The following is a 57,671-nucleotide window of genomic DNA, read 5'->3' as shown; positions in this document are numbered from 1 at the left end:
CGGCCCCCGGTGAACGCTCGCCCGTCATCCGGCCCGAGAAGATCCACGCCGCCCGTACCCGCACCATCCACCACGCCGGCCCACCCGCTGCCGCGCCACCTGCCCACCGTCCGAACCGGCAGGCGACCGGCCGTAGTCGCTGACCGATCCATCTGCCGAGAGCCTAGGGCATGCTGCCCTCTGACCGGTGGCCGGTCGTCGTGCTGGCGCCCTCCGGACGATCGACGATGCCCTCGAAGCGCACCCGACCAACCCGAGGCCCACGCCGACCTCGCCCGTGAACGTAGGCGCGCACAAGGGGAGAGTCCGTCGGCCGAGTTGCTCCCCGAGCTGCTCCGCGGTCGCGCGGGTGAAAACGGCGGCGGGCTGCGCACCACGATCGGTGCGCAGCCTGCCGCCGTTCGCATGAGATCAGGCAGCCGCCTCGAAGCTGGCCGCCAGCAACGGCGCTGACCGCTCCAGGTCCGCGGCCGAGGAGATCCGAACCTCCAGATCACCCGTGCCCAGGTGCCCCACTTGCGCTGGCAGGGGGAGGAAGTCGTCGTCGGTGCCGATCCACCAGCGGGTGGCCTCGGGGTAGGTCAGCATGAGCTACTCGTTCGTCGTGGCAGCCTCCCGACCCGAACGAGTCTTCGCATTCCGATAGTTGCAGCGATCGGGCGTCGGCCAGCTGCTACGCGAGGCGCTCGATGGCGTTGGACCATGGTCGGCTACGGGGCCCGTCAAGGGCGGCTGACTGCGCGCCTGGCCCGAACTCCGCCGCGGTGGCCGCAGCCGGCAGTTGGTCACCGTAGGCCTCGTGTCGGTGCGCGTAGTGCGCCGTCCCCAGGCGGCATGCTGGGCGGATGAAGCAGCAGCGCGAGCGCCGTGGTCGGCGCCGTTCCCGTGCTAGGCCGCTCGGCGTGACCCTGGCAGAGCTCGATAGCCGTCCCCGCCTCGGGACGGGTTCGGCCACCGTTCCCGATCAAAGGAATCGTGGACCCGCACCGGAGCCGGCGCGCCCAGCAGCGGGGTGCTGTGTCGTGGTCACTGAGCGCCGGATTGCCACCGGTGGGGTCGTGATGTTCCTGCATCGTCATGACAGCGCGTGTGGAGTGTGGAGGCTGACTGGTCGGACAGGTTGACCGCGGGGGCGGTGTTACGGGTCCCAAGGTCGAGTCCGTCCTTAGGGGTGATCCCAGCTGGTCGCCGCGCGCCCAGCCAGTGCCGAGGTCTTCGGGCGGTCACGCCCTGCGGCGGTTTCATCGTGGCTCCAATGTGCTGCGAGGCGAACGAGCGGTCGCGGCGGGGGAGGAGCATGGGCCCGGTAGTGTTGTCGGCGACGGTTGAACCGTGGTTCTGGATCACTTTCCGTGCTGATATGACTGATCGTCACCGACCGTGCCAGGACCGGGTGCCGGTCACGCGGCGAGAAGCACGCGCTTGCGCAGGAGGTCCAGGCCCGCGCGGCCGAACATCTGCCGCTTCAGCATCTTGATCCGGTTCACCTGCCCCTCCACCGCCCCCGAGCTGAACGGCAGACTCAACCCCGCCACCACCGCAACCAGATCAGAACCGATCCCGTTCACGAACGACACCAACTCGGGCAGGCCGGTGGCCTTCACCTGGTCGATCCAGCCAGCCAACTGGTCGCGGCCGGTGCGGGCGGTCATCATCTCGGCGAAGGTCCGGACATGGCCGGCGGTGGTGTCGAGCTGCGGGCAGCGGGCGAGGACGCCATTCAGCTTCAGGGTCTCGTCCTTGGTGAGGCTGTCGGGGTGGCGGGTGATCCAGGAGGTCACGTCGCGCACCGAGGGCGGCCGGGTGGAGCGGTCCTGCGGCTGGGCGCCGGATCGCAGGGGCCGCAGGTAGTCGCGCAGGACGGTGAGGCCGCCGGTGTAGCCGGCGGCCTTGATCTCGTTGAAGAGCGTCTTCGCGGTGGTGCAGCCTTCCTGCCATCGCCGGTGGAGGTAGGGCTTGTAGGTCGTCCAGGACGCTGGTGCGGCCCTGCCACTTGCCGACCACGAGTTCCTCGGGGGCGGCGGCGCGGGCGAACCGGCGTACCGTGCCGCGGGCCAGGCCCAGTCGGCGGCTGATCTCCCGCCGGGACAGGCCCTGACCGAGCAGGTCGTGCACGGCCTGGTGCCGCTCGCCGGTGCGGTCCGCGTACCGATGGGCGCCTCGGTTCGCCTTGGCCGTAGTGGTGATCTTCTCCAGTTCGGCGAGGGCTGCCGTGTATTCCTCGGGGGTGGGGACGCGGACGGGTTCGCGCAGTTGGGTGGAGTGCCGGGTGACGCAGCGTTCCACGGCTTCGGTGAGGTTGTGGAACAGGTGCCAGCGGTCCGCGACTTGGACCGCGTTCGGTGCCCCGAGGCGGGCGCCCTCCGCGTAGGCGATGGCGCGGTCGCGGCAGATGACCTCGACGCCGGGGTGCTCGCTCAGCCAGCGGGCGAGGGTGGCGGCCTCGCGGTCGGGCAGCAGATCGACGGGACGACGGGTCTCGATATCGATCAGCACGGTGCCGTAGACATGCCCCTTACGCAGAGCGAAATCGTCAACTCCGATGACCCGTGGTGTCGTTGTCGGCGGATCGGGCATCGCGCGGATCAGCCTCAGCAGCGTCGAGCGACTGACCTTCGAGCTGAGGACACCGGACAGTCGGGTACCGGCTCGTCCGGCCAGCATCAACGCCACCGCCTGCAGGATCGTGTGCAGCCGCAAGCTGCGCCGCCCGTGGCGGAAAGTGAGCCCGGCGACCTGCTCGACGAACGTCGACCGGGGGCACGACATCACCTGGCAGCGGAAACCCCGGACCTGCAGCTTCACGACCACTCGCCGGCCACCGACCGCCGAGTCCGCCAGCCGGCGCTCGTAGCGGCTGTGGACCCGACGTGATCCGGCGCCGCAGGCAGGGCAGAGCGCCTCGGGCGCACACGCGCAGGCCGTGACGGTCATGCTGTCGCCGCCGATCTCGATGTTCGTTATCTCCAGGTCGCCCAGGTCCGGGAACAGGACTTCCTCAACATCCATGTCGCTCACGACTGTTGATCATCACGCATGTGGCGCCACCCCAACCCGAGAGCATCGAAAGTGACCACAAGTCGTTGGTGTCGTTCGTGAACGGGATCGGTTCTGATCTGGTTGCGGGGTTGAGTCTGCCGTTCAGCTCGGGGGCGGTGGAGGGGCAGGTGAACCGGATCAAGATGCTGAAGCGGCAGATGTTCGGCCGCGCGGGCCTGGACCTCCTGCGCAAGCGCGTGCTCCTCGCCGCGTGACCGGCACCCGGTCCCGGCACGGTCGGTGACGATCAGTCATATCAGCACGGAAAGTGATCCAGAACCACGGTTCAACCGCCGCCGACAGTCAGTCGTCTGCGATCCGTGGCTTGCTCACAGCTCGCGAACGGACGAAGCGTCACATCGGTAGCTTCCCACTGGTAACGATCATCATGACCACCTCACGAGCTCTCTTGACGTTCCGCAAGTAGCTTCAGAGACAATTCGCTGGCCGAGAGTGTGCAGCGCATGTCGACCAATAGTAACGACCTGGTAACGCTGCTTGCTCCACCTGAGCACTTTTGTCGGTCGATGAGTAGATGAACGCGAATATTTCGGGCGCCCTCTGACTCGTGGAGACCTTGACGACACGCTCCGTGATTGTGAAGAGTGGGGGGCGAACTGAAGCAACCCTGAACGTGATTCAACCCTGTGGGTGAGTCGGGTCTGCAGTGTTCGGAAAGCCGTGCATGGGTAGCGATTTATTCAACTGCGAGGTCCGGCGGTTCCCCTAAATCGGAGTCAGATTTTCCCATCAAGGTCGAGCTGGTGGAACGCAGGCTGCCATAGGCGATCGTGCTGTCGAAGCTTCATCGGTCTCACTCCGATGGGCAACTGTCGGTTCGTTTATCACTGTTTCTCTCCACTGCCTGTCCGGATTCCGCAACTGCCGGCTGGGCGCATTCGGCTGCCTTTGTGCTGCGTTCAGACTGCCTTCGCAGGCTATATCTGACAAGCGAGAAGGAAAGGTAATGAAAGAAAACGTACGCCGATCGGTCACAGCTCTCCTTTTACTCGTCCTCATCTCCGCAACCGGCATACCTACGTCGTGGGCAGCCCCAGCGATCGCACGGGTCCACACCAAGTCGTACACGGGCGTCCCGCCAAAGGCCACTCCTGAGGCCAAGCCTCTGACGATGCAACAAAAGCAGCAACAGGAAGCCTCCTTGGGTAACGCGGGTGCACCCGCGGACGCGCAGGGCCCGGCTGTGAAGACTGCCGGGCCCAATACGCCCGGCTTCCACCACATCAGCGGTACTCAGGTACCGCCACCAGCACATCCGACAGTACCGGTGGCACCGAAGGTGGGGGCAGCCAAACGGGCGCTCGCAATACCTGACTCGTCTTCAGGGCATCCCTACATCGCGAACCTGCGCTACTACGCCGACACCGTGCAGGCCGGGAACACTGGCCTGTCCTGGTGTGCGACATGGGACTTCAACACCAGCATGCCGGCGAACCTCGGGACCCAGGCCCAGGGCGGTGTCTCAGTCGCGCTCTACCGCTCTTCCGATAACACCCTGATGGATGCGCAACAGTGGAATGTATACCGGGCAACGGGTTACTGCGCGATGCAGCCCCAGCTCCAGGAATACGTTGATTACTACCTAGTCGTCAGTTACAACTACATTGACGGAACCAATGACACACTGACCTCATTCCCTTCGATGCCGGACTCGATCAAGGGAGTGCCGTCAAACGTCTCACTAGCCTGCCCGAACTCACCGGCCAGCACAGGCATCGTCCTGGACCTGGTCAAGTACTGCGGGGACCCGGTCAACACCTCGACGGGAGCCTTCGGCGAAGCGGTCACCGATGCCGAACTGAGCGGCCCGGGTGCTCCCTTCATGCTCACCCGCAGCTACTCCTCATCGTCAACAACCTCCAGCGTCCTCGGTGCGGGCTGGGCCTTCCCGTACGGGGCTTCGCTGATCATCGGCCAGTCGGTGGTCACGTTCGTCGCGGAAGACGGCTCACAGACGGACTACGCCGTCCACGCGGACGGTACTCTCGCGCCAACCCGCTCCTACATTCACTCCACACTGCAGGCGCTGAATGGCGGCTACCAGCTGACAACGCCGGACCAGCACAGTCTGCTCTTCGACAGCTCCGGACGCCTGACAGCGATGCACGACCCAGCCGGTAACGGGCTGGCAATGAGCTATGCCGGAAGCCAGCTGACATCGATCACAGACGCCGCCGGACGCACTGTCACTTTCGGCTACATCGGGGCCCTGCTGGCCACCGTCACTCTCCCTGGCTCCCGCACCGTCACATACGGCTACACCAGCGGCCGCCTCACCAGCGTGAAGGATCTACGCGGTCAGACCACGAGCTACGGCTACGATCCCACCAGCGGACTGCTGACCACCGTCACTGATCCCCTTGGCCACCTGCGCACCAGCAACACTTACGACAGTGCGGGCCGTGTGACGAGCCAAGTTGACGCCCTGGGTGGCAAGACCACCTACAGCTACGACGCGAACAACCCGGGCACGACCTACGTCACCGACCCCGACGGTGGCATCTGGACCGAGGCCTACGCCAGCGGCGTCATCAGCTGGCAGTCCGACCCTTATGGCAAGACCACCAAGTACGGTTACGACAGTAACCTCAACCGCACTTCCGTGACGGATCCGAACGGCAACACCTCCACCTTCACCTACGACGCCAACGGCAACCTTTCCGCCAGCACCGCCCCGGTGCCGCTGTCCACCACCGACAGCTGGACCTACGACGCCGCGAACCGCGTGACCTCGTACACAGACGGTCTCGGCCACACCGCGACCTACACGTACAACAACGCGGGCCAGCTCACAGCAAGCACCGACCCCGCCGGCAGCAAGGTCACCTACACCTACACTCAGCTCGGCTCCCTGGCCACAGTCACCAGCCCGTTGGGAGCAGTCACCACCTACGGCTACGACGCGGCAAGCAACCGCACGTCCGTAACCACGGCCCTGGGTGAGAAGACGACCTTCACCTACGACCCACTTGGACGCGTCGCCACTGAGACTGACCCGCGAGGCAACCTCACCGGCGCAGCCTCAGCCGCCTACACCACCTCCTACAGCTACGACGCTGGAGGCCTCCTCACCTCAACCACCGACCCGCTGGGCGACACCACCAGCTACACCTACGACGCTGACGGCCAGCTCACCGCAGTCAACGACGCCCAGGGTGCCACCACCAGCTACGGCTACGACCCGGCTGGCAACCGCACCACTGTCAAGGACGCTGCTGGCAGCACCACGACCAGCACCTACGACAGTGCCAGCAACCTGACTTCCGTCACCGACACCCTCAGCGACCGGACCACCTACACCTACGACAAGAACAACCACCGCCTGACTACCGTCACCGCCCGCGGGAACTACAGCGGAGCAAGCGCCACCGCCTTCACCTGGACTGACGGTTACGACGCCGATGGCAACCAGACCTCGGCCACTGATCCGACCGGTGCGGTCACCGCCACGACCTACGACGCACTCGACCGGCCCGTCACCACGACCGACCCGCTCGGAAACACCACCACCAACACCTATGACGCTGTGAGCAACGTCATCGGGGTAAAGGACCCGCTCGGCAACAGCACCACCTACAGCTACGACCAGGCCAATCGCGTAGCCAGCGTCACCGACCCCAACAACCACACCACCACCTACGGCTATGACGTAGTCGGCAACCGCACCACCGTCAAGGATCCACTCGGCGACACCACCACCACCGCGTACGACGCTGACCAGCGGCCGATCGCAGTCGTCGATCCGCGCGGCAATGCCACCGGAGCAACGCCTTCCACCTACACCACCACCTACGGCTATGACGTAGTCGGCAACCGCACCACCGTCAAGGATCCACTCGGCGACACCACTACCACCGCTTACGACGCTCTCAGCCGGCCGACCTCGGTTACCGACGCCAACGGCCACACCACCACCACCGCCTACGATGCGACGAGCGAGGTAACAGCCGTCACGGACCCCACCGGGGCGGTGACCAGCAACACCTGGAACGCCGTCGGGGACCAAACTGCCCGCACGGATGCCAACGGCCACACCACCACCTACGCTTACGACCCACTGCACCACCTCACGAGCACCACCGATCCGCTCGGACACACCGTCCGCTACAGCTACGACCCCGAAGGCCACGCCACCACCACGACCAATGCGCGCGGCGCGACTGCGACCACCACTTACGACGCGCGCGGCTTGAGCCTGGCAACCACATACACCGACAAGACCCCTAGCGTCTCGCGCACGTACGACCAGGCCGGGCAGCCAACCAGCATCACTGACGCCACCGGCACGCGAAACCTGACCTACGACCAGGCCGGCCAGCTGCTGGCCGTCTCCGCGCTCGGTGGCACCCCTGGGTTCACCTACGGCTACGACGCTGCCGGTAACATCACATCCCGCCAGTACCCCGATGGCGAGACGTACACCTACGGCTACGACGCCGACGGCCGCGAATCTCAGCAGACAGCAGACAGCGCCACCACCACCTACGCCTACGATCCTGCCGGGAACCTGGCCGCCACCACCCTGCCCGGCACCAACGGCTACACCGAGACCCGCAGTTACGACCCTGCCGATCGTCTCGCCTCCATCGCCAGCACGAAGGGTTCCACCACCCTCGACTCCTGGCAGCTGACCCGCGACGCCGTCGGCCAGCCCACCGCGGTCGACGCTCAGCGCCTGGGCGTGAACCCGGACCGGCAGACCTACGGATACGACGCTGACGGCCGTGTCACTTCCGCCGTCATCGGTGGAAAGAGCACTGCCTACACCTACGACCCTGTCGGCAACCGTAAGACCGCCAACAGCACCACCTACAGCTACGACCAAGCCGACGAGCTCACCACTGAGACCGTCAACCCGATCATCGTCATACGGTTCGCTTACGACGCCGACGGCAACCAGACCAACACCAGCAGTCCCGGCACCTCCTTCACCTACGACTTCAACAACCATCCCATCGCCTACAGCAATGGGGCCTACAACTACACCTTCACGAACGACGCAAGCGGCAACCGCGTCAGCACGTACTCCGGCGGCTCACTGCTGCAGACGGCCACATGGGACATCAACAACCCACTGCCGCAACTGGCCAGCCAGAGCGACAGCAGCGGCGCCGTCACAGGCGACTACGGATACGACCCGCTCGGGCTGCCGCAGTCACAACGGACCGGCGGAGCCACCTACTACGACCACCACGACTGGCTCGGCTCCATCACCGACCTAACCGACGCCTCCGGCACCCAGCAGAGCCGCATCTCATACGATGCCTTCGGCAACCAGACCACCACCAGTGTCGCCGCCAGCCCGCCCACAAGCCCGTTCGGCTTCACCGGCCAGTACAACGACCGGATCACCAACACCCAGGATCTGAGGGCCCGCGAATACGACCCCCAGACTGGGCGTTTGACCTCACGCGACCCACTCTCGGCGCCGTCCTCACCCCCAGGTAGCTCCGCATACGCCTACGCATCTAACACGCCGACCGTCTTCTCCGACCCGAGCGGCATGTCGCCTTCGGACCCGAACGCCCCTTCGGACATGCCGTGGTGGGAAGCTATCGGCAGCGGCCTGAAGCAAGGCGTCGAAATGCCGGCCAAGGTTATCGGCGACGTTTATGACTTCGCTACCGGGCAGGAAAGTCTCGGCCAGCTCGTAGACAAATACTTCCCAGTCCGCCCCGCGATCGCCTATTATACTGCGGCTGAAAAGCTGCGTGAATTCGGCTGCGATGACGTTGCTGACTTCGTTGAAAAGCACGCCGATCAGCTTGCGGAGCAAGTCGCGGTCACTGCACTGGGCGGCCTTGACAGCTGGATGGACAAGGAGATCAAGTCCGGCTCCCTCGGCGAGCTGCGAGAGCAAGGAACTGTCAGTCGACTGCTCCACGGAGCCCGCGAAAAGGAAGGACTCCCGGGATCTGCTGGCATTGAGATCCCGAGCAGGCCTACCGCGTCACAGCTGGAGCTTCTGACCGATAAGCATGGGGTCGAATTTGCAGTCGTCTACAAGTTGGGCCCCGGACCAAACGGAGCTGGCGGCACCTACTACCTCTACTCAGGAGGTGTCGGCTCCTGCAGGGTCCCCGTAGCCGCGGACAATATCCTCATCTATCACACACATCCTGGTGGCGCGAGGAGTCCGAGCGACGCAGACCGGGCAATGCTACAGTCCTTCATAGACGCTGGCTCGCCCATGCGCACATCGAAGATAGTTCCCGCTGGAGGAGAGGTTACTTCCTTCGATACAGAGGGAATCAAGACAACTGGCAGGAGCTGGTTCGGTTGGGGGGTGAGGTAGTTTGGATTCCAGAGAGTCATATGTGTACCTATGGGATGGATCAGAGCCCGGATGGATTCTCTATCCATCGCGCGTAGTAGAAATTCCGTCAATCTTCAACAGAATCACTCGAGAATTCCTCCTGATTGAAGATAGTGAAGAATGGCGGGATGTGGTGAGAATAATGCTAGAGCATGGAGTTCCCCTGCTCGATGCATTTCCTTCCGACTGATTCCTCTGATTCGGAAGGTCTCACATCAACCTCGGGATGAGCCGACAGTCGTGAACATGCCCGAGTTGGAAAAAGGTCCGCCTGACCGAAAGGACTTCGGTCAGGCGGACCACTGTCCGTGAGCTTTTCTTGCGAATTTTCCAAGCCGTACCCGCGCTCAGCACGATGACGGATGCCTCGGGGGTGAACCGGAGGACAGCGCACGCCTGGTCGCAGCACTGGGCCAGTTCCTGGAGGACGGCGCGGTCCGAGGTGACGACTGGCCGTTGGCCCAGCGTGCCAACGAGCGTGCCTGGAACGAGCTCGTCGCACAGCCCGACCCCGAACTACCGGAGGACGCCGTCCTGCTCGCCGAAGCCGGCGACCGGATGGTGGCTGTACCCCTCGCCGACCTCGCCGACCTCGTCGACGAGAGCGCGGTGCTGTACGTCACCGGTGACCGGGACAGCCTGGCCGCCCGCCTGATCCGGGAGATGGAACAGCCGTTGCTCGTGCTGCCCGGCATCGCCCGGCAGGTCTGCGACCTGCTCGAGGAGATCTGCCCCGGCGCGGTCCTGGCTGTGGACTCCCTGGAGTTCTCGGCCACCGTCGACGGCGAGTTGGTGGACCCGGCGGCCATGGGCGAGCCGCTGGTCGACGAGTTCCCCTGGCTGGCCCTGGCGGTGGCCGCACTGGCCGACCACGATCCGCACGCGCCCCGGCCGAGCGACACCGCTCTCACCGAGCTGACGGGCGCGCTCCGTGAGGTTCGACTGCACCGCTACACCGACCGGGAGGTCACCCTCGACGAGGAGCCGGTCACCGTCCCGGAGCGGCTGGACGGAGTGTTGCCGCTGCCCGATGCCAAGCACCCGCTGCTGCTGATGCGGGAGGGCGACCGGAGTTGGCGCGAGGTCGCCCGGTTCGCGGTCGCGATGGCCGACCTGCTCGGGCACCGCAGCTTCGGCGACCGGCTGCAGCTGGCCGCCCTGAAACTCGGGGACGCCCACGCCGATCTGCGGGCACTGGCGCAGGAGGAACTCGCCAGAGCCCTCGGCCTCTCCGTCTACCAGCTCGAACAGACCGGCCGCCGGATCGACGGAGCCGTAGGTGGTGTCCTGCAGCGGGGCTACCCGCTGCTCGTGCACCTGCTCGGCCGGCCGAAGGCCGACGAGCTGAGCGCGCCGACGCCCCGGGACACCCAGGACCTCACGGCCGCGCTGCGCTCCTATGAGAACGAACTCCCGCTGACGGCCGAGCAGTTCGTCGACGAGGTCCGCGCGGCCAGGTCGACCGACGAACTCAGAGCGGCGCTCGGGATCGATTTCGGCGCGCTGAACCACATCCTGGCCGCCCTGGCTCCGCGATACCGGCCGATCAGCCACGGCGAGGCACACGAGGAGGCGCTCCGGGCGTTCGTGGACCTGCCCCGAAAGGAGCTGCTGAACCGGCTTCGCTGGTCGGCCCTGGGAGAGTTCGACGCCAGGCGACCGCTGGCCGACTGGCCGGAGCTCCGTACCCTCGACTGGATCACAGCGCCTTCGGCCTGGGCCCTCGCCGTCGAGGTCGCGGACACCGGACTGCTGCGGGCGCAGGTCGAGGATGCACTCGTCGCACGGTTAGGAGGGCCGGTCCCGGACGAGGGGGACCCGCTGCCGCCGATCGACCACGCGCGCGGCCGGAACAAGAGCATGATCGCGGGCAAGGCGGAGGACCTCGTCGCCCTGGTGACGGCGTCCGGCCGCGCGCTGCCCGACGCGCTGTCGGCCCTCGACCCAGGAGAGGAGGTCACCACCCGGCTGGAGGCGGCAGGTGCGCTCGACTTCCGACTGCTGGGCCCGGACGACGTGGTCGCCTGGCTGGCCGCGCTCGGGCAGTGGCCGGGTGACCTGCCCCGCACAGCGGACCTCGACCGCCACGGGCTGACTCCGGAGGACCTGGACGAGGTACGGAACGAGGTAGACCGGGCCCGTGCGGCGAGGGAGCGTGCCCGACGGCTCATCTCGGTGGGGAGCCGGGAGCTCGATGTGCACTCCGGCGACTTCACCGAACTGACCGCCGTGCTCCGCGAAGCGCTGGACGCCCGGCCCGAACTGGTCGGCGGCCGGCACCACTTCGCCGAGCTCACTCCGCTCATGCCGCGGAGCGGAGGGAGCCGGGCCGGGCGCCGTCCGGGCGGCGGCCGTGGCCGGGCGGACAGCGGACTGTCGCAGGCCCAGCGGACGGCGATCGGTTACGCGGGCGGATGGTACGCCTACCACTGGCTGTGCCGCCAGTACCCCGGCACCGACGAGAGCAGCTGGGTTTCCGCCACCCGTCGCGGCGCGTTCCCCGGCTCGCCGGGGAACGATGGCCTGGGCTTCGACTTCCGGGTCGGCTCCGGTAGGCAGCCGCTGATGTTCGAGGTCAAGGCCACGCAGGGGCAGGGCGGGCAGATCGAACTGGGGGAGAGCGAGGTTCGGGCGGCCCAGCAGCATGCCGGCCACGACCGTTGGCAGTTGCTGGTGATCACGTCGGTCCTCGATGCCGCGCGGCTCCAGGTGCATATGCTCCCCAACCCCTTCGGCGCACGGGGTCGCGGGTACTACCGCGAGGAGGGAGGCGCGTTGCGCTTCACCTACCGCTTGTGATTCCAGGCTGCAGAGGCTCGCGATCGACGAATGCGGACTGGTGGGCCACGGCATCGTTAGCCTTCCGGGATGGCACCCTCATCGGCGGTTCACCTCGCGACGGAGATGGCCCTGTGCCATGGACTCCTCCTCGAACCAAGTGCTGATGGCCCGTCTAGGGTTGCCGGGACGGCGGGTATGGCGGCACATGGTGCGGGGCGCGGCGTAGAGCACGACAAGATCGACTGGCCGGAATGCGCGCTGGCGACACGCCGCGAGGGTGATCATGATGTGCGGCCGGCGGGCAGGTCAGCTTGATCGCGCAGCATCGGCCTTCGCGCGTTCACCGTCCGAAGGAGGCCGCGGACCGGGAGAAGGTGCTCTGTCTGCCGCCCGCAGGCTGTTGGGCTCGTACAACCCGGTGCACCTGCGGCGCGGCGGCGTCGAGTCTCGGGTCGGTCCTCGGACTGCGCCAGGGCGAGCGCCGTGGATTTCGGTGGGACCGCAGGGAATGGGCGAGGAAGGGATTTATGATGGCTATTTTCTGGCTGGCCTTCGGCTGGCTTGGATTGATTTCTCCGGACTGTGATGGATGTCCTGCTCGGCGATTTCTGAGCGATCCGATGGGATCGCGGGATCCACGGCCAGAGTGACGCTAGCCTGGAGACATGAACGCCACTCGGACCCTCCGTCAAGCCCCTGATCTGGGGAACAGCTGGGGACCACACGTCATGCCCGCTGCCGCGCAAGGTGCGCGAATCATGCTCGTCTGCACGCGCACGACGTGTACGTGGGCGCATTTTGAGGGGCTGGGGGTCAAGGGGTCGCAGGTTCAAATCCTGTCGTCCCGACTTGCATAACTGCAGGTCAGAGGCCGTTTCCGCCGGATGGCGGAGACGGCCTTCGTGGTTGGTGGTCGCAGTGTGGTCGTGAACGCTCGTTCACGTCGCGCTCGGAGGGCACTACCTGTACTCGGGAGCGTCTCAGGGCGGCTGGCTCCTCCTTCATTGGTAAGTCGAGCGCGGCTGACAGGCCGTTCGGACGCGGTTCGGCGTCGGGGTGACGTTGACTTTTCTGTGGGCGGGCATGCCTGTGAGACCCGCGGCATCCGTCTGTGAGCGGTTGCTTGAGTGGACGTAAGCTGTGGACCGGCTGCTCGGTGTTCTGTGCGCCCCTGGCGTAGGACGTGGCTGTAGCGCCGTCAGGCGGCGTGACTGAAGAGCGGGTTCGGTGCCTGGCTGCTAAAGGCGAGGACGTTTAACGCCGTGCGCGCGGGCTTCGACGAGGCAGAGCCTGGCTTCGATGGTGTGGACCGCGGCCATGGCGACGTCCCAGGTCAGGTGGCTGTAGATGTTCGCGGTGGTCGAGAGCGTTGAGTGGCGCAGCGTCTTGGAGATGACCGCCATGGAGACGTTGCCCTCCAAGGCGAGGGTCGCGGCAAGGTGCCGTAGGTCGTGGATGGTCACGTGTGGCAGGCCGGCCTGTTCGCGCAGCTCGTGGAAGCGCCGGCGGACCGCGGCCGGGTGGAGGGGCTTGCCGTCCGCGCCCTGGAAGACATGGTCGTTGTCGGTGGAGGTGCTCCTGGCCATGGCGCGCTGGAGGGCGGCGGCGACGCGCTCCGACAGGGGCACCCAGTTGCGGCTCTTCTTGGTCTTCGGTGCGGTCAGGACGAGTTCGTGGTTGTCGATGGCGGAGAGGGTGTGGCGGATGTACATGACGCGGTCGTCGATCCGGACGCACTGGCGTTGAAGCCCGAGTGCCTCGCCCTTGCGCAGGCCGGTTCCGATGATGACCTCGAAGAGGTCGGAGAAGGTGGGGTCGACGTCGCGGCAGTGGGCGAGGAAGGTGACGGCCTGCTCCGCGCTCCAGGGCACGCGCTCGTCGGCGCGGGGCCGGCGCATGGGCAGGGGCTGAGCCGCGTTGAAGGGGAGCCGGTGGGTGCGGACGGCGGTCCCCAGGGCGCTGGAGAGCGTGGCCAGGCAGTGGTAGACGGCCTGGCGGCCGCGGCCGGACTCGAGCTGCTCGTGCGCGTAGGAGGCGATGTGGTCGTGGGCGAGCTCCTCCAGGCGCAGCTTGCCGAACACGGGGATTAACTCGCAGAGCACATAGGCGCGGTAGCGCGTGTACGTGGTGGGCTTGAGAAGGAACTCCATCGACTTCAGCCACTTGGTCAGGTAGACGGCCACCGTCTCGTGCGCGTCTGCGTCGAACCCCGACAGACGTCCCTTGAGGAAGCCCCGCAGCGCCGTCTCGGCGTGCCACTCGTCCTCGAACCCGCCGCGCCGCACGGTACGTCGGCGGCCGTTGAGGGAGGGGATGTCGACAGCGAAGGTCCAGGTGCCGTGCCCCTCGTCGGTAAGACGTGGGCACCCGGCCCCGAGCTGGCGCCGATCCGCGTCACGACACCCGCACCGACGGTAGACCCGACCCCGCCGCCGCCCCGAACTGCGCACTTTCTTCTGCCTCCTGCCGTTCTGATCCTCAATCAGCCCGCGAGACTACAGATTTCACGTCCGGATGGCCGACTGCGACCACCATGCGATCACCAATGCGGAATTTGTGGGCCTGACCTGCGACTTCCGGTGAGCACTCGCTACTGGGCGGGGAGCAGATGGACTTCTCCCGGTGTGCATCGCAGGGCTGGGTCCACCGCCTTCGACAGCTGGTCGCGCAATGGCACGCTCGTGATGAGGGTGATGGCGTCTGCCAGGGCCGGCAGAGCGTTCCGCAGGAGGCGACCCTGGTGGGTCAGGTAGTCGCACAGAAAACCATGCGCCGGAGACGGGGCCATGTCGGCCACGCTGGCGCTGTAGATGGCGGCGAGGGAAAACGCCCAGCAGGCGTGAAGGAATCCGAATGCGGGACGTATTGTCTTCCGCCACGGCGAATAGAAGACCGCATTCTCCGGAAACGACACCGATGCCGCAGTCAGGACGGCGTTGAATCAATGGTGCCCGGCCTCGTGAATGAGGTCTCGCGCGAGAAACTCCGGGGAGTCCACCTGGTCAGTGAACACCGTGCCGGGAAGGCGCGTGATGCTCCAACTGAAAAGGGTGTCGCGCACTTCGCGTCGTTCGAGGAGGCAAATGATTGGCGCGTGCTGGTACAGCAGGTCCCCGAAGCCGTGTTTGTGGGAAGAGTCCAACGTCGCTGCGAGCAGTTCGTGCTTGTCGGGCCCTGGCCGGTGAGACTGCTGCCGAGGACCTCAGCGCGATGCGCTGGGTCCAGGCCACCCACTGCTTGTCGAGACCGGGCAGGTGGAAGAGCCGGTCGGCCACGGGCTCGGTCATGCTCGCCCCGCTGCGCGGCTGGCGAACCGACGAGGAGGTGATCGGCGGGTTGAAGGCGATCATCATTGATCACCTCGATGGGTCTGCCCGCGGACGCTCCCGACTTGCCCGAGGGCAGCGGAGCCGCGGTCGGCTTCGGCCACGACAAGCACTGCGAGCGCTGTCCGCTTGGCTTTGTCGACCCGAACCTGCCGAGCGGGCTGCGTGCCGACCTGGAGAGGCTTCAGCCTGTTCGGCGTAAAGGAGTTGCGATGAAGTCTTCAATGAGCTTCTCTGGCGCACATGCCAAGGCGTCTGCTGACCGTTGATCACACCAAGATCCGGGCGCTGCGTGAGCAGGCCGGGCTCACCTCAAAGGAGCTTGCCGATCGCATGGGGGTTACGTACCGCCTGGTTGTGTACTGGGAGGAGGGCAGGTACGCGCCTGAAGCCCGGAACGTGCGGCGTCTTGCTGATGCCCTGGGCTGTGCCACCGCTGACCTCACAGGTACGCCCAGTGGGTCCGAGACGCTGATTGACCTCCGCTACGGTGCCGGTCTCACTGCTGAGGAGGTCGCCAGCCAACTACGTGACACTCCTGCGGGCAGCGACCTATTCGTGGACGCGCACAAGATTCGGAGCCTAGAGCGGAATCGTCAGGTGTCCGGCTGGCACTGGAAGAAACCGGAGCTCACAGGCCGACTCATGCAACAACTGGCGGTCGTGTACGGGGTGCCGGTGCGTGTGGTCCTGGATGCCTGGATGCGTACGCGGCCGGCGGACGAGCCCCCATGTTTGCCGGAACGGGAGCATCAGGCTCTGTCGGCAACAACGGTCGAGCGCTGGGAGGCGCTGAATGACCGTCAGCGGGTCTATCTGAGCGAGATCCTGCGGGACGATCAGATGACCGAAGCCGAGATGTGGATGCGCCGTCAGAGCCGGGTAGGCGTTCCGTCGGCCGCGCAGTGGCGGAAGCTACCGTTCGCTCTCGACGGGCCTGCCGAGGTGGTCGGCCGTACACGTCTTCAGCAACGCCTGCGGAGCGCAGCCGTTCACGATCAGGGCGCGGGCGCAACCCTCCACTCCCTGGGCCGGTTGGGACTGATCAAGGTTTCCAAGGACCGTGTGGAGGTTCCCGGGATCGGTGAGGTGGAGCGCACGCTGGTGGAGATCACCCGCCGTGGCCGCGCCTGCGCCCGCGCCGGGTTGGGGGAGCCTGCCGAACCATCACCTCCCGTGCACCTGCTGTCCGAATGGCTGTGGGGCGTTCTGCTGCGTGTCGCTACAGCCGGCCCGGCGGGGCTCCACGAGAGCGAACTGTCGGGCAAGTCCCTGTTCTACCTTGCCGTCGGCTACCGGCCGAAGCGCCGGGCGCACCCCAGCAGAGGGTTCATCGAGCTGTGCCCGCGGCTGGCACCTGGCGGTACGCATGTTCTCGAATACCGTTGGCACGCCACCGTCCTGGGGCAGCAGCACATCGCCGAGTACCTGCACGTCTACAGGGAGATGTACCCAGCCGTGGCGCCTACACCGGAGTAGTCATTTCGGGCGGTCGGCGGCCGTTCCAGGGCGGTTTGTCAGACCTGTGCTCTACGGTCGTCTGCCGTGACGACCCATGTCGATGACGACGGTCTGACGTTCTCTCACTTCGAGGCGTTCCGGCTGATCAACTTCACCTTCATCAAAGCCTGTCAGACGATCACCGCCCCGGACCTGAGCCCGAGGCACCGGGCCGAGAAACTGATGCGGTACCACGGGGACTTGCTCGCCGCGTACGGCCCTGGGGTGCCGCTGTCGTTCGGCGACTTCCGCCAGAAGCTTCTCGGCCCCATCGAAGGACTCCTCCCGCCATGGCTGGACCGGTCCGGTTTCGACGATCTCGATTTTCCCGTGGTCGACGAGGAGGGCTGCGTCACCGCCATTGCGTTCGATCTGCAGTGGGAGACCGCCCAGTTGCACCGGATCTTGAATCGGCTTCGGCGGATCGGCCGGATGCGGTTCACCGAGGAGCAGCTCCAGGACGAGGTCGACCAGGATCAGATGTACGAGATCCTCAAGGGACGCGGCGACGCTCAGTACGTCAAGGACCGCACCACCCTGGTGGAGTGCCCTGCCGGCACGGCCGAGGAGCTGAACAAGCGCAACCTGCCTCTCAACGCGATCGGCTACTACGAGGCGATCCCGTACCACTCGATCTACCACACCTGGTGGTTCCCCTGCACGGTGTGCAAATGGCCCATGAAGGTCAGCAGGCGGGTGACCGCAGGCCGCGAGTACTACCGAGTCGCCTGCCTCTACGGTCGGCATGCCGATACCGGTGCCAGTTTCACGTTCTGGCCCACCACGGGAGACGCACCGCAGTTGCACCCTGACAGCTCCGACACCCCCGCTCTGCACGAGGCCGCGCTCGCGCTGGGTACGACGGGTGCTGTGCCGGAGGCGAGGCCGACCGAGGGGTATCTGGCGCTCAAACGCGGCGTGTGGCGCTACACCTGTGTGCCGGGGCTGTATGAGCTGCGTCTGCATACCGTCCTGCGGGAGCGGCTGGCCGCCGGACAGATGGATGTGGAGGAGGCCATCATGCTCTGGCCGATGAGCGATGTGTACGACCACCGCATCGAGGTCAAGGGCCCCGACGGGAGCGCCTACGTCTTCACCGTGGACGTGAAGGACTACTCCAATGTCCGCGTCCTGGCCGAGAGCCTGCACCGCAACGAGGGCGACAAGGGCGGAGCCGACTGGCTCGTCGTCCCCGACCACCGAGCCGACCAGATCCCGTTGCTGACCGTGACCTGCGAGAAGTACGGAATGAAAGCCGTGACCATGACCGAATTCGCTCAACTGGTCTGCCGGAGTGCCGGGGTGGTGTGGGAGTGAGCCAGACGACCGTCAAGGACTCCTTCATCCGCGCCGCGCTGGCCCTTGCCGCCCACTACTTCCCGCAGTGCGACGACGACGGCAGGCCCCTGGCCTCATTCCGCTATGCGGCGTTCTTCGCCAGCTGCAAACCACAGGCGTGGGACCGGTGGACCGAGCTGAGCAGCGAGGAACGCCTGCTCGTGGCCGGGGTGATGAAGATCGCCAACCCCGTCCTCGCCGATGAACGGCGGTTCGCCTCCGCAGCCCGGATCCTCCTTGGCGCCATGGACATCGGTGACGAGGAGGGCGAGGAGACGTCGGTCCAGTTGTTCACCCTGGCCGGCGACCCGCTCACCGCCACCGCAGCCCGCCCCCACCTGGGCGGGGACTACCTCGGCTACGTCGAGAGCCTTCTCGCGCCCTTCCGGCGGCCGAGCAGCCGACGCAAGCCCCACGACTTCGCCGCGCCAGGCCAGATGTATGAGACGAGTGAACGCACCGAGGGCAACGAGATCGTCCACGGGCGGGTCACCATCCCCCGCTTCCCGTCGTTCACGAAGCCGCTCGGCCACGACGCGCTTCCCAGCATCGCTACCCGGCCAGGCCTCGTCACGATCAGGGTCGCCATCCAGGAGCTCAAGGACATCGCGCGGATCCTGGACACTCAGTACGAGAGCACCGAGACTGGCCCCTGGCTGCTCAAGGTGCTGACGGGCCTGCTCGACCGCCTCAAGGCCCGCGACACCGACACCGTCGACGTGCTGGACCTCTTGGCTGGACTGACTCAGATCTTCCACGCGCCAACCGGAACCGGAAAGTCCGTGCTGGTCCGACTCCTGGGCTCGTGGGCCGCGCTCAACAACCACCGTGTCACTCTGCTCGTCCCCGACGTCAAGGCCACGCTCGCCTCGGTATGGGACATCAGCCGCGACCTCAAGATCCTGCACGAGGCAGGCAAGACCGAGCAGTTGGCGACCTGCGCCCCGCTGATGTCACCGTCTTCGCGGCACCACCGGGCCCTCAAACACGCGTCCCTGGTCAAGGAAGACCCCAACGCCCCCGGGGAATGGGGCAAGCGAGGGCTCCGCGACGTCGACCACCTCGCCTACGGGTGCGCGCAGCAGCACTGGCTCGACTCCGCCGGCACCTACCACCCCGGCAAGGAGAACTGTCTGAGCCTGCGCGGCGGCGGAGACATGCTGGCTTGCCCCTGGATCCCGACCTGCGGCAAGTTCACCCCTGCCTACCAGGCCGCCGACGCCACGGTGATCGTCACCAACCATCACAACTTCATCCAGGGCACTATGAGGGTGGGCATCCAGATCGACGGCCGCCCGATCCGCTCTGTCACCGTCCGCGAATTCGTGCTCCGCGCCAGCGACTTCGTCATCATCGACGAGATCGACGCCTTCCAGGCCGTCGCCGTCGACCGGTGCGCCACCACCGTCGACCTGCACTCCCGGCAGCCGTGGACAGCGGAACCACAGACCCTGGACATCGCGGCCAAGTACCTTCCGCTACGGTTCGAGAACCAACTCATCGAACCGATCAGCCACGTCCGGCTCATGGCCGAGTCCCTGCTGACCGGGCTGTGTACCAAGGCGTTCCGGCTCAACCACCACGACGATGCCAGGGTCGCTCGGCTTCGGCACGAATACGACTACGAGGGATGGCGCCTGCCGCGTTCCAAGGACCGCGAGCTCATCAGCATCCTGTTCCCCGAGTACGAGGTCGGCGACGGACAACCGCTTCCCCGTGAGGCCGTCGACCGGCTCGACGCTCTGGTGCCGGCCCTTGACGTCAGCGAGGACGACGTGCGAGCCCGCACGCCCTTCTTCCTTGAGCCCGAGTGGGAAGGGGTCAACAGAATCCTGGGCACCGTCGTGTCGCCGCGCGGTATCAACCAGCGCGATGCGCTCAAACTCAGGCTGCACCAGGAACTGGTCCCGATCGTCAGCGACAGCCGCGCACGCAATCGGGCCATCGACCACCTGCTCATCCGCACACTGATGAGCGAACTGGACAGCTCCCTGGCCGGACTGCGCGATGCTGCGCAGACCCTGCGCCACTCCGGTCTGATCTCCGCCAACAGCATCATCGACTCCATGCACTCCGGCGGCGTTGCCGATGTGCTTCCGCACGGAACGATCGGCAAACCCATCAACGGGTACCGGGTCACCGGTATGAAGAACCCGGAGAAGGATGCCAAACTCTCCGCCCAGCACATGGCCGGGGACCCGCACACCTACGTGTCGGAACTCGGCGGACTGGTCTCGCTGATCACCGCAGGCGTGGAACGGCCCGTCTTCGGGCTCTCCGCCACGGCCTACTTCCCCCAGGCGGTCAAGGAGCACATCCACGCCCCCGTGATGTGGTGGATGACCGACGCGCAGGAAGAGTCCATCCTGGTCGAGTCCTCGGCCGTCACCTACGGGAGCGGCCACCGAAAAGCCGGGGAGCGCATCCCGATCGCCGGCCAGTTCCCCTCCGACAAGCCCGAAGCACTGCGCGAAATCGGCGAGCGCCTGTACGAGACGAAGCTGTCGCGGAAACTCGCCCGCCTGGCCAAGACGGACAAGACCCGCGCCCGCGTGATCCTGACGGCCAACAGCTACGAGCAGTGCGGTCACATTGCGACTGGCCTCTCCAAGGCAAAGGGGCTCTCCCACCGGGTGTGCGTCCTCGTCCGGGAGGAAGACCGCCACAGCAACGTCCGGCACCTCCCCGATCCGACACTGGTCCGCCGCATCACCGTCGAAGAGGTCGAGGAGTTCCCCGAATTCGGCGACATCCTGGTCGCCCCGCTGGCTAACATCGCCAGGGGATTGAACATCGTCGTCAACCTCCGCTCGGCCATCCATTCCATCTACCTGTGCGTGAGGCCCCCGCTGATTATCGACGATCCGACCTGGATGTACGGCAGCGTCAACGCCACAGGCATCAACGCCCTCCCCTCATCAGGTACGTCTGACCCTGTCGAGGCACTGCAGAACGCCCACGCCGCAGCACGCGATCATCTGGCCACCATCCTGCGCTCCTCCCCACAACTGTCGACCATGGACCTCGTTCTCCAGGAGCAGATGGTCGCCGGGATGCTGGTCTCCCTCATCCAGCTCGCCGGCCGCGCCCGGCGCGGCGGCACCAACATGGAGCTGCACTTCGTGGACTACGCCTTCCAGGACGAGACCTGGAGCTCCGACCTGGCCAGCATCATCGACCGCATGGCCTCCCGCTGGCGGCCGGAAGAACGCCGACAGATGGCCGAACTGTACGGCGAGGCGGTCAACGCCTTCCTGACCTACGCGGGCGTCGACCTCACCCTTTCCGCATAGCCAAGCGCTCCCGAAAGAGACCACCGCAGTGACCGACAGCAGCACACCCCTCCCGAGTACCCTCACCCTGCGCTGCACCCCCGAACTCGTCCAGGGCCAGAAGGTGTACGTGCGCATCTTCCCGCGGAGCGTGCGGGACGAATGGGAGAAGGTGAAGGGCGACGGGGACGACGAGCAGAAGAACCTGCCGTACTCGACCGCCATCACCTACCTGAAGTTCAAGACCGGCGGATACGTCCACCTCGACCGGTACCTCAACTTCCTGGTCTCGCTGGAGAAGATCGACGACGACACCCTGCGCCACGTCTTCCGGTGCATCGTCGGCTACAGCAAGGGGATGAACACCGACCAGGCCGTCCTCCTCGAAGTGCCGCCAGTGGCCGAAGCCATCGCGAGCACGCCCGAGCAGGAATTCGAGATGACCCGGTTCCTCAAGCCGACCCCTGGCAAGCAACCGAAGTGCCCCGACTGGATGTACGTCGCCGTGCCATGGGTGATCTCCAAGAAGCTCGCCGAGCAGAAGTTCACCATCTACGACCTCGTCCCGATCACCGAGAAGGTACCCGCCAAGGAGAAAGACGGCTCCCTCACACTCGACGCCAACGGCGGCCAGGTCCACAAGAACCGCACGATCGGCTGGAAGGCCAACCCGAACAAGCGGGAGGTCACCTACCTGCCGGACAACAGGGGCGGGCTCATCGCCTGGGACGCACCCTTCGGCCGCAAGTACAACGTCCGCGACGACGGAACCGAGGTCAACGCCGCCACCAAGGCCCAGTACGCGATGTCCCGGCTCTCGGTGGTCATGAAGACCGAGCCCAACATCGTCGACCCCGTCATCTTCCTGGACGCTCACGTCACCCGCGTGGACAGCAACATGGTTCGTGCCAAGTCGACGCACATCCACCAGGGCAGCGACGGACTGCCGATCCTCCACACCGAACTGGTCCGCAACGGCACCGTCCGGGCGGTCAACCATCGCGCCCTGGAGCTGCTGGCACGCGACAAGATGGACGTCAGCCTCCTGCAGGAACTCCAAGCACGCGTCACGGAGGAGCGCGCGGTGCTGCAGAAGGCCGCCGACGACGGGACCTTCCCCACGTTCATCACCCCTGACGCCGGTGCCATTCGCCCGCTTATGGCGAAGAACGACAGCTTCGCCGTCGGCACGGGCCCCGGCACCCTGCACCTACGGCTTCTCGCCGAGCACGTCACCAAGGTGCTGGGGGAGAAGGCCACCTGGGTCGACTTCGCGGTGGAGCCGATGGTCTTCGAACCGCGCCCCACGGACAAGCAGAAGATGCCCCCGCAGGAACGGGACCACCGGACCAAGGCTGGCGAGGTCCTCCACAGCATCGGCTTCCCTCCGGCCGAGGAGATCACCGCATCGGTGAACGCCCAGGGCTTCGAACACCTGCGGATCGTGTGCCTGTGGTACCGCCACAGCACCCGCCTGCGCATGGTTCATGCCCTCTCCCTGGCCTTCCCGGACAGCCCGCCCATCGGCGACCCACAGCCGGGCGAGGAGATCACCCTCGCGCCTGGCATCAGCGCTGTCTTCCGCAAAGCCGAGCGCTTCCTGGCACACGGCGACGACATCGACCGGGCCGTGGAGTTCAAGTCCTTTGCGGACGACTTCGCCGACAGCTCGCACGTGATGGTCGGAGTCTGGTGCGAGACCGAGCTTCCGTCCCTGAAGAAGAAGGACGGAGAAAAGCGGAATGCCTTCCTGCTCCGCAAGGAGCGGCACGACGGGAAGTTCCGGGTCCGCCGTCTCCTGGCCAAGAAGGGCTTCGTCTGCCAGTTCACGAGCGGGATGAAGCCGGGGTCATTCGGAAAGTCCGCGACGGAGATCAGCCCCCCGAAGCCGGGAAAGGACCACGCCGCCTACATGGCACTGCTCGACCTGTACCGCTCGCTCGGCATTATCGACCAGCGCCTCGCGCGGGCCATCGCGAAGGACAGGAAGGGAGATGAGGCCGCTGGCCTCGTCTACTGCGGCATTCACGCCCGCCGGCAGGCCAAGACGGCTGACGGCAAGCACACCAAGCGCATCATCGTCGCCACCGCCCTCTTCCCGCCGGACGAGACGGACGGCGCTTGGACCATGCGGGCGTGGACTCCCCTGATCGGGGCATGGGTGCCCTACCGCGAGGCGATCGCCGCCTTCCACGCGAGCGACTACGCCCTGCACGTCGACGGCAAGGGTCAGACGGACAAGGAGCGCTGGGCGGAGGCCGCGGCCCAGGTCGAGGACGCTCTCGCCAGTCTCGTCCGCGATGAGCTGGAACCAGGTATGCGCTACGTCGTTATGGTCGACGGACACGCCTGCCGCCGGATGTGGACGGGCCTACACAACGAGAACCAGAGCTACGAGGAAGGAGACAGCACCGATCCGCGCACCTGGCTGCCCGGGTACGGCAAGGGCAAGAACGCCCCGCGCAGCAGGCCGAGTGCCGTCATCCGGATGAACGTCGCCCCGACGGAGGTTCCCCAGTACGTCCCCATCTCCCGTGAGAGCGACCCCACGACCGGCAAGGAAGACATCGACTTCACCTCGACCAAGCTTCACCGCGCCAAGGTGGATTTCGGACACGCGTTCTGGGTCCTCTTCAACGTCCCACGTAACTACCAAGCCAAGGGTGGTGACCTCGGAAGCAAGATCACCCGCTGGGACGCCGATCCAGGCAAGGGCGGTGACGAAAACGAGCGAGAGACGAACCAGCTCAAGACCCCGTGGTGGGCCATGACGGCGACCGAGATTTACCCCGTCGGCGTCGCGGACGGCATCGACCGGACGATGCTGGCCCGCGCCACCGCGCGGCTGTGCCACCAGACCATCGCCTGGGCGGACCGCTCGCGGTACGCGGTGCCGCTGCACGCGGCAAAGCAGATGGACCTCGACCACCCGCAGTACCGTCGGTCAGCACCGCCGGACGAACTGGGCGACGAGGACGCTGACGAGTAGCCACAGCGCGCCGCGTCATCGTGCCCAGCCAGTGTGGCTGGGCACGATGACGCGGCGAAAGAGCGAATATTGATCGGATGGCCGGTGCAGCCGAAGGATCCGCGGCACTCCGTTCTCTCTGTGGGGCTTGGCTGTCCGTGTAGCAGGCGATGATGGGTGCGACAGCCGAGGTCTTGAAGAGGGGAGCGGCTCGGGTGCATCTGAGCCAGGTGAGAGTCAATGGTCTGCGCGCCAGTGCCGAGGCGGAGATCGACTGCCGGCTGCCGGGCCGGTTCAGCATCCTGATCGGCGCAAACGGCGCCGGGAAAACGACGGTGACCGACGCTCTCTACCTGGCACATCCCCAGCGCTTTCCCTTTCCGTGTGCCGTTCTCCCACAGGGTCGTCCATCCCACCGGGTATCCGCGCGGGTCCCTGCGCCCGCTCAGAGGCGGACTATGGACCAGCCGTCCCGCGTCAGGGCGCCGAGGTAGGGGTGTGCGCGATCTTCGTGGACGGCGAGTGCGAGCAAGTGCTTGGCGCGGGTGGCTGCGACAAAGGTGGTCATCGCGGCGTGTTGGCTGGCGGCATTGAGCTTGCCGACGGGAGCCTCTCCCGTGATCACGGGCAGCAAGCTGCCAAGGTCATGGCTTTTTCCGTACTTGGTGGCGCATTCGAGGACGAGGGTCGCGCAGTGCGTCTCGCCCTTCGCGCTCGCGATGGTGGCTGTGAGCATCGGTGGCAGAGTTTCTTCCGGAGCCGGTGGCAGTGGCGTGTGGGAAAGCCAGGAGGCATGGGTGGTCCCGTCTATCGGGACGGGTGCTCCGACGGCTTCTTCCACGAGCTTGCCGAGGCGGCTGACGAAGTAATCCCACCGGGCAGGGGTGTCGCAGTCGTTGTGCAGCGCCTTGACCAGGAGCAATCGCAGGTGGTGGCCCGGTGTGCCTGGTCTGCGGTCGAGTTGGGGGAAGGGCGGCAGGCTTTCCGGGAGGGTCGGGGGCGTGGTCGGTGCCTGCAACTCCCAGAGGAGGGTGCGGACGGCTCCCCACAGAACGGTGGCTGCTGAGCCGACCTGGCCGGTGTGCAGGAGAACTGTCCTGGCGCGCCGGTAGGCCTGCAGCAGCCGGCTCGCATCCGCCGCCGTACCGGTTTCCGACTGGGGCAGGTAGCAGCCGACCGCGCGGGGGAAGAGCTGTGATTTCCCAGGGCTTTCACGAGCGCCGAGGACCTTTGGCGGGTGCGCGGCGGCGGCTTCGGGCGGCACCGTTTGCCGGACGAGTTCGTCGAAGGCGGGCAGGACCCGGGCGATGCTGTCCTTGGTGAAGGTGATGATGGTGAGAGCGCTCTCGGGTCCGTGGCCGCGGATCTCTTGCGCGCGGTGAACCGCGAGCCTGCTCGCCACTCTCGCTGGCCCCGCGCCGAAGCGCAGGCTTACCGGAAGCTCCATCGCCTCCTTGTTGGGGAAACTCCCTGCCGCAGGTCCGGCGCCGTCTGCGCTGAGGATGCGCTGGTTGACGTCTCCCACGCACTGCACGACGGTGCTGTCCTTGAACACCGCTTCCAACAGGCGGCGCTGTTCCTCACTCGTGTCCTGCATCTCGTCGATCAGGACGAACGGAAACCGGGAGCGCAGACCGTCGGCCAGGCGGGGGTGATGGTGCAGGTGCCGGGTGGCGATCGCGTACATGTCGGCGTAGCGGAAGACGCCACGCTGGAAAAGATGCTCCTTCAGTTGCATCAGCTGCTTGTAGCTGGCGGTGCCGCGGTTGAGGTTCTTGACCTGGATCTGCAGCTCCGGCTCGGCGGGGTCGAATATGTATGTGGCTTCGGTGACCATCTTCGACCCGTCGGCGCGTTGCCGTGTGAAGCCCTTCAAGGTCTTGAACGGACCCAGGTCCAGAAGTCTGCCAGCTTGGGCGGCGAAAGCGTGGTCGTCGACGGCTCTGGTGGTGATCTTCAGCGAGCGTATGGCTGGCAGCGCGAGGAAGGTGTGGACGAAGTTCTGGATCGTTCCGGCGAAGTGCGGGTAGTGCTCCAGCCGCCGTGCTCGTCCGGACAGTCGGCTCGCGATCTCCTGGGTGGCGGTGTTCGTGTGAGACAAGACGCAGATACCCTGCCGGTCGGAGGACCAGCCGTCCGCCACCAGGGCGAGTTTCAGGGCGACAAGGGTGGTCTTGCCGGAGCCGGGGGCCGCCTGAAGGTGCAGCGAACCGCGGGCTTCCAGGAATGCGAACTGCTCGGGAGACGTCAGGGCAAGGCCCATGCTCTGGGCCTTGGCTTCGATGGTTTCACGGTCCAGTGCGGTGAGGGACAGGGGGAGCGTCATGGCCGGGTACTCCCGCGCAGGTAGTCGACCGCGTCCAGCAAGTAGCTCGGCAGGTCGTCCCGGCGGATTCCGGATGTCTCCAGCAGGCGGGCGGCGTGCTGGGCTGCGATCGGCTTACGGGTGCCTCCTACGCGCAGCGGGCGGTAGATCTTCAGCGCGCACTCCTCCAATGAGAGGTGGTCGTCCTCCTGCCACTTCCTGACCTCCATGGCCGCGATCTCCTCGATCCCCACGAGGTCCTCTGCCTTCGGCCACTTGGTGCTCTTGGCCGCGCTGATCGCCTGGTGCATCAGCGTCGCCATCGGCCACGAGGCCCGGGCCAGGTCGTATTCGAGAGTCCACCAGTTCGACACGAAGGTCCGGACGGCCCCGCCGTCACGCTTTTGCTTCTTGACGACGTGTTCGCTTCGCTTGGCCTCAGTGAGGCTGCTCCACCGCGTGAGCTCCTTGGCCATCTCCTTATCGGCCCCGTCGGGAGCCAGGTCCATGTCCGTGATGCAGGCCACGCGTACCGGCGGCAGGGCGGAGTCCGTGCGCTGGAAGATCCGGGAGTAGCGGAACAGACCGGTGCTGCCGACGTTCACGATGCTGACGCCGTTCTCGGCGAACGAGTGGCCGGCGACACGGGCGAGTGCGGGCAGGAGCAGGACCTCCGCGTCGCCCTCGACCATGGCGACGGCCCGGGCAAAGAAGAGGTTCGCCTTGGTGGCGTCCAGGAAGCGGCTGAGGAACGCGTAGTCCGAGCGCTCGAGTTGGGTGCATTCCGGCCGGAGAGGGAACGTTTTTCCCCGGGCGACGAGGGTCAGGTGTTCCACTGGCACGCTGGAGGCGATGTGCGGGCTGTGGGTGGTGGCGATGATCTGGACAGGGGACTCACCCTGGCTGCGGTCCTGGAGCAGGTCGACTACGCGGCTTTGCAGCTGTGGGTGCATGTGGGCCTCGGGCTCCTCGATGAGGAGGACGGGGGAGGTACTCTCCCGGCCTAGCAGGAGGAGTTCGGCAGCCATGAACAGGGCGTTGTTGTAGCCGAGGCCATGACGAGTCGACTCGGTGAGGCCGGGATCGGGGGCGAAGGCCAACTCGAGGCGCTCCAGGACGCTCTGAAGTGATGCGGTCGTGGCGATGCTGATCGCGCCGGAGAGGGCATCCTGGCCGATGGCGAATCTGTTCAGGTACCCGCTGTTGAGCTCGTCCCGGGCTTTCTGCACCAGGGCGTTGGCGTTGATGTGGTGGTCGGCGCGCTGCAGGATTCCCACCAGAGTGCTGGCGCTGTCTTCGAGGTAGTCGAAGTCGTTCTCCCGCTGCTCACGCATGCCCGGGTACTGGGTGAGGATCTGCGACAGTCGGGAGTTGCGGCCAGCCCGCATCTCTCCTTCGGCGTCGCGCAGCGGCCGCAGGTACGTCGCGCGAAGACGCTCGCGGGCTTCGCCGTCGAGTACGGTCTCGCCCGCTCGCACCCTGACGGACATCCGGTGGGGCACATCCGGGTCGAACGGCTCTGCCCGTACGGTCACCGTCAGCCGAGGCACCTCGCCCGGAAGCGAGGTCAGGTACTCGCTGAAGGAACCGAGTTCGCGGTCGTCGAGGCCTTCGAATGTACAGCTGATCTGCAGGTAGTCGGCTCTCCCATTGGCACCGTAGTGGAGGTCGTCCGTTGTGATGCGGGTGAAGTCGGCGCTCGACGTCAGGCACAGCCGTATTGCATCGATCACGGCGCTCTTGCCGCTGTCGTTCTCCCCGACCAGAACGGTGAGGCCGGGTTGAAGATCGAGGTCCAGGGCCGACCCGGGATCCGAGTCGGTGGCAGGCCCGCCGAAGATACGGAAGTTCTCGGCCTGCACGCGTGCCAGATACATGAACCCCTCAAGTGCCGTCTGGCTGCCGAGACAGCCGCCACTTCCCGTACCGGCACGCTAGGGCGGCCGCACTCGGCGACGCAACGAAGTAACCATGTTGAAACGTGGGCAACCAGCCGCTGGCCGGCCTGGTGAGCGCGTGCCCGCCTCCGGCGGCCGGGCCTTGGCGGTGGCTCGGCGAGGCCCTTCGAAGCGCCTTGACGGCAACGTCACTGGACGGGTCTTGCACCTGGCGGATCGTTGGGGTTCGCGGGTACTCGAAGCGTGTCACCGAGGAGCTCGATGGCCTGGCGCTGGCCAGATGCAGGTGAGGACCGCCTCTCTCCAGGCCCCACGGGCCGGCGCCCGCAGGTGGGTACGGGCAGAGGCGGTCGTAATACGCTGCCGCTGCGATCGGGCGTGCGCCGCCGTTAACACGCCATCTGTAGCGCGAGGTCGCCCGGGCCGCCGCCAGGCCGTGCCGAGGCGCCTTACGGGTTCAGCTGTGCTGTAGCCGTCTTCCGAAGGCGCCGCGATGGACTGCACTAGGCGTCGCCGCAGGCCGGTGCCCTGCCGCCTACGCGCGCCCCCTGGTCGAGCACTGTGGCCGGTTAACACCCCTCTGAATGATCATTGTTGATGATCAGTCAGAATCTGTCCGAGGTTGCTGCTACACCATCTCCGATGGCGAACCGTATCGAGCGGATCGCCGGTTCGGGGAGGGAAGAGCCTATGGCTCCCGAGGGGTACCACCGCGTTCGCGCGCACATCCGCCGCAACCCGCGCCCCAGCGCGAAGAAGACGAGCGGCTGGATGATCGCCGGCGTCGTTGCTGTCCTGTGGCTCTGGGGTCACTTCATCGGCTTCAGCGACGGCAACGCGACCACGCCCGTCAACTCGAACCCGACGGTATCCGCCCCGGCAGGACGCTGATGGCTCGCAGGCGAATCTGGTTGCGCAAGCCGCGCAACCAGGCCGAGTACGCCGCCGCGGGGATCGTCGCTCTGGCACTGTGCAGTTGGCTCTTCGAGGCCGCCCGAGCGTTCCTGGTATTCGCCGGCCGCCACTGGACGCCGCTTGTCGGCGTTGCTGCGGCTGCCGCCGTCGCGGCAGCGGCAGTATGGGTGCGGCGCAGGGGAACAGCTCGGGTCCGCGCCGAGCGGCTGTCCGCTCTGCGGCTGACCCTGGGCCAGATCGACACGATGGGGGACCAGGACTTCGAGTTCGCGCTGCGCGACCTGCTGGTGCGCGATGGCTGGACGGCACGCAAGGTCGGCCAGCAGGGCGACCAGGCCGCCGACGTCATCGGCCAGCACCCCCAGCGCGGCCGGATCGTGCTGCAGGCCAAGCACACCACGGTCCGCGCCAAGGTCGGCTCGCAGGTGATGTACCAGGTCAAGGGCACCGCTGGTCCCGCCCACGGCGCCGATGTCGCCGTCGTGGTCACCAACGGCTCCTTCACCCGCGCCGCCGCGGCCTGGGGCGACAAGCACCGCGTCCACTGGGTCGACCGCGACCGGCTCCAGAGCTGGGCCGAGCACGGTGTAGCCCTGCACGACCTCCTTCGTCTACCCGCCGTCACCGCCAGGCGCCGACGGCGCCCCTTCGCGGTCTGACGCTCGTTCACGAATCCACGCGCGAGGAAGGACGGACCCCGGTGAGTGAAGACGGAAGCTGGGACTGGGTCTGGAAGCTCGCGCTCGGCTGCCTGGTCGGCTGGGCGATCCTCAAGATGCTCTGGCGCTGGCTCTCGACGACGGTCTGGCATTGGCTCACCGCGGACGTAGGCCACTGGTTCAGCACGGACGTGTGGGACTGGATCACTGGCCATGTGGTGTGGTCGGCCCTCCTGGGCCTGCCGGTCGTCGCGATCACCGTGGTCGTTGTCAGGAGCCGCTTTTCCATGGGCGGCTATGTGTACATCGACGGTGGCGAAGACTTCGACGACGAGGAGGAGTTCGAGGCCCTCACCTTCCAGATGTGGGAACTGGAAGCCGCGAGCCCGACCGGGTTCGAGCGGGCGTGTGCCGATCTGCTGCTGCGCGACGGCTTCGATCTGGAGCGGCACTCAGGCGGCGCTGGCGACCTGGGGGCGGACGTCATCGCCCGGGACCGCGACGGCCGCAAGGTCGTCGTCCAGTGCAAGCGATACGCGAAGCCGGTGGGGAACGAGGAGGTCCAGCGCTTCAACGGTACCGCCCGGCCCGAACACGGCGCAGACCTGCCGGTCATGGTCGGACTCAACGGATTCACCGGCCCAGCACGGAAGTTCGCGTACCGTCACCGCATCACACTGGTAGACCGCGAAGCGCTGCGCGAATGGGCGCAGGGGCGACACCTGTACGACGTCCTCGACGACGACCTCGCGGCAGCCTGAGGGCCGCCCGCCAGCTGGACGGTACAGGTAGTCGAACGCATCAATACGGCAACCGGACGGAGCAGAGGAACGACGTGGCAGCCATCAAATTGGCGACGAGGGCGGGTGCCGGGTATGGCTTCCGATGAGGAGAGCGCGCAGCGCGGCCGTGTGAGCCCGAGCGCCGCCGACGAGAGCGGTGGCCTGGCCATCCTGGGTGGATTCGTCGCGCTCGGGGTCGTCCTGCAGACCGCGGCCTGGCTGTGGGGCCACCCGCTGACCGCCCTCGCGGTACTGGCCGGTGCCGCCGCCGTGCTCTTCGGCGTTCGTGCCGCACTGCGGCACACCGCTCTCGGGCCGCCGGTTCGCCGGTTCCTGCAACCGGTGCGGGCACAGCTCCACGCCGGCGTCTCAGCACGCCTGGCCCACGTCCGCACCACCGTCACCACGCGCTTCACCGAGAGTATCGAGCAGTGGGCCCAGCGGCCGCTGCAGCAGGCGGTGCCGGCCGAGCCGGCCGCCTCGTACGTCCGCCGTCCCATGGACTACACCCTGGAAGCCTTCGAGGCGGCCACACCGCTGCGCTTCGAGGAGATGTGCCGTGAACTGCTGGAGCGCGACGGGTTCACGGATGTACAGCGGGTCGGTGGCGCTGGGGACCTGGGAGCCGACGTCGTCGCCGACGACTGGATGGGCCGACGGGTGGTACTGCAGTGCAAGCGCTACGCGGCCCCGGTGACCTCTGAGTCAGTACAGAAGTTCAACGGCACCGCCCGGCCGGTGCACGGCGCTGCGGTCCCGGTCATCGTGGCGCTCAACGGCTTCACCGCCCCCGCGGCAGCTCTCGCCACCCAGCAGCGCCTCCACCTTGTGGACCGCGAGCGCCTCGCCCGCTGGGGCAGCGGCCAGCACCTGTACGAGGTCCTCGACATCGACCGCGGTCCGGGACGGCTTGCTTGATCGTCGCAGCAGGTACGAGCCCGAGGTCGTCTCGGCTGCCCCCCCCGAGAGGTGGCTGACGAAGCCTGAGCACGCGGGCTCCCACTGGCCGGTCTGGGCATCGCACCTTGCCACGATCTTCCGATATCCGGCCGCATCCGACTCCTGCTGTCAGTCCTTCGGTTTAGGCTCACAAGCCGAGACTGATAGGGGAGTTACGTGCTCGACAGTTCGCTGACCGCTGATGTCCCGCTCGGCCCGTTCGAGGGCGTGTCGATCGCGGTCCGCTCAGCCAAGGGTCAGAACGCCAAGCTTCACGCCGCTACGGCTTGCACGCAGCTGCGTACCCCCGAGGTGGTGGCCGCCGAGGTGCCGCTCAATGCCGACACGATCCAGCGGATGTGCGTGCAGTGCGCACAGTACGCCGACTGGGCGCGCCCGGACCACGGCCTCGGGATCTTTCTGCGGGCATTGCAGGGCACCGGGCTGCTGCACCAGTTGCAGCTCTACACCGAGCCGGATCCGGACGCCGGCTGGGACCAGGCGGAGGTCCAGGCAGCCGCCGAACTGCTTCGCGCCGACCCTTACCCCGGCTCTGACGACGGGGACGACGACAGCGAGAAGCGCGACTGGCAGACACGCGAAGACACGGAGCACCTGCGCGGCAGGCTCCGCACCACCTGGCGCGAAGCGGCGCGCAGCCTCCACCTCGCCGGGACCACGGCGGCGAGGTTCCCCTGGCTGGAGGAGTGGGCACAGCCCAGACTCGCCGTGAAGGAGAACTACTTGGAGGCGCTGCGGGCGCAGGCAGCACTGTTCGTGGACGCCGGCACTCTTGTGGCGGCCTCTGTCGCAGCAGGCCTCAAGCAGCCCGAACTCCCCGTCACAGAACCGGCGTTCAGTGGGCTCGGTGGACGCCATGAGGTCACGGAGCGACTGGCGACCCTGTGGCGGAAGTGGCACGCCGCAGCCTTGGGCGGTCGGGAGAGGCCAAGCGAACGCGTCCGCCTCTCGTACCACGCCATGCACGGCATCCGCTCCAACCGCAAGGGCTACGCCGAGGCCAGCGCCGCCGTTGTCCGACTGATTGAGTCCTGGGAAGAGCAGCTGAGCCGGACGGTTGCTGCGGCCGATCCCGACGACCTGGTGTGGGCGACGGTACGGCTGCCGCAGATCAAGGGCGCGGCCCGGCACCAGGACGAGCGCGGTCTGCTGAACGGCCTCGACGACTGGACGATCAGCGTTCTGATCACCTACCTCATCGCCGGAGACTGGACCGAGCACACCCTCACGCTGCGCCTGCCCCAGCCGGCTGCCGATCGTCTCCTCACGGGCCGGGGCCTCGACTGCCAAGCGCACGACGCGCGTCCGACTCCCACCACGCCCACGCCGACGGAGGGCCCGCTGCGTCCTGGCGTCTTCGACGACACCCCGCTGCACAAGCGCCAGATGGTGACCGCCGACCACCTCCGCCTGCTGCGTTCGACGCGGCCAGCCGTGGACGAGCTGTACATCGTCTTCTCGACGGACGCCGGAATCGAGGTCCTTCCGCTGCTCGTCCTCGAGAAGCGGGTAGCCGGTGGCTGGCAGGGCTTCCTCGTCGCCGGCTCCGAGGACCTGCCCGCAGACGTGATCGAGCCATGGGTACGCGAGGTCGGGCCCAGGCCCGAGGACCAGCAGAGTCTGTGGCCCGGACACCAGCGCAGCCCGCACGACCCGTACTTCGGCGAGCACCTCGGAATGGCCCAAGGCGCCACCCGCACAGCCTGGCTGGCACACGAACCGGCGGGCGGGGAACGCAACCTGCGCCTGCTCGCGATGGCTCGCGGAGTCCGGGACCTGCGGACCCTCGATGCCGGATACGACGACGGCGGCCGCTCCCGCGGACTTCCGCGCCCGGTATGGCAGGGCCTGCTGGCCCACGGCCAGGACCTGGATCTGGAGCCGTTCGAGGCCCCGAACACCGACCACTGGCGCGGTGGTGGCAGCGGCATCCCGCTCGGCGTCCTGGCCGACGTGCAGGTATACGCGACCAACGCCGACCCTCGGTACCAGGGCAAGGGCCACTCACCGTTCTGCTCCCACTCCCACGAGCGCGGCGCGATCGTTGCAGAAGACGACCTGATGACCGTCTCCGATCTGCTCGACGACACCTATGACTGGTGCAGCAAGTGCGGGGGCTATGCCATCCGGAGGCTGACGGACACCCAGCTGTCCTACTACCGGGCCGCCCACCGCCTCCACGACATCGCCCAGCAGCTCGACCCTGAGCGGGGTGGTTCCGACCGGCTCGATGCGAACGCCGTCGTGCAGCAGCTGCACGAGCTGGCCGACTGGTCCCCAGCAAGCGAAGACCACTGGTACTCGGGCGGGGCGCGGCGCTGGCGGCGAGTCGTCCAGGACCTGCAGGTGAAGGCCGAGCAGTTCCGCCGCACCACCCCGTGACAGCAGACTCGTCGCCCCGGTACCGAACAGGAAGCCCATGGACAACCCGTCAGCCGACGCCCTGTCACCGCACGCCACCACCCGACGGCTGCTCGCGCGGCTCACTGCCGCCCTTCGGCGGGCCGGCTGGACCGAGAACGAGGCCTGGGACGAGGAAGACGAGGGGAAGGAGCTCCCCGTTGTCCTGGAGTTCTCCCGCTCCAACTTCCATATCCAGGTCGACTGGAACCCGGCCACCGCCTCGCTCACCGTCGATGACCCGACCGAGAGTTGGGAATGGGACAGCGCCCTGCCCCCGCTGTTCCCGCTCGACGAACCCCTCATCATCGACCTGAGTGCGCACCCCATCCAAGCAGCGAAGGCCGAGGCCGCACGCCGCTGCTTCGCGGAAGCCGGACTCCTCGACGCCACCCGCATCCGCCTGTCCGAGGATGCCAAAGCACTGCGCCACGACGTGGTGATGCTCCTGTGGGCGGACCACGTCCTTGGCGCGATCAGCCGCCATCGCAACGGTGACGACGGCAACGAGGCGATCAGGGCACTGGGGGAAGAGTTCTCCTGGCGGGCGGCCGCCGGCCTTCGCACCTACCCGGTGATCGTCCCGGACCCGATCCCGTCCGCAGCGGCCCGGGGCATCGCCGAGTGGTGCTGGCGGCGCGAGAGCGACGTCGAGGAGTGGCACTTCAAGATCGGCGATATCACCATGGCCCGCGCCAACATCGCCGCCACCCGCGCCGTCCTTCCCCACGTCCACCCAGAAGGCATCGACTGGCCCGGTATCCGACTCGCTCTCACTGCACCCGGCCGCCGACTTGCCGACGGCCAAACCCTCGCCGACATCTTCGAGGAAGGCTGGACGCCGATCCTCACCTCCGTCCACCGTCAGATCGGCCTGTGGCAACAGGCCGACGAGTCACTCGGCCCCGAAGCCGTCCTCCGCCTGCTCACCATCCACGGCTCCCGCAGCGAGTCCATCGGACAGTGGTGGGGATCCGGCTGGTACGAGACGGCAGTCCGACGCGCAGTCGCCCGCGCAGCGGCAAGCGGCGCCCTGCCCGCCGCGATACTCGCTGTCTTCACCGACGCCGAGCACTTCGCCGACACAGCCGCCGGCCACCCGGACGTCCTCGACGACGACACGCTGGTCTGGATCACCAGAGCCATCCACAAGGAGGAATGCCTCCTACGCGACGCCCAACTGCCAGTCCCCACTGCAGTGACGCTCCCCAGCTGGGCGGCACTGGACCTCCTCGACATCCTCCACTCGACCGGCGAGGAAGTGCCTGACGCCTGACCAGGATCAGGTTGGACCTCCCTCGGTTCCGCCTCGAGGTGTCCGGCGCTGAAGGGGCACCGCGGGGGCGGTCACCGGGAGAGCCCGCCGCCCGCTTGCTGGACGCTCAACGCCCTGCTGCGCTTCGGGTTACTGTCCCGGCAGACGGCTGCGCAGCAGGGCTGTGCGGCACGATCCGCACGCGTGAGCCGAGCGGTTGCCGTAGCGGTGGATCGGGGCACCGCACAAGCCGCACGGGCCGATCTCCCAGACCGGGCAACCGAACTGCGCCGCAGCGGCTCGGCGTTGGGCGGCGCTGGCCTTCAGCGTGGGAGGGTCGGCGGGGAGGGCGAACGTGGAGTGCGGGACCTGGGCGAAGGTTCGCAGGCCGGTGGCGTCCGGACGTTCCCGGCGGGAGCGGGGATCGTTGCGGGTGAGGGTCTCCTCGCCGTAGCGGCAGGTGGGGTCGAGCTCCTCGCCGGTGAAGGTGATCTCCTCGTCCGGCGAGTCGGTGGTGTCCTCCGTTGCACCGGTTGTCTCGGGCCGGCCGACGATGTCCCACCACGTGTCCCGGTCCGCGGCGGGAACCCACATACGGGAGGCGGTGCGCCGGCCGTCATCGTCTTGTATCTGCAGGGGGACGAACTCGCCGTCAGCGCTGGCCACGACCAGGTAGTCCACCTGGGTCGGGGCCTTCGTCGGCAGGCACAGTGCCGGCAGGAACCAGCCGGAGTGGAAGCGGCCGCAGGCGCTACCCGTGGTCGGACAGGGGCGTTCGCTGGTCGGCAGGCACTTCCAGACCTGCAGGTGGCGGATCCCACCGCGGACGAACATCGCGAGTTTGGAGGTGATGTCGCGTGAGGAGAAGTCGTCCACACGCACCCACGGTGCCCGGTCGATCAGCGCGGCCCGCTCGCTGTCGGTCACCCACAGCGGCGTGATGCCGTTCTCGACCGCCCTGCGGGATCGGCGGCGGACGGTCTCACCAGTGATGGGCGAGTACTGGGCCTCCCAGCCGATCCGGGTGCCGCCGGCCCCGGTCACCAGGACGTCGGTGACGATACGGCCGTCCGCCGAGCGGGCCTCGACCTGGGCGTGCAGTCCGTGCCGCTCCGCACAGCGGGCGATCCGCTCCTTCATCGCGCGGTGGCGGGCGCTCTCCTCGGGGGTGGCTCTGTGAGTGACCGGCAGGTGGGCGCCGACAAGCACCAGACGGCCGTGCCTGCGCCGGGTGCTGATGAACATCCAGGGGGACTTGTCGGCGTTCTCCGACCGGCAGACCCTTCCGGCGTGGTGGTCGAGACACTCCAGGAGTGCACGGTCGCGGTCGCCGACCGGGCGCAGGATCTCTTCCAGCAGATCGGGGCGCTCGGGATGACCGAGGTCGGGGAGGGTGAGGTTGATCGTGATGCCGTATCCGGTATGGAACACGCCATTCGCCATTCCACCAGCGTAAGCACGTGTGGTGACAAACGGGCCAGTAAGTAATTCGACAACTTTCATGACTCCTGCGGGACTTGGGGTCAAAGCGGGGAGTCGTGCCCTCGCGGCGACCGATTTCGGGCCGCAGGGACAGTTGCATCACATGGGCAAACCCAGAGTGGATCCCGGAGGTGGAGGGCCCTGGGCCTACCCCTGACTGCTCAAGCCGGACGGCCATCCGTTCCCGGGACTCGCCTGCCACTGGAGTTCCTCGAAAGCCGACTTGGCAGGCTACGCGGCGATCGGCAAGGCCCCGGAACTCTCCGGTCCGCCGTGCTGTGCAGGCCGCTTCGCATCTGCCTTGTCGAGCGCAGCAGCGAGAGCTTCGACGGCCTGGTTCGCGGAGTCTTTGAGGAGGTGGCCGTAGAGGTCGACGGTGATGGCGAGGTTGGAGTGGCGCAGGGTCTTGGAGACGACGGCGAGGGGGATGCCGGCGGCGATCATGATGCTTGCCGCGGTGTGGCGCAGGTCGTGCAGGCCGATCTTCGGGAGGTCGAGTTCGGCGGCGCGTTTGCGGAGTTGGTCGAGGACCCACTGGGGGCGCAGGGGCTCGCCGTCGGGGCGGGCGAACACCAGACCCTCCAGGCGCCCTTCGGGCTGGGCCGCCATCTGAAGGTCTGCCTGGCGGTAGAGGGCTGCCATGACTCTGGGGGAGAGGCTGATCCAAGCGCGGCTGGCTTCGGTCTTGGGCTCGTTGAGGTGGATCTTCCCGTTGTTCACGGCGGTCAGGGTCCAGCGGACGTAGAGCTGGCGGTCCATCAGGTGCACGTCGGACCAGTGCAGGCCGAGGACTTCGCCGCGGCGCATTCCGGTGCCGAGCATGACCTCGAACAGGTCGGTGAGCCGGTCGGCGTAGTGCTCGGCGTTGTGGCGCAGGAACGCCGCGGCCTCGTCGGGGGTCCAGCAGATGCGTGCGGTGGCGCGGGGCTTGGCGGGGACGGAGTGCTTGGCCGGGTTGTAGCGCAGCCGCCAGGTGCGCACCGCGTGGTTCAAGGCGCTGCGCAGCATGGCCACGGCGTGGTGGATGGTGGTGCGCCCGCGGCCGGCGGCGAGTTGGGTGCTCACCCAGGCGTCGATGTGCTTGGGCCGCAGGTCGACGAGCAGCATGCCGCCGAACGCCGGGACCAGGTCGCGCTCGATGCACGCCCGGTAGCCCGCCCAGGTGTTCGGGGCCAGTGACGGGCGCTTCGACTCGAGCCACTCGTACAGGAACAGCCCGACCCGCATTGTCCGGTCCTCGTACACGTCCCGGTACTCGGCATCCAGTACTCGCGCCATCTCCCGGGCCGCCTCCGCCCGGCTGGCGAACCCGCCGCGCCGCCGGGTCCTGCGCTTGCCGTCCTCCGGGGCCAGGTCGACCGCGTACGTCCACCGGCCGTGCGCGCTGTCGGCAGCCAGCTGCGGACACCACGAACCCAACTGCTTCCCGCTGGTGCCGTCCTTGCACCCGCACCGGCGATACACCCTGCCCCGCTTGGGACGCCGCGCCATGGGGGTCCTCCTTGAACCAAGTGGTGATGGCGTGTCCAGAGTTGTGGGTGTGATGGGCGTGGCGGCAGAGCGTGCGGGGCGGGGCGTGGAGCACGCCGAGATCGACTGGCGGGGACACGCGCTGGCGACACGCCGCGAGGCTGATCATGGAGCACGTTCGGCGGGTAGGGCAGCTTGATCGCGCAGCATCGGCCCGCACGGGGTCGCTGCTCGGATGAGTGGCCGTGGACCGCGAGAAGGCGTCTGCCGGTCGGCCGTTGGTTGTTGGGCTCGTACAACCTGGCGCACGTGCGGTGCGGTGGCGTCGAGTCTCGGACCAGCCCCCGGAATGCGCTACGCCGAGCGCCGAGAATTCCGCGAGCCTGCATGGAATGGGATAGGTCGGGATTTGAGATGACCATTTTTTGGCTGGCTGTTGGCCTGGGTCGGATTGATTTCACTCGACGGATCAGGGCCGCTGCTCGATGACCTTCTGGGCGATCCATGGGAATCGCTGGATCCGCGGCCGGAGTGGCGCTACCCTGGAGGCATGAACGCCACTCGGACCCTCCGTCAAGCCCCTGACCTGGGGACCAGCTGGGGACCACACGTCAAGCGCGCTGCCGCACGAGGTGCGCGAAACATGCTCATCTGCGCACGCACGACGTGTGCGCGAGCGCATTTCAGGCAGGAATAGGGGAACCCTTCCTGACTGGGGGTCAAGGGGTCGCAGGTTCAAATCCTGTCGTCCCGACAGTGATGTCGGAAGGCCGTTGGCCGGGAGAAATCCTAGGTCAACGGCCTTTTTGTTGATGGCCCGACAGGTGGTTGGCGGCTGTGACGCCGCGGCTTGGCGATCTTGCTGGGGACCAGCCAGGGACCGCAGCCATTGGCCGACGGGCCGCCGCAACCCGCTGCGGCGGCCGCGCGTTCGCGCCTACACCAGGTCGCCGGCCTGCCAGCCCGGGGGGACCTTCGGCAGTCCGATCAGGGCGTCGATGCTCAGGTGCTCGGCGAGCAGGGCCTTGAGGTTGCGGCCGTCGATGAGGCGGAGGCGGCCGTTGCGGTGGGCGAAGTCGTAGCTGTCCTTGCCGAACCACGAGGTGGTGACGACGATGCCGTAGCCGGCGTCCTTGTCCTGGATGACCCCGGACATGGCGCGGACGGTGTTCACCGGGACGATGTTCTTGGACCGCTTGGCCTGGATGGCGAAGATGGTGGATCCGGTCGGGTCGGTCAATGTCGCGACAGCGTCCACGCCGTCGTCGCGGGAGCCCTGGGTGCGCCAGGTCTCGTATCCCATGGCTTCGAAGAGTTCGCGGACCAAGCGTTCGAAGTCGTAGGGGTTCATCTGGAGCAGGTCGGGTCGGCTGTCCAGGGTGGCGACCACGGCGGTGTCGGTGGTGATGCGGTAGCGGGACAGGTCGGCCTCGACGATGGGTGTGACCGGTTCCAGGTCGTGGGGGTGCTTGGAGACGGTGGCGCCGAGCCGGTGGAGGCACTGCTGCGGGTCGAGCCGGGGCTCGTCCAGGACCAGTTCGGCGAAGTCCTTGCGCTGGGCGACGACACTGACGACGCAGGCTCGGATCGCTTGGCCGGTGGCCGAGTCGGTGGCGTTGACGCGGCCGTTGAGGATAACGGTCTCCACGAACGTGGCCGGCGTGGCGGAGAACGCCTCGTCCAGCGCGCGCAGGGCCAGGCGGGCCACCAGTCGGGCGTAGGCCTCGTGGATCTCGGCCGGCTTGGCGGGCTGGGGGACGACCTGGGCCCGCTGTGTGACGTAGCGGTAGGAGGCCACCGCAGGGACGATCTCGTGGTTCGGCAGCTCGACGTCGACCAGGAGCTGCTGGGCCTCGGGGACGTAGACCGCCTGGGCTGCGGTCCGGCAGCCCGGGGGGACAGGGGAGCGCTGCAGCAGGTCCTCGATCCGCTCCGCGACACCCTGAGGGCCATCGTGGGCGAACGCTTCTTCGATGTGCAGGTGCCACGCCTCCAGGCCCTCGGGGCGCAGGAGCAGGACTGATTCCAGTTCCTCGCGGCGCCGGTTGCACTCGGCGGTGCCCTCCTCGGCCTGGGCCTTGAGCCGGGTCGTCTCGGCTTGCCGGGCCTGTCGTTGGGCTTCCTTCTCGGCCAGGGCGTCCGCGCGCTTCTTCGCCTCCTCCTCGCGGCGCCGAGCCGTCTGGCGCTTGGCCAACTCGGCTTCCACCCGGGCGGATTCCTTGGCGCGAGCGGCGTCCTCGCGTTGAAGGTGCTTCTCGCCGGCGGCCAGGAGCCGGGCGTGTTCGACGGCGGGGTCCACCTTCCGCTTCCTGGGACGGGGTTGAGCCGCCGGGGCTGCAGCTCGGCCGGTCGCCTGTTGGGCCCCGCCCTGCGCCTGCGTGGCTCGCGCCTGCTGCTTCAAGCGGTACGCCTCGGCGAGGATCTCCGCCACCGTCTTTCGGCGTGCCACCCGGTCCACCCCCTGGTCCACGACAGCGCGGCCCCGTGCGGGACCGCGCTGCCTGCGCGATATGCCAACAGCACTACCCGGCTGGGGCCGCCAAGAATCCGCTGCGCCAAGCCGAGCAGGGGATGAGCACCGGTACGGGGGCACAACGTACCGCCGCCGTTGGGGAGATGAAGCGCTCACTCGCGCGGAAGCGGAGAAGGGCCTCTGTCGTACATCTCGACCGGGCGGTTGCACAGGTCGCGTACGTCCTCCAGCGGCACGGCGATTCCAGATGCCTGGAGGCTGCCATGGATGTTGCGCGCGGTCTGCTCGCGGAGCAGCAACAGGACCCAGGGCGGCGCACCTTCTTCATCCCTGGAATGCCCGGCTTTCCGATTGCTCCGAGTAGTCGTTGCCAAGTCGTGATGGTCGATTTCCAGTCACCTTTCTGGCGGAGATCAGCCTTGCGTAGCGGATGTTGGCCACGCCTGACTGCCTCTCAGGTGGCGGGATGTGTCGAAATCGACACATCCCCAATCGCCACTCGGACCCTTCGGTGACGCGCTGTGCGCAGCAAGTGTGGTGGCTCTTCGTAACGAATCCGCTTGAGGCTGTGCCTGGCGCCGGGTCGCGCGGGCCGGCGGGTCGTCAGTAGGCTCGCGGCACCTGAGGTGGTGTCAGCGCGATGGGTCAGCGAGGTCGCCAGGCTCCTGTGCCGTCGGAGCGGCAGATTCGCCTCCGCGGGTGCGGCAACGACTTGCGCCTCGGCCCCTCGTGGCGAGTCCCCACGCGATCACCCCGACCTCCCTGCCCGGTCTTCCGCTTCCCGCTGTCGGCCTCCAGTACGCGGAAGGCCGTGAGCGGCGCCGGAATCGGATGGCCGACCGGCTCGTGTTCCAGGCCCATGAACTCGGTTCTCACTCGGCGAGGAGGTCGTCGACGAAGTCATCGACACTGCTGTTCACCTGCAGGGGGTGGGGCACGCCCTCGAAGTCGGCGAACCAGACTGCGCCCACCTCCGGAGCCAGGCGCTGGAGCAGGTGCAGGACCATGGCGGCAGGGACTACGATCTCGTCCTGCTCGCGGAACACGAGCACCGGCTCGGCGCAGTGGTAGAGGACGCTGTGGCTGCGCTGCTCACCGCGGAGCCGGATCTCGATCGTTCCTTGCGGCCCGAAGGGGGCGGACACGTCGGCATCGGGGCGGATCTCGGTGGCGGTTCGGATGAGGTCGTCGGCGGTGAACGCCCAGTGCGCCCCGCGTCCCTGATCCGCACTCACGTAGTAACGGCCTGACATGCCCTCATCCTCTCAAGCCTTCACGTCTGCGGTCAGGGAACGACGCGGGTCTGGCCCGGCACGCCGTACGCCAGCCGCATCGCTTCGAAGTAGGCCGCAGCCTTCGAATCGTTGGTGTCGATCTCCAGATGGTTGACGCTGTTGCGTGGGTCCTTGATCGCCGAGGCGTAGCGCTGCGTCTCCGACTGCTCATCAGTGGAACGCCCTTGCGCACGGTGTCGCAGGTGGCCGCGAACGCCGCGTCGAGCTCGTCGGGGGTGCCCCAGTCCTCCTCGCCGGCCAGGGCCTTGGGCGACTCGAAGACGGCGACCTGGTTGAGCGTGTCGCCGCCGCGCAGGGCGTACTGGACGAAGTCGCAGCGGTGGCCGACGTAGACGGTGATGTCCTGCTCCGCGATGCCGTTGTTCCGGACCTGCTCGATCGGGCCGGCCGCGCGGTACCTCGTCGCCACGCTGGACGCTGCGGCGCACGCCCTGGAGCGGGATCTGGCCCCTTTTCGGACGAGCGGGGTTTCGGTTACGCCCCCTCCGCCGCCCTGCGCTTCGTGAACGGCAGCACCAGGCGGGACCGGTGCGTGGCGTCGCGGTAGATCTTGTGGGTGACGGGACGGCCCACCGGCAGGTGGAAGGCGTCCGGGGGGCGCCCAGCACGACGCGGCCCTGGTCTGCGCGTCCCTGAAGACGGCGGCCGCCACCCGGGGCGGCGAGGTCGACGGCGTGGTTTTCCACGGCGACCGGGGCACCTCTGGGCGAGCAACTACAGCGGAGACCACTGCTTCCGGCTCACCGAAGGAGACGCCCCGGACCGCTGGCCCGTCATGGTGTGGCTGCGAGGCGAGTGCGGCGGAGGAGTTCCTCGTTGGCGCCGAAGCCGCAGAGGGCGGCGCTGGCCAAGAGGGTGAGGCCCTCGTCCAGGGCCGTACGGAGCAGCTGTTCGGCCGCCTCCGGCGTGGGTGGGACGCCGTAGGCGTGGCTGAGGTTCATGCAGCCCAGGCCGATCGCCGGGACCTCGAAGGGCCCGATCCGGCGCAGCGTCCGGTCCGGCCCCGCCGTCGTCGACACGGTCACGGGGTCCGGGCGGCGTCGAGCTGGCGTTCGAGGTCGGCCAGTGTCCGGTAGCAGTTCAGCACCTGGGCGACGGAGGAGTTCGGTTCGCGGCCCTCGCGGATGGCGGCGACGAACTCGCGGTCCTGCAGTTCGATGCCGTCGGTGGAGACGTCGACGCCGCTGACGTCGATCGGCTCGTCCTTGCCCGTGAGCAGGTCGTCGTAGCGGGCGAGGTAGGTGCCGGTGTCGCCGATGTAGCGGAAGAAGGTGCCGAGCGGCCCGTCGTTGTTGAACGACAGCGACAGGGTGCAGATTGCGCCGTTCGCCGCGCGCAGCTGGATCGACATGTCCATCGCGATGCCGAGGTCGGGGTGGACCGGTCCCTGGATGGCGTTGGCCCGCACGATCGGCGACCCGGTCTGGTACGCGAACAGGTCGACGGTGTGCGCGGCGTGGTGCCACAGCAGATGGTCGGTCCAGGAGCGGGCCTGGCCGAGGGCGTTGAGGTTGGTGCGGCGGAAGAAGTACGTCTGGACGTCCATCTGCTGGATGCGGTACTCGCCGGCCTGGATCCGCTGCCGGATCCACTGGTGGCTGGGGTTGAAGCGCCGGGTGTGGCCCACCATCGCGACCAGTCCGGTGCGCTGCTGTGCGGCCAGGCACGCTTCGGCGTCGGGCAGCGCGTCGGCGAGCGGGATCTCGACCTGGACGTGCTTGCCCGCCCGCAGGCAGGCGAGGGTCTGGGCGGCGTGCATCGGGGTGGGCGTGGCCAGGATGACGGCGTCGACGTCGTCCATCGCCAGTACCTCGTCCAGGCTTGCGGCGGCGCGGCCGATGCCCTGCTCGGCGGCGAACTTCCGGGCGCTGTCGGGGCTGCTGCTGACGACGGCGGTCACCTCGACGCCGTCGATCCGCCGCAGCGCGGCGGCGTGCTTGGCGCCGAAGGCGCCGCCTCCGGCGAGGGCGATCCGGACGGTCTGCTGGTCGGTCATGTCATTCCTCCGTGCCGGGCGTTTCGGCCCGCGGGTGGTTCTCCAGGATCAGGTGGCCGACGGCGGTGTTGGACGCCGGAACGTGGTAGAAGCGGTGCTTGGTCTCGACCGTTCCGCCGCCGTCGATGTCGCTCATCGCCCCGCGGGCGATCAGCCACATGACGAGCTCGATGCCTTCCGAACCGGCCTGTTCGACGTAGTCCAGGTGCGGCAGTTGCGCGAGGCCGGCCGGGTCCTCGACCAGGCGGTCGAGGAAGGCGTTGTCCCAGTCGCGGTTGATCAGGCCCGCGCGGGGGCCCTGCAGTTGGTGGCTCATGCCGCCGGTTCCCCACACCTGGACCTTCAGCGGCCGGTCGTAGGACTCGACGGCCCGGCGCAGTGCCCGGCCGAGCTCGAAGCACCGGGCGCCCGAGGGCACGGGGTACTGCACCACGTTGACGTGGAACGGGATCACCTTGCACGGCCACTGCTCGACGTCGCCGAACATCAGCGACAGCGGGACGGTCAGGCCGTGGTCGACGGTCATCTCGTTGACCAGGGTGAGGTCGAAGTCGTCCTGGACGAGCGAGTGCGCGATGTGCGCGGCCAGGTCCGGGTCGCCTTCGATGCCGGGGACGGGCCGGGGGCCGTAGCCCTCGTCCGCGGTGGCGTAGGCCGCGCCGGTGCCGAGCACGAAGGTCGGGATCAGCGACAGGTCGAAGGTGCTGGCGTGGTCGTTGTAGACCAGGAAGATCACGTCGGGGAGGTTCTCCCGCTGCCATTGCCTGGAGTACTCGTAGCCGTCGAAGACCGGCTTCCAGTAGGGCTCTTCGGTCTTGTGGTGGTCCATCGCCGCGCCGATCGCCGGCACGTGCGAGGTGAAGACCGCGCCGGTGACGACGGCGTGCTCGGCCGGTGGCGCCGAGTCGGCGTGAGCCGCTTCGAGGACGGCGTGGTCGATCCGGTTGCCCTCGATGGAGCGGCCGCCGCCGACCATCATGTCGCGGTACTCCCGCTCGGTCATGCCGGTCATCGAGCCCGCCATCTGCTGGAACGAAAGCCCCAGCGTGGCGCCCCACTTGGCGAGGAAGTAGATGTTGCCGCCCTCACGCATCGCGGCGTTGAGGTCGCGGTCGAGCAGGGCCTGCTTCTGCTCCTCGCGCAGCGGCCACGCATCGAGGTAGGCGCGTTCGTCGGCGAGGTAGCTCGCGCGGTTCTCCGCGGTCATCAGCGACATGCAGAACTGGTTGAGGTGGTACCCCTTGGCGGACTGCTCGGCGTCGAAGACGGTCGTCCCCGGGACCAGCTTGTAGGTCCTGTCCAGCGCCATGCCGGTCTCCAATCGTGCGGTGCGGGCCAGTCGGCGGGTCAGTGGGCCGGTCAGTGGGCCGGTCAGTGGGCGGGTCAGTGGGCGGGTCAGTGGGCGTCCGGCCAGTAGAGGCGCATCGGGTTGGCGACCAGGAGCTTGTGTCGCAGCTCGGGCGTGGGCGCGATGTGCGGGACGAAGTCGACGAGCAGGCCGTCGTCGGGCATGTGGTCGGTGAGGTTGGGGTGTGGCCAGTCGGTGCCCCACAGCACCCGGTCGGGGAACTCCTCGACCACGCGGCGGGCGAACGGGACGACGTCGCGGTACGCCCGCTGTTCGCCGTCGAGGGCGGGCGGCCCGTCCGCCGACAGCCGTTCCGGGCAGGTGACCTTGCACCAGATGTCGGGCCGGGCGCGCAGGAGATCGAGGAAGGCCTCGAACTCGGGGCCGTGCGGGTCCGCGGTGACGTCGGGGCGGCCCATGTGGTCGACGACCAGCGGCACCGGGATGGAGAGCAGGAAGTCGCGCAGCTCGGCGAGGTCGGCGGCCTCGAAGTAGACGACGACGTGCCAGCCGTACGGTGCGATCCGTTCGACGACGTCGAGCAGGTCCTGCCGCGGCGCCGCGTCGACGAGCCGCTTGACGAAGTTGAACCGGACACCGCGGACGCCGGCCTCGTGCAGCTCGCGCAGTTCCGCGTCCGGGATCGCGGGCCGCACGGTGGCCACTCCCCGGGCCAGGCCGCCGCAGGCGCGCAGGGCGTCGACCATGGCCCGGTTGTCGGCGCCGTGGCAGGTCGCCTGCACCACGACGTTTCGGGTGAATCCCAACTGGTCGCGCAGTGCGAAGAGTTGGTCCTTGGACGCGTCGCAGGGAGTGTACTTGCGCTCGGGGGCGTACGGGAACTCGGCGCCGGGGCCGAAGACGTGGCAGTGGGCGTCGACGGCGCCCGCGGGCAGTTCGAACCGCGGGCGGCTCGGGCCGGCGTACCAGTCCAGCCAGCCGGGGGTCTTCTCGAAGGGCGTGGTCATCGGTCCTCGTATCGCAGTCCGAGCTCGGCCAGCGGGCCGCGCATGCCGTAGATGTCCAGGCCGAGTTCGCCGGTCCGGAACCGGGCGCGCTTGCCCTCCTCGGCGGCCTCCCGCTTCGCCGAGGCCTCGGCGACCTCGGCTGCCCGCTCGCGCGGCACCACGACGACGCCGTCGCCGTCGGCCACCATGACGTCGCCGGGCCGCACCAGGGCGTTGGCGCAGACCACCGGCACGTTGACCGAGCCGAGGGTGGCCTTCACCGTGCCCTTGGCGTTGACGGCCCGGGCGAAGACGGGGAAGTCCATCCGCTCCAGGTCGGCCGTGTCGCGCACGCCGCCGTCGATGACCAGGCCGCGGGCTCCCCGCGCGCGGAAGGAGGTGGCGAGCAGCTCGCCGAAGAAGCCGTCCTCGCTCTCGGTGGTGCAGGCGGCGACCACGACGTCGCCTTCGCGGATCTGTTCGGCGGCGACGTGCAGCATCCAGTTGTCGCCGGGCTGCAGCAGCACGGTCACCGCCGTCCCGCACAGGCGCGCGCTCGGGTAGGCGGGGCGCAGGTAGGGGCGCATCAGGCCGACCCGGCCCATCGCCTCGTGGATCGTCGCCACGCCGAACTGCGACAGCGCGGCGACGGCCTCGGGGTCGGCGCGGGTGACCGACGTGCGGACGACCCCGATCTCGGTGTGTTCCATGGTTCTTCTCCCGGGGTCAGCGATCGGCGGCGCAGGGGCGGCCGGCCGCGGCGAGGCGGGCGGCGAGCCGGGGGTGGACGCGCAGGGCGTTGCCGGACCGGACCGCGGCCCGCTCCTCGCCGGAGAGGTACGGGGTGGCGTCGACGTACCGCCGGATGTCGTCGAAGTGGTGCCCGGTGTCCGGGTCGACGCCGCGGACGGCGCCGATCATCTCGCTGGCGAAGAGGACCGCCCGGCTGGGGATCACCCGGGTGAGCAGGTCGATGCCCGGCTGGTGGTAGACGCAGGTGTCGAAGAGGACGTTGTCCAGCAGCTCCTGCGGGTCCGGCCGGCCGAGCGCCATCGCCAGGCCCCGGAACCGGCCCCAGTGGTACGGCACCGCGCCGCCGCCGTGCGGGATCACGAACCGCAGCGTCGGGAAGTCGGCGAACAGGTCGCCCTGGACCAGCTGCATGAACGCCGTGGTGTCGGCGTTGAGGTAGTGGGCGCCGGTGGTGTGGAAGGCCGGGTTGCACGAGGTGCTGACGTGGATCATGGCGGGGACGTCGTACTCGACCATCGCCTCGTAGAGCGGGTACCAGCTGCGGTCGGTCAGCGGCGGGGCGGTCCAGTGCCCGCCCGATGGGTCGGGGTTGAGGTTGACGCTGACCGCGCCGAGTTCCTCGACCGCGCGGCGCAGCTCGGGCAGGCAGGTGGCGGGGTCGACGCCCGGCGACTGCGGCAGCATCGCGCCCATCGCGAAGCGGTCGGGGTAGAGCCGACTGACCCGGTGGACCAGGTCGTTGCAGATCCGCGCCCACACCGAGGAGACCTCGAAGTCGCCGATGTGGTGGGCCATGAAGCTGGCCCGCGGGGAGAAGACGGTCAGGTCGATGCCGCGCTCGTCCATCAGCCGCAACTGGTTGTCCTCGATCGCGCCGCGCAGGTCGTCGTCGGTGATGACCAGCTCGTCGGGGTCGGGCGCGTCGCCCAGGGTGCCGGCCGCCGCCACCTGCCGGTCCCGCCAGGCGGCCAACTGCGGTGGGGCGGTGGTGAAGTGGCCGTGGCAGTCGATGATCACGGGGGTCTCCTGGTAGTCGTGCGAGGTCGTGGGCCCGGTCAGGCCCGGGTGCCGGTGGGCCAGCCGGTGTACTGCTCGGCGAGGTACCTGCGGCCGGCCCGGGTGCCCGCCACGTTGTCGAGCTCGCCGAGTCGGCGGCGCAGGTCGAAGGAGGTGTCGCCGGGCTCGGTGTGCAGCAGCCGGGTCATCCAGGAGGAGAAGTTCTGGGCCCGCCAGATCCGCTGGAGGGCGCGCGGTTGGTAGTCGTCGAGCGCGCTGTCGCCCTCGCCGCCGAGGGCCCGCAGCAGGACGTCGGCGAGGACCTTCACGTCGTGCAGCGCGAGGTTGAGTCCGCGGGCGCCGGTCGGCGGCACGGTGTGCGCGGCGTCGCCGGCGAGGGTCAGCGAGCCCCAGCGCATCGGCTCCTGGACGAAGGAGCGGAACCGCAGCACGGTCTTCTCCAGCACCGGCCCCTCGGTGAGGCGGAAGCCGTCCTGCCCGGCCACCCGGGCCTGGAGGGTCTCCCAGATCCGCTCGTCGCTCCAGGCGTCGACCGACTCGTCGGGGGAGCACTGGAAGTACATCCGCTGCACCGTGGCGGTGCGCTGGCTGATCAGCGCGAAGCCGTGCCCGGAGTGGGCGTAGACCAGCTCGGGCGCGCTCGCCGGAGCCTGCGCCATGATGCCGAACCAGGCGAACGGGTACTCCTTGCCGTAGCGCACCCGCCGGTCCTCGGGCACCAGGTCGCGGCACATGCTGCGCGAACCGTCGGCGCCGACCACGTACCGGGCCCGGATCTCGCGCCGGCTCCCGTCGGGCAGGGTGCAGCGGACCCGCGGGGCGTCGGTGGTGATGTCGAGGACCTCGGTGTCCCCGATCCCGAACAGGACCGTGCCGCCGTCGCGCTCCCGGGCGTCGGCCAGGTCGGTGAACACGTCGGTCTGCGGGTAGAGCCAGGTGGACGCGCCCACCAGCTCCTTGAAGTCGATGCGGTGCGGCCGTCCGCCGAAGCGCAGTTCGATGCCCTGGTGCTCGTGGCCCTCGCGCACAACGCGGTCGGACACCCCGGTCTCGACCAGGTCCCGGGCGACGTCGGCCTCAAGGATGCCGGCCCGATGGGTGGTGGCGATCTCCTGCCGGGTTCGGGTGTCGACGACGACCGTGTCGACCCCGGCGCGGCCGAGCAGGTGGGCCAGCATGAGGCCGGCCGGACCGGCTCCGACGACGGCGACGGGTACCGAGGTGACGGTGTCGACGGTGGCCTCGGCCATGGGATCTCCTGAGCGGCTGCGCGGGTTCGGAACACCCCGAACGCTGGCATCCGCGACCTCCACCGGTCAGCACCACTTCCGCCAGGCGGAAGTCCGCTCTGGAATCGCCGGCTCAGAGCGCCGCGCCGGCCCGTCGGCCGAGTTCGTCGGAGATGCCGCGCACGGCCCGCAGCAGCGGCTCCCGCAGGCCGCGGGCGCGGCTCGCGCCGCTCGCCGCGATGACGATCCCGAGCGCGGCGCCGACCGGGCCGGTCCGGCCGATCCGCACGGGTGCGGCCACCGCGACGGTGCTCTCCGAGAGCTGGCGGTCGCTCACGAAGACCTGCTCGCGACGGATCCGGTCCAGTTGGGCGCGCAGGGTCTTCGGGTCGGTGACGGTGTGCGGGGTCCAGGCCCGCAGCGGCGCGTCCAGCACGGCCTCCTGGATGTCGCCCGGCGCGTGCGCCAGCAGCACCCGGCCCATCCCGGTGGAGCCGATCGGGAAACGCGAGCCGACCATGGTCACCAGCTCCACCGAGCGGTGTCCGGCGATCCGCTCGACGAAGACCAGCTCGGTGCCCTCGCGCACCGCGAGCTGGATGTTCTCGTGCGTCGCCTCGTACAGGTCCTGCATGAACGGCATCGCCACGTCGCGCAGGATCTGGCTGCGCGGGCAGCCCGAGGCGATCTCCCAGAGCCGCAGCCCGACGTGCCAGGAGCCGTCCTCGCCGCGCTCCAGGGCGCCCCACCCGGCGAGCTCCGCGACCACCCGGTGCGCGGTGCTCAGGGCGAGGCCCGTACGCTGTGCGATCTCCGACAGGGTCTGCGACCGGCAGTCGCGCCCGAACGTCGAGAGGACTTCGAGAACTTTTCCAGCCGCCGTGCTCCGGGTCGCGCTCACGCGGTCAGTGTCGCAGACAGGTATTGAGCCACCCGTTCACCCGTCGTAGCAGCGGCCGCCCACAAGGAGAACGACGTGTCCCGAGAGATCACCGGCCTGTCCTCGATGGCGACCAGGCAGCTCCTGGCCGAGCTGTCCGACCACCTCCGACGTGCCCACGGCGCGCAGGTGCGGTTCGAGTCGGCCGGCGGGGTCGAGGTCGCACGGCGGGTGCGCGAAGGAGCCGAGGGCGACCTGCTGGTGCTCGCCGAGGACGCGATGGCGGGGTTGGCGGGGGCGGGGCTGCTGGTCGGCGGCACGCTGCGCCCGCTGTGGGTCTCGCAGGTGGTCGCCGCTGTGCCCGAGGGGTCGCCGCTGCCCGCCCTCGCCTCGGAGTCCGACCTGCGGGCGGCCCTGCTGGCCGCACGGCGGATCGCGTACTCCACCGGCCCCAGCGGTACGGCGCTGGTCGAGCTGACGGGCCGGCTGGGTCTCGCCGCGCAGCTCGCGCCGCGGCTCGTCCAGGCGCCCGCGGGGGTCCCGGCCGGCAGCCTGCTCGCCTCCGGCGGGGCCGAGCTGGCCTTCCAGCAGCACAGTGAGCTGATGGATCTGCCCGGCGTGGCCGTGGTCGGTCCGCTGCCCGGCGACACCGCGATCAGCACGACCTTCAGCGGGGGTGTGCTGGCCGCCTCGACCGAACCGGTCCGAGCGGCCGGGGTGCTCGACCTGTTCGAGGCCGAGGAGCTGTGGGCGAGGGCGCGGGCCAAGGGCATGCGGGCCGCCCGGGACCTCGGTTGAGGAAGGAACGACGAAAGGGCCCTCGAGGACCGCATGGTCGCCGAGCTCACCGCCGAGGAGGTCGACCGCTTCCGCGAGGCCCTGAACTCCGCCTGGCGCGCCCTCTCGTGAACCGGGGCGCACGCGCATCCGGTTGACGACCGCGCTGTCCCCACGGGCGGGCCGGTGGGAGAACGCCGCTGTGGTCTCGCCGGTTGAGTCGCCGCTCGTGGGTCGGGCCGCGCTGCTGGCGTCATCGTGCCGGGCGGTGGATGCGGCAGCGGTCGGGCACGGCGGATTGGTGGCGGAGGTCCTTCACGTGCTCCGCGTCCGCAGTCGCCGCAGTATCCGGGCGTCCTCGAAGCCGACATCGTGGGCCGCGGCCTCAATGGTGGAGCCGTGACCGATGAGGTGTTCGGCGCGTTCCAGCCGGAGGGCCCGCTGATAGCGGAGCGGGGTGAGTCCGTCAGTGGCGCGGGTGCCGGGGGTCATGTCGGTTGTCTCCGGGTCGAAATGATCGTCCGTCAGCTGTCGAAGCCGAGGCCGAGGCGGTCGAGGGTGCGCAGCCAGAGGTTCCGTCGGCCCTGGCGCTGGTCGGCGCGGGTGAGGGACCATTGGGTGATGCCGATGCCGACGGAGCGGATCGGCTCGGGCGGGAAGGGCAGGGGCTTGCGCCGGACCATCTCCAGCTCGGTGCGCTCGGTGCGTTCGCCGGCCAGCAGGTCGAGCATCACCTCGGCGCCGAAGCGGGTCGCACCCACGCCCAGGCCGGTGTAGCCGGCGGCGTAGGCGACCCGGCCGGCGTGCGAGAGGTCGAAGAAGGCGCTGAACCGGGTGCAGGTGTCGATCGCGCCGCCCCAGGCGTGGCTGAAGCGCACGCCCGCCAGCTGCGGGAAGGTCTCGAAGAAGTGCCCGGCCAGCGTCGCGAAGGTCTGCGGCCGCTGGTCGTGCTCGGCGCGCACCCGCGCGCCGTAGCGGTAGATGACGTCGTAGCCGCCGAACAGGATCCGATTGTCGGTGGTGAGCCGGACGTAGTGGAAGTGGTTGTTGCTGTCGGCGAAGCCCTGGCGGTTCTGCCAGCCGATCGACGCCAGGCGCTGGTCCGTCAGCGGCTCGGTCATCAGCGCGTAGTCGTACACCGGGACGGTGTACAGGCGGTGGCGCCGCAGCAGCGAGGGGAACACGTTGGTGGCGAGTGCGACGCGCCCCGCGTGGACCTGTCCGTACGGGGTGCGCACCGCGATCCCGGCGCCGGACTCCGTGAGGTCGATGCCCTCGGTGTGCTCGAAGATCCGTACGCCCAGGCTCAGACAGGCCTGCTTGAGGCCCCAGGCCAGGCGCGCCGGGTTGACCATCGCGACGCCGTCCCTGTCCCAGACGCCGCCCAGGAAGGTCGGCGAGTTGATCTCGCCGCGCATGGCGTCTGCGTCGAGGACGGTCAGCTCACCGCCGTACTGGGCCGCGAGGGCGGCGTACTCGTGCAGCTCCTCGACCTGGTGGGGCTCGGTCGCCACGGTCACCGAGCCGGTGCGTTCCCAGTCGCAGTCGATGCCGTGGCGCTTGATCGTGTCCTCGATGGCCTGCAGGTTCTGCCGCCCGAGCTGTTCGAGCTCGGCGAGTTCGCCGGGCCAGCGCTGGTGGCCGTTGCCGAGGCCGTGGGTGAGGCTGGACTCGCAGAAGCCGCCGTTGCGGCCGGAGGCGGCCCACCCGATCTCCTGCGCCTCGATCAGTACGACGTCGAGCGAGGGGTCGCGCTCCTTGGCGATCAGGGCGGTCCACAGACCGCTGTAGCCGCCGCCGACCACGAGAAGATCACAGCGGGTGTCGGCCACCAGGGCCGGTGCCGCCTGCGGCCGACCCGGGTCGTCCAGCCAGAAGGCGAGCGGCTTGGCGTCCTGGAGCGAGCGGACGGGATCAACCATGGCGGTACTCCTACGGTGCAAGGAGGGGCAGGCCTCCGGGTCGCGCCATCAGACCGCCGCGCACCATCTAACGTCAACCATGTTGACATAAGACCTACCGGTGGTCGGAGGGCAGCCGGGCGGCGATCGCGTCGAGCAGCAGTTCCAGCGCGAACGGGTAGCCGCTCAGCTGCATGTCGGCGGCCAGCAGCGCGGCGGTGGCGGCGATGTTGGGGTGAGTGCCAGGGTCCAGGTGGGCGTAGCGGTACTGCCAGACGTCCAGGTCGGCGGCCTGGGCGGCGGCCGGCAGGGCCAGTGCCGCCGCGTCCAGGGCGGCGAAGGCGAGGCTCTGGTCGACCACGGCGTGGTAGATCCGTACCGCCTCCGGGTCCGGGAAGCCGGCCGATCGCAGCAGGCCGAGGATCGCTTCGACGGCCCGGGTCTCGTTGTCGCGCCCGGTCGTGCGGTGGGCCGCCAGCATGGCCGCCTGGGGGTGTGCCTGGTAGGCGGCGTGAATGCGCTGTCCGATGTCGCGAAGGTCGGTCCGCCAGTCGCCGGTCGATCGCCAGCCGTGCTGGGCGCGGCCGATCAGCTCGTCGGCGATGGCGAGCAGCAGGTCGTCGATGCCGCGGAAGTACCGGTAGATCGCGCTCGGATCGGCGCCGAGCGCGGCGCCGAGGCGTCGGACGGTGAGCGCCTGCGCGCCGTGCAGCCCGACCAGCCGCAGCGCGGTGTCGACGATGACCTGTTCGGAGAGGACCGTCCCCTGCTTGGTCGGTCTTCTGCGCTTCCGTTCCGGTGCGGGAGTCACTCGTTCGCTCATGCCGGGACCTTACGACAACGGCATTGACTTATGAAGGGGCTGGCGGGTTTCATGGCCTGCCACCGGCCGCTTCGGCCGCAAACCCCCACGTAGACGGCGGTGACCCGTTGGCAGACATGCGCAACGATGCGGGACCAGACTCGAGAACCCGGACCACCGGGAGCGCACTTACCACCGGTGGCACCCAGCCCGGGATGCCCAGGTCGCTCGGCATCGGTGGTGCGGTCGCGCTCGCCGCGTCGAGCACGGCGGCCACCAGCAGCATCGGCATCGGGCTCGGGCTGATGGCAGGAGTGGTCGGCCTGCACCTGCCGGCGATCATGCTGCTGGCGTTCCTGCCCGTGCTCGCCATCGCGGGTGGCTACGGGCGCCTCAACCGGGTCGCCCCCGACGCCGGCAGCAGCTACCGGTGGGTGGGCGCGGCGCTCAACCCCTGGCTGGGCTTCCTGACCGGCTGGGTCAACATCCTCGGCACGGTCGTCTTCATGGCCTACACCACCACGGTGACCGGCTCGGCGGTGATCCAACTGCTCGGCGCTGCGCGGGTGCACCGGGTCGCGGGCCTGTCCCTGAGCCCGGACTCGACGCTCCAGTGCACCGCCATCGGCATGGTCGTGCTGATCGCCTCGGCGCTGGTCGCCGTGCGCGGGCTCGATCTCGCCGCCCGGCTGCAGAAGTACCTGCTGGTCTTCGAGTACGCGGTCCTGCTCGGCTTCTGCGGATACGGGCTGTTCGCCGGCGACCAGCCGTTCTCGCTCGCCTGGTTCGATCCGTTCGCCATCCCCTCGCTCCACGCCCTCGCCCAGGGCATGGTGCTCGCGGTGTTCTGCTACTGGGGCTTCGAGTCGGTCTTCAGTGTGAGTGAGGAGGTCCGCGACCCGCGCGACGCCTCGCGCGGCGGCTTCATCTCCCTCACCGTGATGATGCTGCTCTTCGTCCTCGCCGGCACCGCCTTCCAACGCGTTCTCCCCATCGACGAGTTGGTCGGCAACGGGGCGCAGGGCCTGACCTTCTTCGGCAACCGGCTCGCCCACCAGCCGCTCGCCGCACTGCCGTTGATCGCCCTGACCTTCTCGGCGGCCGCCTCGCTGCAGGCCTCCGTCGTGCCCACCGCGCGCGGCATGTACGCGATGGGCCGCGACGGCACCCTCGGACCCGTCTGGACCCGCCTGCACCCCCGCTACCACACCCCCGCCGCGGGCACCCTGCTGATCACGGCACTCGCCGTCGCCCTCGCCCTGCTCTCGCTGGTCATCCCCACCGTCAGCTCCCTGATCTCCGCCACGGTCAACGCGATCGGCATCATCGTCGCCCTCTACTACGCCCTCACCGCCATCGCCGCCGCCGTCCACTTCCGGCACCTGCTGCGCACCTCGCCCGTCGAGGCGCTGCGGGCGGTCATCGCCCCGCTGCTCGGCGCGACCGTCCTGCTCGCCGTCGGCGGATACCTCGCCTGGAGCTTCTACGACTCCGCCGACCACTTCGAACTCTCCGCCGACAACGGCTGGTTCGAGCTCCTCGTACCGGTCGTGATGGTCGCCTCCGGCCTGCTGGCCGCCGCCTGGGCCCGCTGGCACCGCCGCTCGCCGTACTTCACCAGCGGGTTCGCGGCGGACGACGCCGACCTTCCACTCACCGCCTCCTGACAGCTGCCGCGCACGGCCCGCCCCAGGGCCGTGCCCCTCCCGCCGCGGTCTTCGAAGACCGCCGACCCGAGTTGGAGCACCGCCATGCACCAGGCTGACCTGGTATTCACCCACGGTCCCGTCCACACCGGTGACTCCGCCCGCACCCGCGCGAGCAGCCTCGCCGTGACGGGGGAGCGGATCACGGCCGTAGGCCACGACGAGGTACGCGAGCTGATCGGCCCGAAGACCGAAGTGGTCGACCTGCGCGGCAAGTTGCTGCTCCCGGGCTTCCAGGACTCGCACATCCACGCCGTCTACGGCGGCGTCGAACTCGCGCAGTGCGACCTGACCGGCACCACCGGTGTCGACGAATACCTGCAACGGATCCGCGAGTTCGCCGACGCCAACCCCGAGCGGGAGTGGATCACCGGCGGCGGCTGGTCGATGGAGAGCTTCGAGGGCGGCCTGCCGACCCGGCACCTGCTCGACTCCGTGGTCCCGGACCGCCCGGTCTACCTGCTGAACCGTGACCACCACGGCGCCTGGGCCAACACCCGCGCACTCGAACTGGCCGGTCTCACCCGGCAGAGCCCGGACCCGGCCGACGGCCGGATCGAGCGCGAGCCGGACGGCACGCCCAGCGGCGTCCTCCAGGAGGGCGCCACCGGCCTGGTCGCCCGCCTCGTCCCGCCGACCAGCGCGGCCGAACGGCTGACCGGGCTGCTGCGGGCCCAGGCACTGCTCCACTCGCTCGGCATCACCGGCTGGCAGGACGCCCTGCTCGGCGAGTTCAACGGCCAGCCCGACCCCTCGGACGCCTACCTCGCCGCCGCCCGCGACGGCTCCCTCACCGCCAGGGTCAACGGCGCCCTGTGGTGGGACCGCGACCGGGGCGCGGAGCAGATCCCGCAGCTGGTCGCCCGGCGGGCCGCGCTGCGCCACGGCCGCTTCCGGGCCGACTCGGTCAAGATCATGCAGGACGGCATCGCGGAGAACTTCACCGCCGCCCTGAGCAGCCCCTACCTCGACGGCTGCGGCTGCGCCACCGCCAACTCCGGCCTGAGCTTCGTCGATCCGCTGGCGCTGCGGTCCCACGTCAGCGAGCTGGACGCGCTCGACTTCCAGGTGCACTTCCACGCGCTGGGCGACCGCGCGGTCCGCGAGGCGCTGGACGCCGTCGAGGCCGCCCGGGCCGCCAACGGCCGACGCGCCACCCGCCACCACCTCGCCCACCTCCAGGTGGTCCACCCCGACGACGTGCCGCGCTTCGCCCAACTCGGCGCGATCGCCAACATCCAGCCGCTCTGGGCCGCCCACGAGCCGCAGATGGACGAGCTGACCATCCCCTTCCTCGGCCCCGAACGCGCCGCCTGGCAGTACCCGTTCGGCGCGCTGCTGCGCGCCGGGGCCACGCTCGCGGCCGGCAGCGACTGGCCGGTCAGCAGCCCCGACCCGATCGCCGGCCTGCACGTCGCGGTCAACCGGATGGAGCCCGGAGCCACCGACGGCCGGATCTTCCTGCCCGAGCAACGCCTGGACCTGGCCAGCGCCGTCGCCGCCTACACGGCGGGCTCGGCCCACGTCAACGGGCTGGACGAGGCCGGCACCCTGCGCGTCGGCGCCCTGGCGGACCTGGTGGTGCTCGACCGCGACATCTTCGCCGCACCGGCGGAGGAGATCTGCGCGGCCCGGGTGCTGCGGACCTACACGGGCGGCGCGCTGGTCCACATGGCCGAGTGAAGCTCCCTGAGGGTACGTCAGTTGTGCTGCCGGGCCCGCAGTCTGTTCAGGTTCTCCTCGAATCTTCGCGGGCTTGGCCGACGGCGGACTTCGGCTGCCACCACTCATGCGACCCCCTCGACTCGCCGGCAGCCACCGAGGCTCTCCCGAGGTGGAGCTTGCCGACGCGTAGGTGTT

Annotated in this window: 37 protein-coding genes and 3 pseudogenes (1 of these 40 running past the window's edge); 18 read left to right on the top strand and 22 right to left on the bottom strand. The window is 68.5% G+C overall.

The genetic code is table 11. The annotated features are described in order from the left end of the window. On the top strand, positions 1-143 hold the 3' portion of the coding sequence (locus OG455_RS10610) for a hypothetical protein (protein ID WP_266292459.1). The gene continues 253 nt to the left of window position 1, outside the view; the window shows 143 of its 396 coding nt (coding positions 254-396); its start codon lies beyond the left edge, outside the window; it ends in the stop codon at positions 141-143. A gap of 268 nt (positions 144-411) precedes the next feature. Here OG455_RS10610 and OG455_RS10605 read toward each other — a convergent pair whose 3' ends face one another. From OG455_RS10605 to OG455_RS10595, 3 genes and pseudogenes are all read right to left on the bottom strand, one after another. Next, positions 412-588, bottom strand: coding sequence for a hypothetical protein (locus OG455_RS10605; protein ID WP_266292457.1), 177 nt, complete (start codon positions 586-588; stop codon positions 412-414). Between the two features lie 812 nt (positions 589-1,400). Then, complete coding sequence (locus OG455_RS10600; protein ID WP_266292455.1) at positions 1,401-1,781, bottom strand: transposase; 381 nt, start codon at positions 1,779-1,781, stop codon at positions 1,401-1,403. 469 nt (positions 1,782-2,250) lie between these two features. Continuing rightward, positions 2,251-2,934, bottom strand: a pseudogene (locus OG455_RS10595) (ISL3 family transposase); the annotation flags it as partial. A 152-nt stretch (positions 2,935-3,086) separates the two neighbouring features. On the opposite strand from OG455_RS10595, the gene OG455_RS10590 reads away from it, so the two are divergent. From OG455_RS10590 to OG455_RS10580, 3 genes are all read left to right on the top strand, one after another. Continuing rightward, positions 3,087-3,254, top strand: a complete 168-nt coding sequence (locus OG455_RS10590; RefSeq protein WP_266301092.1) for a hypothetical protein — start codon at positions 3,087-3,089, stop codon at positions 3,252-3,254. A gap of 917 nt (positions 3,255-4,171) precedes the next feature. Next, positions 4,172-9,355, top strand: a complete 5,184-nt coding sequence (locus OG455_RS10585; RefSeq protein WP_266292453.1) for a DUF6531 domain-containing protein — start codon at positions 4,172-4,174, stop codon at positions 9,353-9,355. Between the two features lie 477 nt (positions 9,356-9,832). Further along, positions 9,833-12,175, top strand: coding sequence for a hypothetical protein (locus OG455_RS10580; RefSeq protein ID WP_266292451.1), 2,343 nt, complete (start codon positions 9,833-9,835; stop codon positions 12,173-12,175). A 1,220-nt stretch (positions 12,176-13,395) separates the two neighbouring features. Here OG455_RS10580 and OG455_RS10575 read toward each other — a convergent pair. Continuing rightward, on the bottom strand, positions 13,396-14,442 hold the full coding sequence (locus OG455_RS10575) for a site-specific integrase (RefSeq protein WP_266292449.1): 1,047 nt from the start codon (positions 14,440-14,442) through the stop codon (positions 13,396-13,398). A gap of 1,067 nt (positions 14,443-15,509) precedes the next feature. Here OG455_RS10575 and OG455_RS10570 point away from each other — a divergent pair. The 5 genes from OG455_RS10570 to OG455_RS10550 all read left to right on the top strand — a co-directional run bounded on the left by OG455_RS10570 (position 15,510) and on the right by OG455_RS10550 (position 24,582). Beyond that, on the top strand, positions 15,510-15,752 hold the full coding sequence (locus OG455_RS10570; protein ID WP_266292447.1) for a hypothetical protein: 243 nt from the start codon (positions 15,510-15,512) through the stop codon (positions 15,750-15,752). After that, positions 15,727-16,962: a helix-turn-helix transcriptional regulator gene (locus OG455_RS10565; protein WP_266292445.1), complete on the top strand. Its 1,236-nt coding sequence runs from the start codon at positions 15,727-15,729 to the stop codon at positions 16,960-16,962. The genes OG455_RS10570 and OG455_RS10565 overlap by 26 nt, the downstream gene beginning before the upstream one ends. A 66-nt stretch (positions 16,963-17,028) precedes the next feature. Continuing rightward, positions 17,029-18,300 carry a hypothetical protein gene (locus OG455_RS10560; RefSeq protein ID WP_266292443.1) on the top strand — a complete coding sequence of 424 codons (1,272 nt, stop codon included), beginning with the start codon at positions 17,029-17,031 and terminating at the stop codon, positions 18,298-18,300. Continuing rightward, positions 18,297-21,614 (top strand): hypothetical protein, encoded by a 3,318-nt coding sequence (locus OG455_RS10555; RefSeq protein WP_266292441.1) that lies wholly within the window; start codon positions 18,297-18,299, stop codon positions 21,612-21,614. Before OG455_RS10560 ends, OG455_RS10555 begins: the two co-directional genes overlap by 4 nt. Positions 21,615-21,642: 28 nt before the next feature. Continuing rightward, positions 21,643-24,582: an RNaseH domain-containing protein gene (locus OG455_RS10550; RefSeq protein ID WP_266292439.1), complete on the top strand. Its 2,940-nt coding sequence runs from the start codon at positions 21,643-21,645 to the stop codon at positions 24,580-24,582. 424 nt (positions 24,583-25,006) lie between these two features. On the opposite strand, the gene OG455_RS10545 is transcribed toward OG455_RS10550, so the two are convergent. Continuing rightward, on the bottom strand, positions 25,007-26,887 hold the full coding sequence (locus OG455_RS10545) for a UvrD-helicase domain-containing protein (RefSeq protein ID WP_266292437.1): 1,881 nt from the start codon (positions 26,885-26,887) through the stop codon (positions 25,007-25,009). Beyond that, complete coding sequence (locus OG455_RS10540; RefSeq protein ID WP_266292435.1) at positions 26,884-28,743, bottom strand: ATP-dependent endonuclease; 1,860 nt, start codon at positions 28,741-28,743, stop codon at positions 26,884-26,886. The genes OG455_RS10545 and OG455_RS10540 overlap by 4 nt, the downstream gene beginning before the upstream one ends. A 663-nt stretch (positions 28,744-29,406) precedes the next feature. Between OG455_RS10540 and OG455_RS10535 the strand changes: the two genes are divergently transcribed. From OG455_RS10535 to OG455_RS10510, 6 genes are all read left to right on the top strand, one after another. Then, entirely contained in the window at positions 29,407-29,655 is a 249-nt protein-coding gene (locus tag OG455_RS10535; RefSeq protein ID WP_266292433.1) for a hypothetical protein, read from the top strand. Then, the gene (locus OG455_RS10530; protein WP_266292431.1) at positions 29,655-30,338 is read left to right on the top strand and encodes a restriction endonuclease; all 684 of its coding nucleotides are present in this window, start codon (positions 29,655-29,657) and stop codon (positions 30,336-30,338) included. Before OG455_RS10535 ends, OG455_RS10530 begins: the two co-directional genes overlap by 1 nt. Before the next feature lie 41 nt (positions 30,339-30,379). Beyond that, positions 30,380-31,099 (top strand): restriction endonuclease, encoded by a 720-nt coding sequence (locus OG455_RS10525; protein ID WP_266292429.1) that lies wholly within the window; start codon positions 30,380-30,382, stop codon positions 31,097-31,099. 114 nt (positions 31,100-31,213) lie between these two features. Then, positions 31,214-32,038, top strand: a complete 825-nt coding sequence (locus OG455_RS10520; RefSeq protein ID WP_266292427.1) for a restriction endonuclease — start codon at positions 31,214-31,216, stop codon at positions 32,036-32,038. A gap of 198 nt (positions 32,039-32,236) precedes the next feature. Next, positions 32,237-34,462, top strand: coding sequence for a hypothetical protein (locus tag OG455_RS10515; protein WP_266292425.1), 2,226 nt, complete (start codon positions 32,237-32,239; stop codon positions 34,460-34,462). Between the two features lie 37 nt (positions 34,463-34,499). After that, positions 34,500-35,756, top strand: a complete 1,257-nt coding sequence (locus tag OG455_RS10510) for a hypothetical protein (protein WP_266292423.1) — start codon at positions 34,500-34,502, stop codon at positions 35,754-35,756. 129 nt (positions 35,757-35,885) lie between these two features. Here the strand turns inward: OG455_RS10510 and OG455_RS10505 are convergent, their stop codons facing one another. The 13 genes and pseudogenes from OG455_RS10505 to OG455_RS10445 form a co-directional block, all read right to left on the bottom strand. Continuing rightward, complete coding sequence (locus OG455_RS10505; protein WP_266292421.1) at positions 35,886-37,238, bottom strand: hypothetical protein; 1,353 nt, start codon at positions 37,236-37,238, stop codon at positions 35,886-35,888. Between the two features lie 210 nt (positions 37,239-37,448). Continuing rightward, positions 37,449-38,708: a site-specific integrase gene (locus OG455_RS10500; RefSeq protein ID WP_266292419.1), complete on the bottom strand. Its 1,260-nt coding sequence runs from the start codon at positions 38,706-38,708 to the stop codon at positions 37,449-37,451. Positions 38,709-39,624: 916 nt separating this feature from the next. Then, positions 39,625-40,986 carry a restriction endonuclease gene (locus OG455_RS10495; protein ID WP_266292417.1) on the bottom strand — a complete coding sequence of 454 codons (1,362 nt, stop codon included), beginning with the start codon at positions 40,984-40,986 and terminating at the stop codon, positions 39,625-39,627. A gap of 1,046 nt (positions 40,987-42,032) precedes the next feature. Further along, positions 42,033-42,413 carry a hypothetical protein gene (locus tag OG455_RS10490; protein WP_266292415.1) on the bottom strand — a complete coding sequence of 127 codons (381 nt, stop codon included), beginning with the start codon at positions 42,411-42,413 and terminating at the stop codon, positions 42,033-42,035. Between the two features lie 190 nt (positions 42,414-42,603). Next, positions 42,604-42,798 (bottom strand): annotated as a pseudogene (locus tag OG455_RS42040) (3-hydroxybenzoate 6-hydroxylase); the annotation flags it as partial. Positions 42,799-43,228: 430 nt separating this feature from the next. Continuing rightward, positions 43,229-43,474 (bottom strand): hypothetical protein, encoded by a 246-nt coding sequence (locus tag OG455_RS10480; protein WP_266292413.1) that lies wholly within the window; start codon positions 43,472-43,474, stop codon positions 43,229-43,231. Between the two features lie 2 nt (positions 43,475-43,476). Continuing rightward, positions 43,477-44,451 carry a Gfo/Idh/MocA family oxidoreductase gene (locus tag OG455_RS10475; RefSeq protein ID WP_266292411.1) on the bottom strand — a complete coding sequence of 325 codons (975 nt, stop codon included), beginning with the start codon at positions 44,449-44,451 and terminating at the stop codon, positions 43,477-43,479. 1 nt (position 44,452) lies between these two features. Beyond that, positions 44,453-45,760, bottom strand: a complete 1,308-nt coding sequence (gene ligA / locus OG455_RS10470; protein WP_266292409.1) for a protocatechuate 4,5-dioxygenase subunit alpha — start codon at positions 45,758-45,760, stop codon at positions 44,453-44,455. An 86-nt stretch (positions 45,761-45,846) separates the two neighbouring features. Continuing rightward, positions 45,847-46,767, bottom strand: coding sequence for an amidohydrolase family protein (locus OG455_RS10465; protein WP_266292407.1), 921 nt, complete (start codon positions 46,765-46,767; stop codon positions 45,847-45,849). Beyond that, the gene (gene ligK / locus OG455_RS10460) at positions 46,764-47,456 is read right to left on the bottom strand and encodes a 4-carboxy-4-hydroxy-2-oxoadipate aldolase/oxaloacetate decarboxylase (RefSeq protein WP_266292405.1); all 693 of its coding nucleotides are present in this window, start codon (positions 47,454-47,456) and stop codon (positions 46,764-46,766) included. Before ligK ends, OG455_RS10465 begins: the two co-directional genes overlap by 4 nt. 16 nt (positions 47,457-47,472) lie before the next feature. Then, positions 47,473-48,516 (bottom strand): amidohydrolase family protein, encoded by a 1,044-nt coding sequence (locus OG455_RS10455; RefSeq protein ID WP_266292403.1) that lies wholly within the window; start codon positions 48,514-48,516, stop codon positions 47,473-47,475. A gap of 38 nt (positions 48,517-48,554) precedes the next feature. Next, entirely contained in the window at positions 48,555-49,766 is a 1,212-nt protein-coding gene (locus OG455_RS10450) for a 4-hydroxybenzoate 3-monooxygenase (RefSeq protein ID WP_266292400.1), read from the bottom strand. Between the two features lie 112 nt (positions 49,767-49,878). After that, positions 49,879-50,646 (bottom strand): IclR family transcriptional regulator, encoded by a 768-nt coding sequence (locus OG455_RS10445; RefSeq protein WP_266292398.1) that lies wholly within the window; start codon positions 50,644-50,646, stop codon positions 49,879-49,881. A 75-nt stretch (positions 50,647-50,721) separates the two neighbouring features. Here OG455_RS10445 and OG455_RS10440 point away from each other — a divergent pair, with 75 nt between their 5' ends. Further along, positions 50,722-51,423 carry a substrate-binding domain-containing protein gene (locus OG455_RS10440; RefSeq protein WP_266292396.1) on the top strand — a complete coding sequence of 234 codons (702 nt, stop codon included), beginning with the start codon at positions 50,722-50,724 and terminating at the stop codon, positions 51,421-51,423. Between the two features lie 294 nt (positions 51,424-51,717). On the opposite strand, the pseudogene OG455_RS10435 reads toward OG455_RS10440, so the two are convergent. The 3 genes and pseudogenes from OG455_RS10435 to OG455_RS10425 form a co-directional block, all read right to left on the bottom strand. Then, positions 51,718-51,882, bottom strand: a pseudogene (locus OG455_RS10435) (AraC family transcriptional regulator); the annotation flags it as partial. 44 nt (positions 51,883-51,926) lie between these two features. After that, a complete protein-coding gene (locus tag OG455_RS10430; RefSeq protein ID WP_266292394.1) occupies positions 51,927-53,324 on the bottom strand; it encodes an FAD-binding oxidoreductase in 1,398 nt (465 codons plus the stop codon). A gap of 94 nt (positions 53,325-53,418) precedes the next feature. Beyond that, complete coding sequence (locus tag OG455_RS10425; protein WP_266292392.1) at positions 53,419-54,126, bottom strand: TetR/AcrR family transcriptional regulator; 708 nt, start codon at positions 54,124-54,126, stop codon at positions 53,419-53,421. A 194-nt stretch (positions 54,127-54,320) separates the two neighbouring features. On the opposite strand from OG455_RS10425, the gene OG455_RS10420 reads away from it, so the two are divergent. After that, positions 54,321-55,772, top strand: coding sequence for an APC family permease (locus tag OG455_RS10420; protein ID WP_266292390.1), 1,452 nt, complete (start codon positions 54,321-54,323; stop codon positions 55,770-55,772). Positions 55,773-55,856: 84 nt separating this feature from the next. Then, positions 55,857-57,494 carry an amidohydrolase gene (locus OG455_RS10415; RefSeq protein ID WP_266292388.1) on the top strand — a complete coding sequence of 546 codons (1,638 nt, stop codon included), beginning with the start codon at positions 55,857-55,859 and terminating at the stop codon, positions 57,492-57,494. The last annotated feature ends 177 nt before the right edge of the window (positions 57,495-57,671 follow it).

It is taken from the genome of Kitasatospora sp. NBC_01287 (genome assembly GCF_026340565.1).
Classification (GTDB): domain Bacteria; phylum Actinomycetota; class Actinomycetes; order Streptomycetales; family Streptomycetaceae; genus Kitasatospora.
Note: the sequence above shows the minus strand (reverse complement) of the source record. Positions and strands in the feature narration are given on the sequence as shown.

Bases quoted from the DNA above. Each gene is read 5' to 3' on its own strand.
- OG455_RS10605 (WP_266292457.1), bottom strand. From the start codon at position 588: ATGCTGACCTACCCCGAGGCCACCCGCTGGTGGATCGGCACCGACGAC.
- OG455_RS10585 (WP_266292453.1), top strand. From the start codon at position 4,172: ATGCAACAAAAGCAGCAACAGGAAGCCTCCTTGGGTAACGCGGGTGCA.
- OG455_RS10565 (WP_266292445.1), top strand. From the start codon at position 15,727: ATGCCAAGGCGTCTGCTGACCGTTGATCACACCAAGATCCGGGCGCTG.
- OG455_RS10545 (WP_266292437.1), bottom strand. From the start codon at position 26,887: ATGACGCTCCCCCTGTCCCTCACCGCACTGGACCGTGAAACCATCGAA.
- OG455_RS10540 (WP_266292435.1), bottom strand. From the start codon at position 28,743: ATGTATCTGGCACGCGTGCAGGCCGAGAACTTCCGTATCTTCGGCGGG.
- OG455_RS10535 (WP_266292433.1), top strand. From the start codon at position 29,407: ATGGCGAACCGTATCGAGCGGATCGCCGGTTCGGGGAGGGAAGAGCCT.
- OG455_RS10530 (WP_266292431.1), top strand. From the start codon at position 29,655: ATGGCTCGCAGGCGAATCTGGTTGCGCAAGCCGCGCAACCAGGCCGAG.
- OG455_RS10520 (WP_266292427.1), top strand. From the start codon at position 31,214: ATGGCTTCCGATGAGGAGAGCGCGCAGCGCGGCCGTGTGAGCCCGAGC.
- OG455_RS10510 (WP_266292423.1), top strand. From the start codon at position 34,500: ATGGACAACCCGTCAGCCGACGCCCTGTCACCGCACGCCACCACCCGA.
- OG455_RS10505 (WP_266292421.1), bottom strand. From the start codon at position 37,238: ATGAAAGTTGTCGAATTACTTACTGGCCCGTTTGTCACCACACGTGCT.
- OG455_RS10500 (WP_266292419.1), bottom strand. From the start codon at position 38,708: ATGGCGCGGCGTCCCAAGCGGGGCAGGGTGTATCGCCGGTGCGGGTGC.
- OG455_RS10490 (WP_266292415.1), bottom strand. From the start codon at position 42,413: ATGTCAGGCCGTTACTACGTGAGTGCGGATCAGGGACGCGGGGCGCAC.
- OG455_RS10475 (WP_266292411.1), bottom strand. From the start codon at position 44,451: ATGACCGACCAGCAGACCGTCCGGATCGCCCTCGCCGGAGGCGGCGCC.
- ligA (WP_266292409.1), bottom strand. From the start codon at position 45,760: ATGGCGCTGGACAGGACCTACAAGCTGGTCCCGGGGACGACCGTCTTC.
- OG455_RS10465 (WP_266292407.1), bottom strand. From the start codon at position 46,767: ATGACCACGCCCTTCGAGAAGACCCCCGGCTGGCTGGACTGGTACGCC.
- ligK (WP_266292405.1), bottom strand. From the start codon at position 47,456: ATGGAACACACCGAGATCGGGGTCGTCCGCACGTCGGTCACCCGCGCC.
- OG455_RS10450 (WP_266292400.1), bottom strand. From the start codon at position 49,766: ATGGCCGAGGCCACCGTCGACACCGTCACCTCGGTACCCGTCGCCGTC.
- OG455_RS10430 (WP_266292394.1), bottom strand. From the start codon at position 53,324: ATGGTTGATCCCGTCCGCTCGCTCCAGGACGCCAAGCCGCTCGCCTTC.
- OG455_RS10425 (WP_266292392.1), bottom strand. From the start codon at position 54,126: ATGAGCGAACGAGTGACTCCCGCACCGGAACGGAAGCGCAGAAGACCG.
- OG455_RS10420 (WP_266292390.1), top strand. From the start codon at position 54,321: ATGCCCAGGTCGCTCGGCATCGGTGGTGCGGTCGCGCTCGCCGCGTCG.
- OG455_RS10415 (WP_266292388.1), top strand. From the start codon at position 55,857: ATGCACCAGGCTGACCTGGTATTCACCCACGGTCCCGTCCACACCGGT.